The organism is Puribacter membranae, assembly GCF_055380425.1.
On record NZ_AP040167.1, the window covers coordinates 1,434,423 to 1,492,093 of the forward strand.

At 53.4% G+C, this 57,671-nt stretch carries 58 protein-coding genes (2 of these 58 cut by a window edge); 22 read left to right on the forward strand and 36 right to left on the reverse strand.

The features are described from left to right. The 5 genes from ahcY to miaA form a co-directional block, all read left to right on the forward strand. Window positions 1-84, forward strand: partial view of an adenosylhomocysteinase gene (ahcY, locus tag ACZ41M_RS06930; protein WP_464731862.1) — the end only. It extends 1,317 nt beyond the left edge of the window; the window shows 84 of its 1,401 coding nt (coding positions 1,318-1,401); its start codon lies beyond the left edge, outside the window; its stop codon occupies window positions 82-84. Between the two features lie 146 nt (window positions 85-230). Further along, window positions 231-590: a phage holin family protein gene (locus tag ACZ41M_RS06935; protein WP_464731861.1), complete on the forward strand. Its 360-nt coding sequence runs from the start codon at window positions 231-233 to the stop codon at window positions 588-590. Window positions 591-596: 6 nt separating this feature from the next. After that, a complete protein-coding gene (locus tag ACZ41M_RS06940) occupies window positions 597-1,442 on the forward strand; it encodes a TlyA family RNA methyltransferase (protein WP_464731860.1) in 846 nt (281 codons plus the stop codon). Next, window positions 1,439-2,266, forward strand: coding sequence for a methylenetetrahydrofolate reductase [NAD(P)H] (gene metF, locus ACZ41M_RS06945; RefSeq protein WP_464731859.1), 828 nt, complete (start codon window positions 1,439-1,441; stop codon window positions 2,264-2,266). Before ACZ41M_RS06940 ends, metF begins: the two co-directional genes overlap by 4 nt. Before the next feature lie 520 nt (window positions 2,267-2,786). Further along, window positions 2,787-3,773 (forward strand): tRNA (adenosine(37)-N6)-dimethylallyltransferase MiaA, encoded by a 987-nt coding sequence (miaA, locus tag ACZ41M_RS06950; protein ID WP_464731858.1) that lies wholly within the window; start codon window positions 2,787-2,789, stop codon window positions 3,771-3,773. Between the two features lie 170 nt (window positions 3,774-3,943). Here the strand turns inward: miaA and ACZ41M_RS06955 are convergent, their stop codons facing one another. The 4 genes from ACZ41M_RS06955 to ACZ41M_RS06970 form a co-directional block, all read right to left on the reverse strand. Then, window positions 3,944-5,122, reverse strand: a complete 1,179-nt coding sequence (locus tag ACZ41M_RS06955; protein WP_464731857.1) for a branched-chain amino acid ABC transporter substrate-binding protein — start codon at window positions 5,120-5,122, stop codon at window positions 3,944-3,946. Between the two features lie 218 nt (window positions 5,123-5,340). Beyond that, window positions 5,341-6,030 carry a DNA polymerase III subunit epsilon gene (gene dnaQ / locus ACZ41M_RS06960; protein WP_464731856.1) on the reverse strand — a complete coding sequence of 230 codons (690 nt, stop codon included), beginning with the start codon at window positions 6,028-6,030 and terminating at the stop codon, window positions 5,341-5,343. Between the two features lie 2 nt (window positions 6,031-6,032). Next, window positions 6,033-6,518, reverse strand: a complete 486-nt coding sequence (gene rnhA, locus ACZ41M_RS06965) for a ribonuclease HI (protein ID WP_464731855.1) — start codon at window positions 6,516-6,518, stop codon at window positions 6,033-6,035. A gap of 30 nt (window positions 6,519-6,548) precedes the next feature. Continuing rightward, complete coding sequence (locus ACZ41M_RS06970; RefSeq protein ID WP_464731854.1) at window positions 6,549-7,367, reverse strand: class I SAM-dependent methyltransferase; 819 nt, start codon at window positions 7,365-7,367, stop codon at window positions 6,549-6,551. A gap of 22 nt (window positions 7,368-7,389) precedes the next feature. On the opposite strand from ACZ41M_RS06970, the gene gloB reads away from it, so the two are divergent. The 3 genes from gloB (at window position 7,390) to fabI (ending at window position 11,693) form a co-directional block, all read left to right on the forward strand. Beyond that, complete coding sequence (gene gloB, locus ACZ41M_RS06975; RefSeq protein WP_464731853.1) at window positions 7,390-8,307, forward strand: hydroxyacylglutathione hydrolase; 918 nt, start codon at window positions 7,390-7,392, stop codon at window positions 8,305-8,307. A gap of 88 nt (window positions 8,308-8,395) precedes the next feature. After that, on the forward strand, window positions 8,396-10,843 hold the full coding sequence (locus ACZ41M_RS06980) for a transglycosylase SLT domain-containing protein (RefSeq protein ID WP_464731852.1): 2,448 nt from the start codon (window positions 8,396-8,398) through the stop codon (window positions 10,841-10,843). 64 nt (window positions 10,844-10,907) lie between these two features. Further along, window positions 10,908-11,693 (forward strand): enoyl-ACP reductase FabI, encoded by a 786-nt coding sequence (gene fabI / locus ACZ41M_RS06985; RefSeq protein WP_464731851.1) that lies wholly within the window; start codon window positions 10,908-10,910, stop codon window positions 11,691-11,693. Window positions 11,694-11,742: 49 nt separating this feature from the next. Here fabI and ACZ41M_RS06990 read toward each other — a convergent pair whose 3' ends face one another. From ACZ41M_RS06990 to ACZ41M_RS07020, 7 genes are all read right to left on the reverse strand, one after another. Then, complete coding sequence (locus ACZ41M_RS06990) at window positions 11,743-12,429, reverse strand: DUF2202 domain-containing protein (RefSeq protein WP_464731850.1); 687 nt, start codon at window positions 12,427-12,429, stop codon at window positions 11,743-11,745. A 111-nt stretch (window positions 12,430-12,540) separates the two neighbouring features. Continuing rightward, on the reverse strand, window positions 12,541-13,824 hold the full coding sequence (locus ACZ41M_RS06995; protein WP_464731849.1) for an MFS transporter: 1,284 nt from the start codon (window positions 13,822-13,824) through the stop codon (window positions 12,541-12,543). Between the two features lie 68 nt (window positions 13,825-13,892). Continuing rightward, a complete protein-coding gene (locus ACZ41M_RS07000; protein ID WP_464731848.1) occupies window positions 13,893-14,450 on the reverse strand; it encodes a 5'-methylthioadenosine/S-adenosylhomocysteine nucleosidase family protein in 558 nt (185 codons plus the stop codon). A gap of 172 nt (window positions 14,451-14,622) precedes the next feature. Further along, the gene (locus ACZ41M_RS07005; RefSeq protein WP_464731847.1) at window positions 14,623-15,906 is read right to left on the reverse strand and encodes a hypothetical protein; all 1,284 of its coding nucleotides are present in this window, start codon (window positions 15,904-15,906) and stop codon (window positions 14,623-14,625) included. Between the two features lie 207 nt (window positions 15,907-16,113). Next, complete coding sequence (locus tag ACZ41M_RS07010; protein WP_464731846.1) at window positions 16,114-16,392, reverse strand: sulfurtransferase TusA family protein; 279 nt, start codon at window positions 16,390-16,392, stop codon at window positions 16,114-16,116. A gap of 28 nt (window positions 16,393-16,420) precedes the next feature. Beyond that, the gene (gene glyQ, locus ACZ41M_RS07015) at window positions 16,421-17,371 is read right to left on the reverse strand and encodes a glycine--tRNA ligase subunit alpha (protein ID WP_464731845.1); all 951 of its coding nucleotides are present in this window, start codon (window positions 17,369-17,371) and stop codon (window positions 16,421-16,423) included. Between the two features lie 387 nt (window positions 17,372-17,758). Next, entirely contained in the window at window positions 17,759-18,577 is an 819-nt protein-coding gene (locus tag ACZ41M_RS07020; protein ID WP_464730919.1) for a DDE-type integrase/transposase/recombinase, read from the reverse strand. Window positions 18,578-18,726: 149 nt separating this feature from the next. Between ACZ41M_RS07020 and ACZ41M_RS07025 the strand changes: the two genes are divergently transcribed. After that, window positions 18,727-20,355: an O-linked N-acetylglucosamine transferase, SPINDLY family protein gene (locus tag ACZ41M_RS07025; RefSeq protein ID WP_464731844.1), complete on the forward strand. Its 1,629-nt coding sequence runs from the start codon at window positions 18,727-18,729 to the stop codon at window positions 20,353-20,355. 125 nt (window positions 20,356-20,480) lie between these two features. Beyond that, on the forward strand, window positions 20,481-21,674 hold the full coding sequence (locus ACZ41M_RS07030; RefSeq protein ID WP_464731843.1) for a hypothetical protein: 1,194 nt from the start codon (window positions 20,481-20,483) through the stop codon (window positions 21,672-21,674). A 94-nt stretch (window positions 21,675-21,768) separates the two neighbouring features. Here ACZ41M_RS07030 and ACZ41M_RS07035 read toward each other — a convergent pair whose 3' ends face one another. The 6 genes from ACZ41M_RS07035 to lptM form a co-directional block, all read right to left on the reverse strand. After that, window positions 21,769-22,164, reverse strand: a complete 396-nt coding sequence (locus ACZ41M_RS07035) for a hypothetical protein (protein ID WP_464731842.1) — start codon at window positions 22,162-22,164, stop codon at window positions 21,769-21,771. 18 nt (window positions 22,165-22,182) lie between these two features. Further along, window positions 22,183-22,677, reverse strand: a complete 495-nt coding sequence (locus tag ACZ41M_RS07040) for a DUF2799 domain-containing protein (RefSeq protein WP_464731841.1) — start codon at window positions 22,675-22,677, stop codon at window positions 22,183-22,185. Between the two features lie 33 nt (window positions 22,678-22,710). Beyond that, a complete protein-coding gene (locus ACZ41M_RS07045; RefSeq protein WP_464731840.1) occupies window positions 22,711-25,026 on the reverse strand; it encodes a DNA translocase FtsK in 2,316 nt (771 codons plus the stop codon). 232 nt (window positions 25,027-25,258) lie between these two features. Further along, complete coding sequence (locus ACZ41M_RS07050; protein ID WP_464731839.1) at window positions 25,259-25,840, reverse strand: hypothetical protein; 582 nt, start codon at window positions 25,838-25,840, stop codon at window positions 25,259-25,261. Between the two features lie 28 nt (window positions 25,841-25,868). Further along, window positions 25,869-27,143 (reverse strand): diaminopimelate decarboxylase, encoded by a 1,275-nt coding sequence (lysA, locus tag ACZ41M_RS07055; RefSeq protein WP_464731838.1) that lies wholly within the window; start codon window positions 27,141-27,143, stop codon window positions 25,869-25,871. A 96-nt stretch (window positions 27,144-27,239) separates the two neighbouring features. Beyond that, window positions 27,240-27,437 carry an LPS translocon maturation chaperone LptM gene (lptM, locus tag ACZ41M_RS07060; protein ID WP_464731837.1) on the reverse strand — a complete coding sequence of 66 codons (198 nt, stop codon included), beginning with the start codon at window positions 27,435-27,437 and terminating at the stop codon, window positions 27,240-27,242. Window positions 27,438-27,462: 25 nt separating this feature from the next. Here lptM and cyaY point away from each other — a divergent pair, with 25 nt between their 5' ends. Further along, window positions 27,463-27,771, forward strand: a complete 309-nt coding sequence (gene cyaY / locus ACZ41M_RS07065; protein ID WP_464731836.1) for an iron donor protein CyaY — start codon at window positions 27,463-27,465, stop codon at window positions 27,769-27,771. A gap of 102 nt (window positions 27,772-27,873) precedes the next feature. Here the strand turns inward: cyaY and ACZ41M_RS07070 are convergent, their stop codons facing one another. The 8 genes from ACZ41M_RS07070 to ACZ41M_RS07105 all read right to left on the reverse strand — a co-directional run bounded on the left by ACZ41M_RS07070 (window position 27,874) and on the right by ACZ41M_RS07105 (window position 35,890). Next, window positions 27,874-29,076: an FTR1 family protein gene (locus ACZ41M_RS07070; RefSeq protein WP_464731835.1), complete on the reverse strand. Its 1,203-nt coding sequence runs from the start codon at window positions 29,074-29,076 to the stop codon at window positions 27,874-27,876. Window positions 29,077-29,106: 30 nt separating this feature from the next. Continuing rightward, the gene (locus ACZ41M_RS07075) at window positions 29,107-29,463 is read right to left on the reverse strand and encodes a cupredoxin domain-containing protein (RefSeq protein WP_464731834.1); all 357 of its coding nucleotides are present in this window, start codon (window positions 29,461-29,463) and stop codon (window positions 29,107-29,109) included. Between the two features lie 34 nt (window positions 29,464-29,497). After that, a complete protein-coding gene (locus ACZ41M_RS07080) occupies window positions 29,498-29,866 on the reverse strand; it encodes an ExbD/TolR family protein (protein ID WP_464731833.1) in 369 nt (122 codons plus the stop codon). A gap of 32 nt (window positions 29,867-29,898) precedes the next feature. Continuing rightward, window positions 29,899-30,642, reverse strand: a complete 744-nt coding sequence (locus tag ACZ41M_RS07085; RefSeq protein WP_464731832.1) for a MotA/TolQ/ExbB proton channel family protein — start codon at window positions 30,640-30,642, stop codon at window positions 29,899-29,901. 12 nt (window positions 30,643-30,654) lie between these two features. Beyond that, on the reverse strand, window positions 30,655-31,407 hold the full coding sequence (locus ACZ41M_RS07090; protein ID WP_464731831.1) for an energy transducer TonB family protein: 753 nt from the start codon (window positions 31,405-31,407) through the stop codon (window positions 30,655-30,657). Further along, window positions 31,404-32,102, reverse strand: a complete 699-nt coding sequence (locus ACZ41M_RS07095) for a Fe2+-dependent dioxygenase (protein WP_464731830.1) — start codon at window positions 32,100-32,102, stop codon at window positions 31,404-31,406. The genes ACZ41M_RS07090 and ACZ41M_RS07095 overlap by 4 nt, the downstream gene beginning before the upstream one ends. Window positions 32,103-32,175: 73 nt before the next feature. Beyond that, window positions 32,176-34,287, reverse strand: coding sequence for a TonB-dependent receptor (locus ACZ41M_RS07100; RefSeq protein ID WP_464731829.1), 2,112 nt, complete (start codon window positions 34,285-34,287; stop codon window positions 32,176-32,178). A gap of 418 nt (window positions 34,288-34,705) precedes the next feature. Further along, window positions 34,706-35,890: a trypsin-like peptidase domain-containing protein gene (locus ACZ41M_RS07105; protein ID WP_464731828.1), complete on the reverse strand. Its 1,185-nt coding sequence runs from the start codon at window positions 35,888-35,890 to the stop codon at window positions 34,706-34,708. 376 nt (window positions 35,891-36,266) lie between these two features. Between ACZ41M_RS07105 and ACZ41M_RS07110 the strand changes: the two genes are divergently transcribed. From ACZ41M_RS07110 to ACZ41M_RS07160, 11 genes are all read left to right on the forward strand, one after another. Then, window positions 36,267-37,685, forward strand: a complete 1,419-nt coding sequence (locus ACZ41M_RS07110) for a circularly permuted type 2 ATP-grasp protein (protein ID WP_464731827.1) — start codon at window positions 36,267-36,269, stop codon at window positions 37,683-37,685. Between the two features lie 2 nt (window positions 37,686-37,687). Next, window positions 37,688-38,272: a hypothetical protein gene (locus tag ACZ41M_RS07115; protein WP_464731826.1), complete on the forward strand. Its 585-nt coding sequence runs from the start codon at window positions 37,688-37,690 to the stop codon at window positions 38,270-38,272. Between the two features lie 45 nt (window positions 38,273-38,317). After that, complete coding sequence (locus ACZ41M_RS07120; protein WP_464731825.1) at window positions 38,318-39,313, forward strand: alpha-E domain-containing protein; 996 nt, start codon at window positions 38,318-38,320, stop codon at window positions 39,311-39,313. Window positions 39,314-39,336: 23 nt separating this feature from the next. Continuing rightward, complete coding sequence (locus ACZ41M_RS07125) at window positions 39,337-40,176, forward strand: transglutaminase family protein (RefSeq protein ID WP_464731824.1); 840 nt, start codon at window positions 39,337-39,339, stop codon at window positions 40,174-40,176. Between the two features lie 118 nt (window positions 40,177-40,294). Continuing rightward, on the forward strand, window positions 40,295-40,678 hold the full coding sequence (gene gloA, locus ACZ41M_RS07130; RefSeq protein ID WP_464731823.1) for a lactoylglutathione lyase: 384 nt from the start codon (window positions 40,295-40,297) through the stop codon (window positions 40,676-40,678). 143 nt (window positions 40,679-40,821) lie between these two features. Beyond that, entirely contained in the window at window positions 40,822-41,718 is an 897-nt protein-coding gene (locus tag ACZ41M_RS07135; RefSeq protein ID WP_464731822.1) for a proteasome-type protease, read from the forward strand. Between the two features lie 65 nt (window positions 41,719-41,783). Then, window positions 41,784-42,755 (forward strand): hydroxymethylbilane synthase, encoded by a 972-nt coding sequence (gene hemC / locus ACZ41M_RS07140; RefSeq protein WP_464731821.1) that lies wholly within the window; start codon window positions 41,784-41,786, stop codon window positions 42,753-42,755. A 28-nt stretch (window positions 42,756-42,783) separates the two neighbouring features. Then, on the forward strand, window positions 42,784-43,551 hold the full coding sequence (locus ACZ41M_RS07145) for a uroporphyrinogen-III synthase (protein ID WP_464731820.1): 768 nt from the start codon (window positions 42,784-42,786) through the stop codon (window positions 43,549-43,551). Window positions 43,552-43,658: 107 nt separating this feature from the next. Further along, complete coding sequence (locus ACZ41M_RS07150; protein WP_464731819.1) at window positions 43,659-44,978, forward strand: hypothetical protein; 1,320 nt, start codon at window positions 43,659-43,661, stop codon at window positions 44,976-44,978. Next, entirely contained in the window at window positions 44,975-46,171 is a 1,197-nt protein-coding gene (locus ACZ41M_RS07155; protein WP_464731818.1) for a heme biosynthesis HemY N-terminal domain-containing protein, read from the forward strand. Before ACZ41M_RS07150 ends, ACZ41M_RS07155 begins: the two co-directional genes overlap by 4 nt. 37 nt (window positions 46,172-46,208) lie before the next feature. Beyond that, the gene (locus tag ACZ41M_RS07160; RefSeq protein ID WP_464731817.1) at window positions 46,209-46,511 is read left to right on the forward strand and encodes a helix-hairpin-helix domain-containing protein; all 303 of its coding nucleotides are present in this window, start codon (window positions 46,209-46,211) and stop codon (window positions 46,509-46,511) included. A gap of 43 nt (window positions 46,512-46,554) precedes the next feature. Here the strand turns inward: ACZ41M_RS07160 and hflX are convergent, their stop codons facing one another. From hflX to ndk, 11 genes are all read right to left on the reverse strand, one after another. Then, window positions 46,555-47,709 (reverse strand): GTPase HflX, encoded by a 1,155-nt coding sequence (hflX, locus tag ACZ41M_RS07165; RefSeq protein WP_464731816.1) that lies wholly within the window; start codon window positions 47,707-47,709, stop codon window positions 46,555-46,557. Between the two features lie 124 nt (window positions 47,710-47,833). Continuing rightward, window positions 47,834-48,079, reverse strand: a complete 246-nt coding sequence (gene hfq / locus ACZ41M_RS07170; RefSeq protein ID WP_464732182.1) for an RNA chaperone Hfq — start codon at window positions 48,077-48,079, stop codon at window positions 47,834-47,836. 187 nt (window positions 48,080-48,266) lie between these two features. After that, window positions 48,267-49,733 carry a ribosome biogenesis GTPase Der gene (gene der / locus ACZ41M_RS07175; protein WP_464731815.1) on the reverse strand — a complete coding sequence of 489 codons (1,467 nt, stop codon included), beginning with the start codon at window positions 49,731-49,733 and terminating at the stop codon, window positions 48,267-48,269. Between the two features lie 30 nt (window positions 49,734-49,763). Further along, window positions 49,764-50,396 (reverse strand): YfgM family protein, encoded by a 633-nt coding sequence (locus ACZ41M_RS07180; protein ID WP_464731814.1) that lies wholly within the window; start codon window positions 50,394-50,396, stop codon window positions 49,764-49,766. 66 nt (window positions 50,397-50,462) lie between these two features. Continuing rightward, window positions 50,463-51,779, reverse strand: a complete 1,317-nt coding sequence (hisS, locus tag ACZ41M_RS07185) for a histidine--tRNA ligase (RefSeq protein WP_464731813.1) — start codon at window positions 51,777-51,779, stop codon at window positions 50,463-50,465. A 147-nt stretch (window positions 51,780-51,926) separates the two neighbouring features. Then, on the reverse strand, window positions 51,927-53,012 hold the full coding sequence (locus tag ACZ41M_RS07190; protein ID WP_464731812.1) for a WG repeat-containing protein: 1,086 nt from the start codon (window positions 53,010-53,012) through the stop codon (window positions 51,927-51,929). Window positions 53,013-53,119: 107 nt separating this feature from the next. Continuing rightward, on the reverse strand, window positions 53,120-54,361 hold the full coding sequence (gene ispG / locus ACZ41M_RS07195) for a flavodoxin-dependent (E)-4-hydroxy-3-methylbut-2-enyl-diphosphate synthase (protein ID WP_464731811.1): 1,242 nt from the start codon (window positions 54,359-54,361) through the stop codon (window positions 53,120-53,122). 26 nt (window positions 54,362-54,387) lie between these two features. Further along, window positions 54,388-55,248, reverse strand: coding sequence for a helix-turn-helix domain-containing protein (locus ACZ41M_RS07200; RefSeq protein ID WP_464731810.1), 861 nt, complete (start codon window positions 55,246-55,248; stop codon window positions 54,388-54,390). Window positions 55,249-55,300: 52 nt separating this feature from the next. Beyond that, window positions 55,301-56,089, reverse strand: a complete 789-nt coding sequence (locus ACZ41M_RS07205; protein ID WP_464731809.1) for a hypothetical protein — start codon at window positions 56,087-56,089, stop codon at window positions 55,301-55,303. After that, complete coding sequence (rlmN, locus tag ACZ41M_RS07210) at window positions 56,086-57,282, reverse strand: dual-specificity RNA methyltransferase RlmN (protein ID WP_464731808.1); 1,197 nt, start codon at window positions 57,280-57,282, stop codon at window positions 56,086-56,088. The genes ACZ41M_RS07205 and rlmN overlap by 4 nt, the downstream gene beginning before the upstream one ends. A 268-nt stretch (window positions 57,283-57,550) precedes the next feature. Next, window positions 57,551-57,671, reverse strand: the 3' end of a protein-coding gene (ndk, locus tag ACZ41M_RS07215) for a nucleoside-diphosphate kinase (RefSeq protein ID WP_464731807.1). 284 nt of this gene lie beyond the right edge of the window; the window shows 121 of its 405 coding nt (coding positions 285-405); its start codon lies beyond the right edge, outside the window; the stop codon is at window positions 57,551-57,553.

A 57,671-nucleotide genomic window follows, 5' to 3' on the forward strand; every position in this document is an offset into this window, starting at 1 on the left:
CTAACCGTGCTGACGCCAGAGCAGGCGGACTACATTGGCGTTAAGGTTGAAGGACCGTATAAACCGGACCACTACCGTTACTAAAAATATTCGAAAAAAGTAGAACCCTACTTTTTTCGGTTGGCTTGAATGCTCCATTGAGTCAGGGCAACCCAGACTCAATGGACGATAAGTGCGATACAGACGATATGTTTTAGCAGAAACCTTGCATCTAACACAGGAGAAAACTCATGGCTCGTTGGTTGATTCACTGGGCAATTGCCACGGTTGCATTGTTGACTTTACCTTATTTGTTCAATGGCGTGCACATTGACCAAGGCATGACCGCCTTGATCGCCGCACTCGTTTTGGGTTTGATCAACACGTTCATCAAACCCGTGGTGAGTTTTCTCACTCTGCCTTTGCAAATTCTCACACTCGGTATCGTCACACTACTCATCAACGCAGGACTTTTGTACTTGGTCAGCAATATTGTCAAAGGCTTTACCATTGACACATTTGGCACAGCGTTTTGGGCGGCGATTGTCTACAGCTTGATCACATGGGCATCCAGCTCATTGCTCCTGCCCAATCAAGCACCGAAGCCATAAATTTCTATGCCACGTTTGGATCAGGTTCTCGTCACGCAAGGTTTGGCCGATTCGCGCGCGCATGCGCAGCGCCTGATCGGTGATGCACGCGTGCGCTGGCACAACGGTCGCGAGTGGCAAACGCTGAAAAAAGCGGCGTACGAATTGGACGACACCGCTTTGCTCGAACTCATCCCGTCGGACACGGACAAATACGCCTCGCGCGCGGGTATGAAGCTCGCCGGTGCGCTGGCGCACACGCAACTGTCCGTCACGGGTTTGAACGCTTTGGATTTGGGTACGAGTACCGGCGGCTTTGCCGACTGCTTATTGCAGCACGGCGCGGCGCACGTCGTTGGCATTGATGTGGGGCACGACCAGCTACACACGCGTTTGCAGACAGAGTCACGCCTGACCCTATTTGAAAACCTCAATGCACGGCATTTAGACGCCGAGACCCTAGCGGAGCGCTGGGACGATTGGGCGAGTGACACGGGTGTGCGTGATCTCACGCCGATCACACATCATTTTGATCTGGCGGTGGCGGACTTATCCTTCATTTCGCTGACCAAAATCCTACCGATTTTTGCACCAAACGAATCCAGCTTGCTCAAACCCAATGGCCACATCCTGATGCTGGTCAAACCGCAGTTCGAATTAGACGCCGAGGCGCTGTCCAAAGCAGGCATAGTCAAAGATCCCGCGCGTTACAGTGAAGTACAGAGCAACATCATCCAAGCCTGCCTCGCGCAACATTTGACCGTATTGGACTATTTTGAAAGCCCGATCACCGGCACCGACGGCAACCGCGAATTTTTCGTATTCGCACAGTTCCAACCCGACTCAATCATTGACATCAAAGAGACATCATGAGCCTTTCTATTCCCGTATCTTTTGAATTCTTTCCACCGAAAACACCGGAAGGCGAAGAAAAACTCCTGCACACCGTGACCGAACTTGCGCCGCACGCGCCCGAATTTTTCTCCGTCACCTACGGCGCAGGCGGCTCCACGCAAGAAGGCACCTTCAACGCCGTGGCCAACATCCGTGCGCAAGGCCACCAAGCCGCACCGCATCTGTCCTGCGTCGGCGCGACACGAAGCAAAGTCACCGAGATTTTGGACGGGCTCAAAGCGCAAGGTGTCAACCGCATCGTTGCGCTGCGCGGCGACCTGCCATCGGGCATGGGCGGCATGGGCGAATTGAACCACGCCTCCGATCTGGTCAAACTCATTCGTGAACACAGTGGCGAGCATTTTCAAATCGTCGTGGCCGCCTATCCCGAATACCATCCGCAAGCGCGCACCCCGCAGGACGACCTCAAACACTTCGTGAACAAAATGCACGCGGGTGCGAACATGGCCGTCACCCAATATTTCTACAATGCCGATGCCTACGCCCGTTTTGTTGACGACGTGCGCAAAGCCGGTGTCAATGCACCGATCGTACCGGGCATCATGCCGATCACCAATTACAGCCGTCTGGCGCGCTTTTCCGAAACCTGCGGCGCAGAAATTCCACGTTGGATTTTGCTCAAACTCGCCAGCTACGGCGACGACAAAGCCAGCATCCAAGCCTTCGGCGAAGAAGTCGTGGCGCAACTGTGTGAGCGCCTGATCCAAATCGGCGCACCGAGCCTGCATTTTTATACGCTCAACCAGTCCGCGCCGACGTTGGCGGTGTTGAAGAAATTATGATGGTTTGGGGTGGTGCGGTATTGTCCCTTTTTGTGCCCACCCTCACTCTGATTCAAAACACATGTGTACGATGACACACAAAATGCCAATTGAACTGACACCGTACCATACGCAAGCGTCGTTATAATGATTTTTCCGAACATACCAGACGATCAACAAGAAGCCATTTTGCGTACATTTGCACGCAAGAAGCGTATCGTCTTTTTATGTTCCTATCTGCCTTTTATCCTATTCATCTCCCTTATCATTATTACGAATGTTTTTAACATTACGCTGCCATTTGGGATACTGCATTTTTTACTATTTAGCGTTATTGTCGGCAGTTTTTTCTCTTGGAATTACCTTCGCTGCCCCCATTGCAACAACAAGCAAGACCACCAAACATGGGCTGAAAAACCAACTTGGTGGGCTCGTGGTGAAGGAGTCAATATGATGACCCGACAGTGTGTATATTGTGGAGTTTATCTGCATCCCAAAGCATGGGAACATGAATTGTGGTCACGCGAATGGCGTAAAAGGCATGACTCAAGATAAACCCACCGCCCTCTTCATCCTCGGCCCGACCGCCTCCGGTAAAACCGCGCTGGCATTGGCTTTGGCGCAACAGCGGCCAATCGAGATCATCAGCGTGGATTCGGCGCTGGTGTATCGGGGTATGGACATTGGCACGGCGAAACCCTCGCGCGCGGAGCAAGCTATTTGCCCGCACCATCTGATCGACATCATCGAGCCGACCGAGGCGTACAGCGCAGCGCAGTTTGCGGCGGATGCGCAGCGTTTGATTCACGAGATTCATGCGCGCGGGCGATTGCCGGTATTGGTTGGCGGAACGATGCTGTATGTCAAAGCGCTGCTGGAGCCATTGACCGAATTGCCCGAATCAGACGCACAGATTCGCGCGCAGATTGATGCGCAGGCAGCAGATTTGGGCTGGCCTGCCATGCACGCACAATTGGCGCAAATTGACCCCATCACTGCGGCGCGAATCGAGCCGAATGATGCGCAGCGTATCAACCGCGCCTTGGAAATTTTCCACATTTCAGGCAAACCGATGGCAGAGTGGTTGGCGGAGGATACCACCACGCATGAGTTGTCATTCAAACCAATTTTGACTGCGCTGATTCCTGAGCCACGCGCGATTTTGCACGAGCGTATCAATCAACGCTTTGTCACCATGCTGAACGAAGGATTTTTAGACGAGATGCGAACCTTGCGCGCGCGTGGCGATCTGCATTTGGGCTTGCCGTCCATGCGCTGCGTCGGCTACCGTCAGGCGTGGGAACACTTAGATGGCGCGTATGGGTATGATGAGCTGATCGAAAAAGGCCAAGCGGCGACGCGCCAATTGGCGAAACGGCAAATGACGTGGATACGCGGGATGTCGCAGATTCAGGTATTTGATTCCGCCAAACTAACTGCTGCGAATACAGATCCATTGTTGAAATGTATCCATGAGTTAATTGATTCATTTCAAGATCGCTCAACACCAATTCACTCAGCAACGTAGGTCGGATACTTGTATCCGACACATGGGTTATAACGCCATATTTTCTTGAAATTTAGGTGGAATATCGGCGATTGTTGTCGGATACAAGTATCCGACCTACCTATCCTCAAGCTATCAAAAAACACCCCGACTTTCATCGGGGTGTTTGTTCAAGCAGACTCAGCAATTGATTATTTCACCGATTCGACCAAAGTGAATTTACCGCCTTTGGCTTCCAAAATCGCCACTTCTGCGTCTTTACGCTCGCCATCCGGCAGGAAAGCCACCGTACCGCTCAAGCCATTCACGCTGACCGTTGGCAAGGCTGCGGCAATTTTCACTGCGTCCGGCGCACCGGCTTTTTTGATCGCTTCAGCCAATACCATGACCGCATCATAGGTCAATGGCGCGTAGGCTTGCACCGTTTGGCCTTTGAATTTTTGCTCGTATTGTTTGGTGAAGTCCGCGCCGCCTTTCATCGCATCAATCGGAACAACGGTAGATGAGCAGAGTGTGCCTTCGCCCGCTGCGCCCGCCAGTTTCAGATAGTTGGGCGTACACGCCGCATCTGGCATGAATACGAAGCTGGTCAAACCGAGTTCGCGTGCTTGTTTGGCCAATACCGCACCGGTGTCGTCGTAGCCGCCCCACATGATGCCTTCAGCGCCGGATGCTTTGATTTTGGTCAGCAGTGATTTGAAGTCAACCGTTTTGTCGGTGGCCGACTCGCGCATCACAACGTCCATACCCAATTCTTTGGCTTTTTTCTCAACTTCGTCGGACAAGCCTTTGCCATATGCGGTCGCGTCATCCAAAATGGCGAATTTTTTCACGCCCTTTTTCTGTGCGTAGACGGCCAATGCAGGGCCTTGCATGCCATCATGCGCGTCCATACGGAACACGGAGGTCAAATTGTCGGCCATTTTCGGCGCTTTTTTGGTCACGTCGGGGTTGGTGCTGACGGTCAATGAGGCAATGTTGGCACGCGCATAGATCGGATTGGCCACCATGGTCACGCCGGAGTTGTAGTGACCCACCACGGCGACGATGCTTTTGTCATCAGCGGTTTTTTGTGCCACGGTCGATCCGGTTTTTGGATCGGCGGCGTCGTCCTCAGATACGATTTCAATTTTGTATTTTTTACCACCGACTTCCAAGCCGCCTTTGGCATTGATTTCTTCTGCCGCCAAGACCGCGCCATTGGCAAAGTCCAAACCGGCACTGGCTTGGCCACCGGACAATGGGCTACCCGTCGCGATGCGAATCACGTCGCCTTTAGCGCCGGCATCACCTGATTTGCCACCGCACGCACTTAAACCACCGGCAACTGCCACGGCAACCAAGGCCGCCAACCATTGTTTTTTCATCATGATGTACTCCTGAATATCGATTATTGAATTTCAATTATTTTTATCGGACCAAATCTCTAATTATTGGTTCGCCGCTGCTGAAGCGATACGTCCGACACTAAAAAACAGCTATGGCGCGCAGTCTAATGGCGATTGTGGATAAAAACAAGAGTACAGGCTTGATAATTGATAAATAAATCCGTAACTATTCTTAGCAGAATTCCGATCAGCGGCATAAATCACTGCCAAACCACGCCATCTTTGCATTTTTTTGCCATTTGTTCGAGGTATTGCTGGTGCAGATTTTGATCGCTTTCATCCACAGTGATCGCCGATAAAACCAGTTGACGCACGTCGAGCACGACGCCGGATGCGTTTTCCGTCGAGCCGTGGTGGATGTCGATGCTCAAGGTTTCCTGCCCGCGCGTCATGGCCAAATACACTTCGGCGAGAATCTCGGCGTCCAGCAAGGCGCCGTGCAGCACGCGGTGCGCGTTCGATACGCCGAGGCGCTCGCACAACGCGTCCAAGTTATTGCGCTTACCAGGGAACATTTGCCGCGCCATGTGCAGGGTGTCTTCCACCGCGCAAATGGTCTCCATCGGCGCGCGCTGGATGGCGGCCAATTCGGCATTGATGAACTTGGTATCAAACGCGGCGTTGTGAATCAATACCGTCGCACCGTCGATGAATTCGAGCAGATCGTCGGCAATGGTTTTGAACAGCGGTTTGTCGCTGAGAAATTCGGTGGTCAAGCCATGCACCGCGAGCGCACCTTCGTCCGAATCGCGTTGCGGATTGAGGTAATGATGAAAGTGTCGGCCGGTGAGTTGGCGATCGATCATTTCAACCGCGCCGATTTCCACCAGTTTGTGTCCCAGTTCCGGCTCAAAACCGGTGGTTTCCGTATCGAGTATGACGTAACGCATGTTTATTCCTCATTCTGTTCGGCTTGTGTTTTTTCTTGCGCTTGTGCCTGTACGCTGGCGACGCCGCGATTGGCCAACTCGTCCGCACGCTCGTTGTCCGCATGACCGGCGTGACCTTTGACCCAGTGCCAGCTCAAATCGTGGGTGTGCAGCAGCGCATCCAGTGTTTTCCACAAATCATCGTTTTTGACCGCTTGCTTGCTCGCGGTTTTCCAACCGCGCGCTTTCCAGTTCTCCAGCCATTCGGTCACGCCTTTTTGCACGTATTGCGAGTCGGTGTAAATGTCGACTTGAGAGCGTTTTTTCAGCGCACGCAATCCTTCGATCACCGCGAGCAACTCCATGCGGTTGTTCGTGGTATGCGCTTCGCCGCCAAATAACTCCTTTTCGTGCGCACCGTAGCGCAACAGTGCACCCCAGCCTCCCACGCCCGGATTGCCTTTGCACGCGCCATCGGTATACATTTCTACTGTTTTTTTACTTTGCATCGATCTATTCTGTTCAATACTGATTTGTTGCTATTGGGGCGCCTGCGTCGAGTTGTCTGTCCGCGCCGCAGGCTGCACCACCCATTTTTTACTGGCTTTTTTCTCATCAATCAGCCCGACCAAGGTAGGCGAATATACCCGTTTGACCACCAACAGCGCGTACACCGCACCGGCAAACCCCCACCAGCGATCACCGGCTTTGTCCAGCCACAGGCTGCGATTAAGCCATTTATCCTGCGTCACATACGGCGTATAGCAAGCGTATTTGCCCTGCATCACGTCGCAATTGAGCAGCTCAATCCAGTCCTTGAGCCGACTGATGTGCAACGGCGGATGCGGCATATTGCGGTACACGCCAAAACGTTGACCGCTTTGAAATTTTGCCTGCAAACCCCATAAGCTAAACGGATTAAAGCCCAAAATAATCATGCGTCCTTCCGCGCGCAACACGCGGTAGGCTTCGCGCAAAACCCCATGCGGGTCGGGATGCTCGTCCAGCGTGTGCGGCAAAATCACCAAATCCAAGCTATCACTGGAAAAGGGCAGTACCGAAAAATCGCCCACGTCCAAACGCCGCACGCCATCCTCATCCGGCTGGCTCGGTTGCACATGCACATCACCGCGCTCAATCGCGTAACGCTCGGAGCAACGATTTCCCGCCAATCCGGCAATCCGCCCATAATGCCCCAATTGAATGGCATAATATCCAAATGCATCACTCAACCATTCATTGAGTAACTGTCGCTCCCATGCAGTGACCGCCTGACCGGAAACACTGTCCCAGTAGGCCACCGGCGCCGTTTTGGATGCGCGCCCCGCATCGGAAGAAGATGGACTATGCGTACTCATAACTGATTTTTGGAAATGCCCTATGACTCATCAAACAGCGGTTTCATCGGCTTCACCGACCAATAGATCGCACCATAAACCGCACTACGAACTCATCGCCCTGCCCGCGCGCAGCGACAACTACATTTGGTTGATTCGCAACCAAACCCACGCATGGGTCGTCGATCCGTCGCTAGCCGAACCTGTGCGTGATTATATCGCGCAACACGGTTTGACATTGGCCGATCTTCTGATCACGCACCACCATTACGACCATGTGGAAGGCATTGTCGAGTTAGCACCATGGGTGCAAGGGCGCATCATCGGCGACTCTGAGCGCATCCACGGCCTGACCGAACGCCTTCATGCGCCGACCGAGTTCACGCTGTCGTTTAGCGACGTCCACGCGCAGGTGCTAAGCACGCCCGGGCACACCTACGATCATGTGAGCTACTACTGTCCACATTTGCTCCAAACCCCCGTGCTATTCTGCGGCGATGCCCTGTTCAGCGCCGGATGCGGTCGAATTTTTGATGGAACGATGGCACAAGCCTTTGAAACCATTGAACAATTCATACAGTTACCAGATGAAACGCTCGTCGCGTGTGCGCATGAGTACACCTTGAGCAATTTGGACTTCGCCCTGCGCATCCAGAGCGCGCACAAGGCCACTCAAGCCCATTTAAATCAGGTAAAATACGCGCGCGAACGCGGACTGCCCAGCCTGCCAAGCAGCATTGGGCTGGAAAAACGCATCAATCCGTTTTGCCGCGCGGTCAGTATCGGACTGTCAACCGAACCGCTGGATACGGCTTGGATTGAAGGACTGAATCATTTGGCGCAGAGCGTCCAGTTGCCTGCCGTTTCGCTGGCCAACGTAGACACCCGCGAGCCGAATGCCCGAAAAGCACTGGCCTTGGCCTTGTTCACATTGTGTCGTGAACTGAAAAACCGAATTTAACGACGTTTTGCCGTATTCCATCGCACACGACCGAATCGGCAAAGCGCCCCACCCAAGCGCGATGAGCCGCTTGGCATGAAGGAATTTTATGTTGCGTAAAACCCCTGGCAAGCGAGCAGCCGCGCCACAGAGCCTAAAATTGCGTTTGGGCGCACAAGCCACTCTGATTGCGCTGTCCGCGCTGTTTATGAGCGCCTGTTCCACTCCACAAGGCACGAGCACTACCGGCCAGCACAAAATCCAATCGGCGCACTCCAACGACATCTGGCAACGCATCCGCAACAATTTCTCCATGCCGGAGTTGGAAAACCAAGAGGTCTACGCCCGCGAAAACTACTACGCAACCCGCGCCGATTACGTCGGCCGCATGGCGACGCGCTCGGGCGATTTCATGTACCTCATCATGGACGAAGTTGAGCGCCGCCGCATGCCTTCCGAATTGGCACTGCTGCCATTTGTCGAAAGCGCCTTCGTCACCACCGCCCGCTCACCCGTTTCCGCCTCCGGCCTGTGGCAGTTTATGCCCGCAACGGGACGCGATTTTTCCCTACAACAAAACCGTTTCGCCGATCAGCGCAACGACGTCATGGCCTCCACCAACGCCGCATTGGATTATTTGCAACGGCTGTATGATCGCTTTGGCGACTGGCATCTGGCCTTGGCCGCGTACAACTGGGGACAAGGCAACGTCAACCGTGCGATCAATCGCTCCGTAGCAGCAGGCGGCTCAGGCAAATACACCGACATCAATATGCCCGCCGAAACGCGCCAATACGTGCCCAAATTACAAGCGATCAAAAATATCGTACGCAATCCGTCTCAATACGGCATCAGCCTGCCCAACATCCCCAATCGTCTGCGCCACGAAGCCGTCCTCGTCACACGCGACATTGATGTATCCAAAGCCGCTGATCTGGCCAATCTATCCGAAGACGAGTTCAAACGCCTCAACCCCGCTTACAAACGCCCGATCATCGTCGCCGCACTCAATAGCAAAATCCTCGTGCCCGCCGATCGCGCCGACGACTTTCGCCGCGCATTCAGTGACAAGCACCGGCAACTGGCCAGTTTGACCACCTACACCACGTACAGCACCGAAGCATTGGCCGACATCGCCAACAAATACAACACCGACGAAAACCGCCTGCGCGAACTAAATGGCATTCCGTACAACCACAGCTATGTGCGCGCCGACTCCACCCTGATCGTGCCGCGCACCCGTGCCACCGACGAAATCTCCTACTTGGCATTAAACTCCAGCGTCCGCTCCATCACCGGCGACGTCGGCATCACCGATTACAACAACTACAGCACACCGACGCTCGTGGCTGACGCGGGCAAAAGCACCAGCAGCAGTATCACTGCACCCGGCAAATCCAGCACCGGTTTAGTAGCCGAGGCCAGTGATGCCGACCAACTCGGTACACTGATTAGCAGCGCACCGAGCACGTCCAACACGCCAGCGTATGTACCCACAGTGGCCAGTGTCGTCAAACCCGCCAGCACACCGACCATCCGCAACACCGTTGAGCCACGTGTGAACCAGCCGGTGACAACGAGCATCGCCACCACCCAGACAAACTCAAGCAGCGCTCGCTCCGGCGACATTCTCACTATGCCGCCGGTCGCCAAATCCGCCGCTGACCCGATTGCGCAACTGACCGCAAACAACACCACATCCGGTACCTCCGACGCATCGAACGTCATCGACAACAACACCGAGGCAGACCAGCTTACCGCCCAAGTGACAGACTCCGCCGAAAACACCCAAACCGTTGAACGCCTGGCCGAAAACAACGATGCGACGATAGAGACAGCACCAACCACTCAAATCGCAGACGCTGCCGCGACAAACAATACCAACAACGCCAACACCACCACGTCCACCCAAACCCTAAGCCCCACAGAAAAAATCGTGGCGGCAACGGCTGTGAGCGCGGCGGTATCCACAGCGAACGAACCCAACCGAGTCGTGGTCAAAACCAATTACCGAGTGCCGCAAACACCGCCAGCGAGCCAAGCGCCTGTAAAGCCAACGACGGTTAAAACACCGGCACTGGTAAAAACCCCGACAACCAGCCAAAACAAAGCAGCCGCCAACAACAAATCCAGCGCGCAGCCGCCAGCCAAAGCAGCCGCCACAGTCAGCAAGCCCGCACTTAAGGCCAACCAGCAACCCGCCGAAAAAGTAAGCAGCAAAGCATCCGCATCAACCAGAGCTGTGCCGGTAAAACCCGAGCCGAAAAAAGCGGAAAGCAAGTCAGCGCTGAAAGCAGCGCCACCCAACACCGCCAAAACCAAGGTGGTCAACACGCAACAAACCACCCAAAAACCAGTGACTGCGGGTAAAATGCCGGTCAAAGCCGAGCTGAAAAAGGCCGAGGTCAAACCAAAAGCCGCAACAGCAAGCAAAACCCCGGTCAAAGTGCCCGCTCAAACAACACCAACAGCCGCCACGAAAACCGCGGTCAAACCCGCAACACCAGCGACCAAGACCGGTACTGTCAAACCGGTGGTGACGCCGAAGAAAAAATAAGTTTGTCAGCAACACAACCACATCCGGCAAGCCCATCGTCGGACGGAACAACGAGGAGAACAACGTGGGATTTTTACAAGGAAAACGAATTTTGATTACCGGCGTGCTATCGAATCGCTCGATTGCCTACGGTATTGCGCAGGCCTGCCATCGCGAGGGCGCAGAGTTGGCGTTCACCTACGTCGGCGAGCGCTTCAAAGACCGCATCACTGAATTTGCCAATGAATTTGGCTCGAACTTGGTATACGAGTGTGACGTCAGCGATGACGCGCAGATCGATGCCGTATTCAGCCAATTGCGCCAAGTATGGCCACAATTGGACGGCTTGGTACACGCCATCAGTTTTGCGCCGAAAGAGGCGATTGCCGGCGATTTTCTCGAAGGCCTGTCGCGCGAAGCGTTCAAAACCGCGCATGATATTTCGGCGTACAGCTTCCCCGCATTGGCCAAAGCCGCACAGCCCATGCTCTCGGAACGCTCGGCGCTGTTGACCCTGACCTATTTGGGTGCGGTGAAAGTTGTTCCGAACTACAACACCATGGGCTTGGCCAAAGCCTCACTGGAAGCGTCCGTGCGCTATTTGGCCGGCAGCATGGGGCCAAAAGGCGTGCGCGTGAACGGCATCTCTGCCGGACCGATCCGCACCTTGGCGGCCAAAGGCATCAAGGGCTTTGACAAAATTTTGAGCGAAGTCGAAGCAACCGCGCCAATCCGTCGCAACGTGACGATTGAGGACGTGGGCAATGCAGCAGCGTTCTTGCTGTCCGACTTGGCCAGCGGCATCACTGGCGAAATCACCTACGTCGATGGTGGCTTTAGCCAAGTGGTCGGCGGTATGTCGGATTTTTAAGCGCTTCTTTAAGAAGCAAAAAAGCGAGCCAATTGGCTCGCTTTGTTTTTTACCAACGACCGCCACCCGCACCGCGACCAGCGCCCATACCACCCATACCACCCATGCCACCCATGCCGCCGCGCTCCGGCGCAGAGTAGACGATCGCATCGTATTCGGCTTGACTCAAATGTTGAGGTTGATACGCACTTGCACCGGACTGTCGTTTGAGAGTCGTATCAAACGAGCGCAGATGATTGCGCGAGCCACGGTTGAGATTGGTATAGACCCATTTAATGTCCGCACGCTGTGTCTGCCGTGTCAATTGATTCAAATCGGCGATATCCAATTCTTCGATCAAAGCACCCACTTTGAGCGCGTCCACATTCGAGCGCGCACCTTGGGTCACCAGTTGTTGGTACAACCGCGTGAATTCAGGGTCAGTAAATTCTCCTGCGCGCTTGCCCGCCGTCGGATCGGTAAGGCGGTACGTTTGCAACAAGCCTTGTACTGCACGCTGATGTTGGCGCTCACTCTGAACGATATTGCTGAAATTGCGTAGACCGGTACGCTCGTACAGAGCTTGGTAGACATCGCCGGCGAGTTTTTCTTCCTCAACCATGCGCAACAAACCGCGCACTTCCTGCTCAGACAACGGATTGGTCACCGTAGTTTGCGCATAGGCGGGAACACCACTCAAAACGGCTGCGCCCAGCAGCGCCGATGCCCAATAACGGTAGATGGATAGATGTTTCATACTGACCTCCTGAGTTTAATAAACCTGTACTCAATCCTTAAGATCACTATAACCCCATTCTATGAATCCATCATGTCCCTCATGTAAAGTTTTGTAAAACACAAAACGGATTCAATTCCGCGCTTGCCAAATATTGCGACAACGGGTTTCGCGTAACCACCACGTCGAAGCAGCACCCAATACCGCCAGCAAAACCATCACCGCCATGCCATATTGCCAAATGCTCAGATCGTAAATACGCACGCCGTTGTTCAGCGCACCATGCCAACCCAAATCCATCACCCAGCCAAACAACGGCTGCATCAGCGCCGCCGCTAAAAAGCCCCCCATATTCGCCATGCTGGTCGACATACCGGACAGATGCGGAGGATTGACCTCTTTGGCACACGCCCACGTTAGACTAAAGCTGGAAGTCAGCACCCCCAACAGCGCGAATAAACCATAAGTCACGGATAACGGCAATGCCACACACGAACCGAGCACCAGCCAAATGGCGGCGTACAAATGCGCCGCGGTGAGCACCACAGGTTTGCGCCAACCCAAGCGATCAGACAGCGTACCGATGAAAAAACAGCCAATGGCAAAGCCCCCAAACCACAAGGACAAATGCACCGACGCCACTGCGCGTGACACACCATGCACCTGCATCAAATACGGCGTCGCCCACAAGCCCGCAAAGGCAAAAAACGATCCGGATATCCCCGCATTGGTTAAAATCGTCGGCCAAGTATCGCGATTACCCAGCACCTGTTTAAATCCGAACCACACCTGCGCCCACGGCATTTGCGCCGCACCCCTCGAGGTTGGATTCGGCGTATCACGCACCAACCATCCGCACAACACCGCCCCAATCAGCGATAGCACCCCAACCAGTACAAATACGCTGCGCCAACCAAACATCTGCGCGCCCTGTGACAACGGCGATCCAGCTAAAACCGAACCCAAATTACCGATCAACATACACACGCCGACCAAGGTCGCAAAACGCGTTTCCTCAAACCACACCGCGATCAGTTTGAGCATCGCAATGAAAGTCACCGACACGCCCAAGCCTATCAGCGTGCGTCCCAGCAAAGCCCACGAAAAGCTGGGTGCCAAACCGAACAGCACACTCCCCGCGCCACCCATCACACCGCCCAAAATCAAAATCCGGCGCGGCCGCCAAGTGTCGGCCAAAACCCCCGTCGGAATCTGCATCACGGTGTACACATAAAAATACGTCGCCGCGAGCGCCCCGAGCGAAGCCGCCGAAATATCAAACGCAGCGGATAAATCAGTCGCAATGCTGGTGGGCGCAAAACGCTGGAAAAACGACACAATATAACTCACCGCCACCACACCCAGCATTAGCCAACGCTGCTGCTTCTGGCTGGCGGTCAAAACCCCATTCGTCATACTTCTCCCCACGATCGTATTGAATTCATTGAACGTGCCGAATGGATGAGTGCAAACCCGACACCGATTTACGCCGCCGACCAGCGATCAAAAAAGGCCTGCAAACCCACATTCGCCTCATGCAGTTTATCTTCCCAGTCCTGCACCGAATTCTCACCAATGCGGTCGGTGATGTACTTCACAGACAACAGCGGGATACCCTCACGCTGACACACCGCAGCCACGGCAAAATTCTCCATATCCACCACGTCCGCCTGCGCGATCACCTCGGTTACAAACGAATCGCCGGTATTACACACATGTGAATAATCGACCCAACGGCACAAATCAATTCGCGCCAGATCAGCCGAAAAATCATACCAATACGGCACGCCGAACTCTTTCACCTTTTCCATATCGCGGTCCAAAAAACGCCCGCAGGCCAAGATCGAGCCGACCGCCTGCGTGGCCGAACCGGCCGTACCGACATTCAGCACAAAGTCTGGCCGCTGTTCACGCACCGCCGCATACACCGCCAGTGCGGCATTCACCTTGCCAATGCCGGTTTCGCAATAACGCACCTGACAACCCGCAAAATCAATCCGAACCCGCTCGGCCGCAATCGCATAAGTCACCAAAATATTCATCTTATCCACGCTTTATGTCGATCATCTATAAAAAACGGGGGTGTTAACACCCCCCGTTTCCGCGTTTGATATTCATCACGACGCATCCAGCCAATCCAACCCATCATCCTCGCACACGGGATTGATCGGTATCATGCGCTGTTGCGTCGCATTACAGTCGCACTATCCGACATTATGCCGGTTGCTCCGGCTTTTTATCGTCCACATTCACCGCGTGCTCGTCTGCAATCGCTTGACCGGCATTTTCGGTTTCTTCCTGCACCAGCACTTCCGCCACCGAATGATGTGCGCCCGCGCCCACTGCCGAAGTTCCGACGCCGACAGCGGCGGCAGAAATCACTTGAGCCAAACGTTGACCTTTGCTCAATGCTCCGTCGGCCGACTCAGTGGCTTCTGCAGGAGACTCTACGGCCGTTGTTTCGGTAGTTGCCACGACAGCCGTTGCTGCCGGAGCAACACTTTCCAACACGCCCACGCTTTCAGCGCCCCATTCCTCGGACACGCTATCGGACACACTGGAAACCAGTGGCGCGCTGGCTGCTACACCGGCTGCGCCCGCTGCCACCGCAGTATTAGCGCCAACAGGGCTGCCAGCCTGTTCGGCTTTGCTGACATGATGAGCATCATTTCCATTGGCCGCGCTTGGGCTACTCGGCGCATTTGGTTTTGTACCCGCCGGTGGTGGTGTGTTACCTTTACCGCCTTTATTTTTGCGCCACAAGAACCACACGGCCAAAGCGAGCAGCGCCAGTACCGCGAGTACAAACAGCCACGTCGCATTTTGCGATTGTTTCGGACGAGTCACGATCACATAGGACGGTTTGTCGGCAATGTCCATGAAATTGATGGTCATTTCGCGACCGGCGTTTTTGATCTCTTGCCCATCCACGCTGACGATGTCATTGGCGAAATTCACTTTCAGAACAATGCTCAAGCCCTCGTTTAAATAAGTTTGGCGGCGGGCGCTTTGCAGCGGCAACAGCGGTTGCACGTCCGAGCCGATCAAGGCGCCTTGTGCGCTGTTGCGCTGAACCATGCCTTTGATGTCCGTCACATGTGCGAAAAATTTGACCGCATCAAAGCTGAGATCGCCGGTTTTTTCATCCAGCGTCACGCCGACCGGCTTGTCCATTTCGTCGCTCATTTTGTATTTCAAAACGCCTTCGTCCTCGCATTTGAAATTCTTGCTGTCGCTGACGAAAATTTTGCAATCAAAGCCTTCCATGCGCTCGGTCAACGCAGGATTTTGGCCTTTTAAGTTATTGAATACTTTGGAAAAATCATAGGTGGTCACGACTTTGACGTGGCCTTTGGCGTCCACATCGGCTTTGCCATTGATCTCCACGCAGGCAAATAAAGATAAACTGACCCCAATCAGTGCCAAGCGCATCAAACCGCGCTGCCACCATGTGGATGAACTCGGATGAGTTGTGTGTGTGTGTCCGTATGCTTTCATACTGTCCTCATGTGCCATACATTGCGTAGATGGATATATCGATGAGGAATGTGGCGCTGCACATCCCGATATAAAAATACCATAAGTTCAGTACATTAAACTGACATTATTTGACCCTCAAGGGACGATATATGCCCAATGTGTGTTTTACCCGCTTTTTCTACCACTTTTGTGGTTTTTTATACTTTGGGCTGTTGTTTTTGTGTCTCACTCTTTGTGTGCAATCCAGTGCGCCACGATCTGCGGGTTGCTTGCCTCATCGCTCAACGGCGCTTGCGCCAATAGGCGGTGTCCGGTTTGTTGGGTGAATACCGCCAAGTCATCCACCGCCGCCGGATCGGTGGTGATGACTTTGAGAATTTGCCCTGCGCTCATCTGCGCCAAAGCCTTTTTGGTGCGCAAAATCGGCATCGGGCAACGCAGGCCATGCAATTCTTCGGTACGACTGACCTGCGCGTCAATCGCACTTAATTCGGCGGCATCCATGATGAGCATTTTGTACTACCCGCTATTGTTATGCGACGAACTCAATCGGCGCGGGTTTCATCGGAAAGCCCAACGCTTCGCGCGACTCGTAATAGGTTTGTGCGACTTTACGCGACAGATTGCGAATCCGTCCGATGTAGGCGGCGCGTTCGGTCACGGAGATGGCGCCACGCGCGTCCAGCAGATTAAAGGTATGCGCCGCTTTGAGTACCTGCTCGTAAGCAGGCAACGCCAATTTGCGCGCGCCTTCGATCGCTTCGCCCGTATCGGGATTCTCGCCCATCAGCTTTTTCGCTTCGCGTTCATGGTCGGCAAAGTGTTGGAACAGCACATCGGCATTGGCGTATTCAAAGTTGTACGTAGACTGCTCCACCTCATTTTGGTGGAACACGTCGCCGTATTTCAACTCGTGCGTCACGCCGTTTTCTTCCCAACGCGTCCACACGAGGTCGTAGACGTTTTCCACTTTTTGCAAATACATTGCCAGACGCTCCAAACCATAAGTGATTTCGCCCAGAACCGGCTTGCAGTCAATGCCACCGACCTGTTGGAAATAAGTAAACTGCGTCACTTCCATGCCGTTGAGCCAAACTTCCCAACCCAAGCCCCACGCGCCGAGCGTCGGATTTTCCCAGTCATCCTCGACAAAACGCACGTCGTTTTCGTTCAGATCCAAGCCCAATGCGCGCAATGAGCCGAGATACAAATCCAAAATATTTTCCGGCGCCGGTTTGAGCACCACTTGGTATTGATAGTAGTGCTGCAAACGGTTCGGATTCTCACCGTAGCGACCGTCTTTCGGACGGCGCGACGGCTGCACATACGCGGCACGCCAGTGTTCCGGCCCGATCGCGCGTAAAAAAGTCGCCGTGTGGCTGGTGCCCGCACCGACTTCCAAATCGTAGGGTTGCAGCAATGCGCAGCCTTGCGCATTCCAGTAATTTTGCAGGTCTAAAATGGTTTCTTGAAAAGTTTTCACCGACCGTGTCATTGTGTTCCTCATTGATCAACTGAATCTATTTGCCGTTCATAACGGTTAAGATTTGGGGTAGGGCGTCATTGTACCCGATGAGTTCGCTTTTGAAATAGCTTGTATCGCTCTTTTGAGCTTAAATCACTGCTCGATGGCACTATAATGCACCATAAATAGCCGGGTTGCCCCTTCATTTAACATCATTGATATTACCTCTAAATCCATGCGCCACCACAAAAAACCCATAGCCAAAAACCACCCGTTTTTTAAACCAAAGACTCAAGCCCAAGTCGTTGATCGCGGAGCCGAGCACTCCTACTATCAGCAAGCTTATGATTTTTTTATGAGCAATGATTTAGCATTGGCCGAGCAAGCAATCCTAAAATGTAAGAATTAGTCGGGTTGTTTACAGTTTGTTTGATAAAAGTACATTTGAAGTATCTCATAAGGAGTTGAGTTGTTCAACGACTTATGGGGTTTAACGGTGTTGTAGAAATTGATAAAGCGATTAAGTTCAATGTGTCGGTGCAAAGAGTCTTTAAATTGAATGCGCTCGTGCCACATTTGCATAATAGTACGAATGACGCGCTCTGCCTTTCCATTGGTCTGAGGTCGAGCAATCCGCGTGAAGCGTTGACCGATGTTGTGTTGCGCGCAAGTTTGAACAAACGCGTGATTGGGCGTACCTTTATACTCTTTGCCATTGTCTGAGTAGATGTAGTCTATCTCGTAAGGGCACTGAGCCAGTAGGTGCTCAGTCAGGAATTGCGTAGAACTGAATTGGGTTTTATCAGGCATGATGGCGGCGTACAGTTCGCGTGAGTAGTCGTCTATCGCGACGAACAGATATTCGCGAGGTTGGGTGTTGTTTTGCCCTTTAATCAGCGGCAGGCGTTTGGTGTCAACATGCACCATTTCGCCAGGATAGGATTTGTTGTACCGTTGAGCTTCTCGCTTGAGTCGAGCTTGGATGCTTGCTTCAACTTTAGCCAATCGTTTAAGCCCATATTGGAGCGAACGATAGCGAGCATTGGTGCTGTCACTCGGCGCAAATTGTTGCAAGCGGGCTTTTTTGAGTGCCGAATAGATGGTCGGGCGACTCACTCGGTAGTGTTCTGCCAAGTGCGTCACTTTCCATTGTCGGGTTTGGTATAAACGCCATATTTCCTCTCGGTCTAATGGCGTGAGGCGGGTTCGTTTGTGCATGTTCATTACAGTATTTTCTCCGAAAATACTGTAAACAACGCGTTAATTTTTTACACCTAAAAGCATTAACTATTCAACCCAAATCCATTGAATACCTGAATCTGCAATCGGTCATTTATTCCGCGCAAACTCGTTTCGAGTTGGCCGAATCGGTGATGCGAAAAATTGTGCATATTGACCCAACGCAGACCAATACTTGGTCCAATCTGGGCAGTATGTGCAGCAAAGCTGGGCGTTACCCTGAAGCAGTACAGTATTTGCTCAAAGCGTTAACGCTTGAGCCACAGCATTTTAACACCATCATGAATTTAGCCGTGACCTATGGCCGCATGGGCGAACGTACTCACGCACGGCAATATTATGACAGGGCAATTGAGTTGAACCCAAACGATGCCCAATTGCACTTTAACAAAGGTTGCTCTTACCAAGATGATTTTGAATACGACTTGGCTGTCCAGTCTTTTGAGCGATCCTTGGCATTAGACCCCTCGCAACGCGACGCGCGCACCAACCTTTTATTTTTACAATATTATCAACTGCCCTTTGACGCGCAGAACGCCACGCAAAAGGCCAAAGCCTTGGGGCAAATACTCAGTCAAAAAACCAATAAATTAACCCTCACGGCACAACTCGACGACCCACTTCGTCGCCCTCTGCGTGTTGGATTGGTCTCAGGTGACTTACGTCGCCATCCAGTCAGCCACTTCCTCAAGCCATTGTTGCCGCACATTGATACCACACAAATACAACTATTCGCCTATGCCAATCATGTGGTCGAAGATGAAATATCCAAACAACTGAAACCGTATTTTTATCAATGGCTGAATGTTCATGCAATCGGTGATGATCGCATGGCCGAGAAAATCCAAACCGATCAAATCGATATCCTAATTGACCTGAGCGGACACACGGATCAAAATCGCCTGCCTGTGTTTGCGCGTAAACCCGCACCGGTACAAATGGCCTGGTTGGGTTATTTTGCCACCACAGGTCTGCCGGAAATGGACTATATTTTGGCCGATGCGATCTGCGTTCCACCCAGTGAAGAAGCCCTATTCTCAGAACAGGTCTGGCGCATGCCGCACAGCCGATTGCCCCTTTATCGACCGGACATCATTCACCGCAGCCCCTTACCCTGTTTAAGCCAATCCCACTTCACCTTTGCCTGTTTTCAAAATCTGGGCAAAGTCAACGATCAAGTGCTACATACTTGGGGACAAATTCTATCGCGTGCACCAAAAGCGCGCTTGCGACTGCAAGGCCAACAATTATCCGCACAAACGACTCAAGACCAACTCATGACCCGAATGCTCGCGCAAGGCATTGACACAGAACGCGTCAGCCTGCATGCGTCGCAGCCGTATAGCGAATTTATCACAAGTCATGCACAAATTGATGTACTGCTGGACACATTTCCTTATCCTGGAGGAACCACCACCGTCGCCTCACTCTGGCAAGGTGTCCCCACCATCACCCTTACCGACAGCGGTATGCTCGCACGCCAAGGGGAGCAACTGCTCCGTTCGGCAGGGCTAGATGACTGGGTCTGTCACAGCGTAGAAGAATACATCGAAAAAGCCGTGAACTACGCCAACAACCAAACTACTGCATCAGAACACACCCCGTGGCAGCACTTGGCACAATTGCGACAAAACCTGCCCGAACAGTTGGCACAAAGCCCCGCCGCAGATGCCGCCTCATTCGCCCGCGACTGGGGTAACGCCCTGCAAGCAATTTGGCAACACGCTCATTCCGAAAAACAACATCAACCCACCAAAACCTAATGTTCGAATACACCACAAATAGGCCTGAAGATGACCCAAACGATAGGCAATCTCTGGTATTTTGATTACAATAGGCAAAACAGCGGGCAGCAATCACGTCACACATCCAAAAGTAAAGGACTTCGATGAAAACCATCCACATGACCACGCTCCTAATGACAAGCGCTATCTTAGCGGCCTGCAGCACACCGATTCAAACCATGCCGCCTCAAGAAGCCATTCGATTCGGTCAAAACCAATTTTACGAAATGCCCAGCTACCGCATGGACATGAACAGCAAACTCATCAGCATGAGTATCCATGGTGCTCAAAGTGAGAATGAGAATGAAGCCAGAGAAGCCGAAAGCATCAATAAATATTTCAATTTCTTTGGCAAAAATTTCATATTCAACGGTACAGGCATATTTGACACCGTCAACGATCAATACCAAATCATTCCCGAATACGGCTACGAAGCCAAAAATGTCAACGCACGCATTCGCTTCCCCATCGTTTTGGATCGCAAAGCCAAAGCCCTATACGCCGATTTGAGCGCATTGGACGGGATCGTCACCAATTTGGACAACGCCGGCAAATACTCACGCTTTGACCTATCCAAACTGCCGATTCCCGAAGACGCGGATAAAAAGCTGGTGGATGTCATGCGCAAATACACCAACCTCATATTCGACAAGATTCCTGCCGAGGCCATCAGCGAGCAGCCGTTAAACGCAGAAGACCGTAAAGTCAGCGCCGTGCGCAAATTACAATTAACCCTCAAGCCGATAGATCAAATCACACTGTATCCGGAAATGCTGAACGACATGGCCGCAATCGTGTTCCCGAGTTCAGAAAAGGACAGAGAGGACTTCAAGCAAGATACCGACAAACTCAGCCAAGAGATGAATAAGCTGTTCTCCCCCGAGTCACGCGACATCTACACCTTCGCCTTCAATCGCGCCGGACAAATTGTGTCGATGAAGGCCGACTCCAACTACATCCTCAACTCACAAGCTGATGAGGAGACTCTGGACAAACCAAGCTCCTCAACTCAGACAGGCGACACACCGAAAGCAGGCATTCAGCTTCATTTTGTCACCGACATAAACATCCGCGACATTGGCAAAGCCAAACTGATCGACCCGCCAACCGCAGAGAACAGCGTGGATGGCATGGAAAATCTAAAACGCAGCCCGCTGGGTAAATCGTTCTTGGGTAAATACGAAGACAACGCGAACGATGAGACTTGGCAAAACAGCGATGCGGCTGTGATGGATGCTGCTGCGACCGCAGAACCTGCCCCAAAAGCACGTAAATCCAATAAAAAGAAACGTCGCTAAGCTGCTGACATTATCTCGCAAGCATTAAAAAGGCGCCGATGGCGCCCTTTTTTATGGATAAATCATTCATGCGTGATGAGTGATGAGCCAAACCTCAATGCCACAGATAATACGCTGCACTACAGGTCAGTGCCGAATTTTTGACGTCCGTGCGCTCAAACATTTTCTCGCCGACTGCTTGCAGATTTTGCCGTTGGCGCATTTGACGAATCAGCTCCTCGCGTTCTCTACTGGAGAGAACCTTGAGCATATCACGCGCCACGCAGCGACAGCTAAATTGCAATTGATCCGGCGCCATTTTCAGCGAGGATATGTAACGGTTGTTCGGCGCTTGCGCCACACAGGTTTGCGTGGCCAAACCCAGCCAAGTGGATGTGCTTTCATCCGCCCGCGCAGGAGAGAATGTAGCCAACAACGCCAGCGCACCAACACCCGCAAGGACTCGTGAAAAACGTCGGATCATATCCGCCCCACCATTCATGTCATTCATTCCGTTCACCATGTCCGCTCACCAGCCCATGTAGCCACGGAAATGCGAGCGCGGATAAGGCCCGTACCAAAACGGGTCATGCGGCCAAAAGAATGGGTTGTAGTAATACCGATCGTGGTAATAAACCGGCTGCGGATTCGCATCGCGGTATTGTTTCAACGCGTACAGATATTCTTTGAGGAATGGCGCCTCGACTTCTTTCGGACACACACCGAGGTATTCTTGCCCCAGCAAGCCAACACGTTCACCATTGGCCGGCGTGCAGTATTCGACCAAACCTTTTTGGTAGGCTTTCAGATAGTCGTTTTTAAAGCGCGATACATCGCTGATGCTACCCGCTCGTTTGCCGGACTGACAGGTGGAGATCAGTTGATCGACACTGCGTGTGGTCAATCCTTTTTGCCCGTCGGCGTAGCCTTGTGCCTGCGGATCAACGCTTTGGCACTGCTCGCGCGTCATGCTCGCGCAGCCACTCATCAGCAATACCGCCATCAAAGCCCATGCGTATTTCATCGTTTTCTCCCAATGAGAAACTATCGTTGCCTATCATTCCATGCGGTTCGGCACCAGAATTTCACGCGAGCCGTTGCTCTGCATCGGCGACACCACACCGCTGCGCTCCATTTGCTCGAGCAATCGCGCCGAGCGGTTGTAGCCGATGCGAAACTCGCGCTGAACCGAGGAAATCGAGGCTTTTTGCGTGCGCATGATGAAAGCCACCGCTTGATCGTACAATGGATCGGCTTCGCCATCGCCATCCTCGCCGCCTTCTCCGTCTGCGCCCGCGCCTCCTGTTAAAACGTCCTCGATGTAGTTTGGTTGACCATTTTCGCGCAAGAATTCGGCCACGCGAATCACCTCATCGTCCGAGGCAAACGCGCCGTGCACGCGCACCGGCAGTCCCGTTCCGGGTGCGAGATAAAGCATATCACCCTGCCCGAGCAAGGCTTCTGCGCCCTGCTGATCGAGAATCGTGCGCGAGTCAATTTTGCTGGAGACTTGGAAGGCAATGCGCGTCGGTACGTTCGCTTTGATCAAGCCGGTGATAACGTCCACGCTCGGACGCTGCGTCGCCAAAATCAGGTGAATACCGGCGGCGCGGGCTTTTTGTGCAATACGCGCGATCAATTCCTCCACCTTTTTCCCGACCACCATCATCAGATCGGCCAACTCGTCAATTACGACGACGATCATCGGCAGTTTGTCCAACGGCTCGGGATCGTCCGGCGTCAGACTGAACGGATTTGGAATGTTTTCGCCTTTGGCGCGCGCTTCGTCAATTTTTTTGTTGTAACCCGCCAAGTTACGCGCGCCGAGCGTACTCATGAGTTTGTAGCGCCGCTCCATCTCGCCGACCGTCCAATTGAGCGCGTGCCCCGCTTGACGCATATCGGTCACAACCGGACAGAGCAGGTGCGGAATGCCTTCGTATACGCTCATTTCCAGCATTTTCGGGTCAATCAAAATCAGGCGAACTTGCTCCGGCGTCGCGCGATACAGCAGCGATAAAATCATGGTGTTAATCCCGACCGACTTACCCGAGCCGGTGGTACCGGCCACCAGCAAATGCGGCATTTTCGCCAAATCGGCCACCATCGGATTGCCACCGATGTCTTTACCCAGCGCGACTGTGAGCAGCGAGTGCGCCTCGTGGTAAATTTGCGAGCCGATGATTTCGGACAGACGCACGATTTGGCGCTTCGGATTCGGCAACTCCAGTGCCATGAAGTTTTTGCCCGGAATGGTTTCGACCACACGGATGGACACCAGCGCGAGCGAACGCGCCAAATCCTTGGACAAATTCACAATCTGGCTGCCCTTCACGCCGGTCGCTGGCTCGATTTCGTAACGCGTCACCACTGGCCCCGGATAGGCCGCCACGACCTGTACCTCCACGCCAAAATCGCGCAGTTTTTTCTCAATCAAGCGCGAATTAAATTCCAGCGTATCGTGCGCCACGGTTTCTTGATTGCGATCGGCCGGATCGAGCAACGCCAATTCCGGCAAAGATTTGTCCGCCATTTCGGTGAACAGCGGTACCTGCTTTTCCTTCTGACGGCGCTGCGATTGCACCACCGGCGGCGCTGGCGGCTCGATGTGTACCGGCACGGTTTTCTCGACGCGCTGCTTTTCCTGCGCCAATTCACGCTCGCGCACCGCGACCAGCGCCTCGCCGACTTTCTCATCCTTTTTCGCGTCAAAATAGCCGAGCAGTTTCATCACCGACAATTCCAGCATCGTACCGACGCGCTCAAACACCGACAGCCACGAGAAATTAAAAAACCAGCTCAAGCCCGCACAAAACAGCACCACCAGCAACAAGGTCGTGAAAATTTGCCCCAGAACCGAATTCAAGCCTTTCGCGATCATCTCGCCGAGCACGCCACCGTGATCGTAGGGCAAAGGAATCGCCCAGCCGACGGTGTGCAAATATTCCAGCCCCACGCTGCTCAACAACACCACGGCAAAGCCCAAACGAAACAGCAGCGTATCGCGCTTTTCCTGCTCCGTTTTCACCAAAGCCGCACGCTCCTGCGGCGTGTACAAACTCAAACGCAGAAAACGCCGCACACCACGATAGATCACCCAGCCGCACAGCAGAACCCACCAATACGCCGACAGGCCAAACACATACAACAAAGTCGCCGACACCCACGCACCCAAGCTGCCGACCCAGTTGTGAACCTCTTTCACATCCGAACCCGCGTGGAAAAACGACGGATCGCGCGGATCAAAACTGACCAGCATACTCAGCAAAGCCAAGCCCAGCAAGGCCAAAACAATCCATTTGGCCTCGCGGAACAACTGCTGTGTGCGCTCAGAAAACGACGAACTTTTTAAAACTTCAGGGGTAGTGCCCATGTGATACCTATTCAAACAAGTGCCGACCCCGTCACACGGACGAGGTCAAAAAATTCAATGCCTGATATTCTAACGTGCTACGGTAAAAATCGCACGGAAAATACTGATTTGATTGATATTTGTTTTTTCAAGCGATCAGTTTCGCCCAAGAGCATCTCAATAAAAAACCCAAACGGTTCGTTTGGGTCAGATCATGATGAAACCCCGCGAAAAGCGAGGCGACGCAGCATATTTAACACACATCCAAAGTGGACAACAGACGTTTAGAAATCCAGCCCTCTTCGCCCTCATAAATACGAATTTTGTACCAAACGCTCGGCTCACCCTTTAAATCCAGCGTATCACTCGGTACACGCGCCTCAAGCAGACCCATTTCGGGGTGGGTATAAGCCACCCGAACCATCCCCGTGCCCTCGGTTTCCGGATCAATGATGGTCACCACCCGATTGACCGGCAGGGTGAACGATGAAGTTGCTGTGGTGAATAAAATCTCTTTGCGGGTCGTGGTTTTACTGGGGTCCGGCTGAACCGTTTGCTCATCCAATTTGAGGACATAGGTATTTTGCGGCAATACACCGATAACCGAGCCACTCAATCCCGCCTCCGAACGCATATTCGCGCTATCGGAGCTCACAAAATAATCAAACATTTTGCCTGTCTGCGGATCATGGCAGGTATCGGACGCGGTATAGGCAACGCCATACACCGCTCCGGACTCTTGCTCTTTGATGTTCAAATAACGATTTCCCAGATAAGCCAATACGCCAATAAAAGCAGCAATGAGAACCAAGATACCCGCGCGATAGCTATTCATGACCACTCCTTAAAATACCAATAAACGCTTACAACTCCAATGCCCACAACTCATTCAATTGTTCCCGCCGACGAATCACCCGCGCATCCGCACCATCGACCATCACTTCGGCCGCGCGCGCGCGCGTGTTGTAGTTTGAACTCATGCTAAAGCCGTACGCACCGGCGGACAGTACCGCCAGCACATCACCCTGTTTCACTTTCAACGCACGATCACGCGCCAGCCAATCGCCCGACTCACATACCGGCCCGACCACATCGTACACCTGCGCGGCAACGTCATCATGCTGCGTGCAATTTTCCACGCCGACCCACGCTTCGTACAACGCAGGGCGGATGAAATCATTCATACCCGCATCAACGATGGCAAAATTTTTGTCGTCGTTGTGTTTGAGGTATTCCACTTGGGTCAGCAACACACACGAATTCGCCACCAGCGAACGTCCGGGCTCAAACAACAAATCATGCGTAAAGCCCGCGTCGCGCAGCCCTTTGAGCGACTGCTCAATCAACTCGCGCGGTGCCGGAGGGGTTTCGTCGCGATAACGCACGCCCAAGCCACCGCCCAAATCAATGTGTTTTAACTCAATGCCATGCGCACGCAACTGGCGTACCAGCTCAAATAAACGATTTTGCGCATCGAAAAACGGCGACAGCTCAGTGATTTGCGAGCCGATGTGGTAGTCAATACCGATCACATCCAAACCGGGCAAACTCACTGCGCGCTGATACACCGCGAGCGCATCGGTGTGTGCCACGCCGAACTTATTCGCCTTCAGACCGGTGGAAATATACGGATGCGTTTTCGGATCCACATCGGGATTCACGCGCAAGGACACCGGTGCGCGTTTACCCATACGCAGGGCGATTTCGTTGATGCGCTCCAATTCGGGCGCGGATTCCGCGTTGAAACAAAAAATGCCCTGCTCCAGCGCAAACGTGATTTCACGTTCCGACTTTGCCACACCCGAGAACACCACACGATTGGCAGGCGCACCCGCCGCCAAAGCACGCGCGATTTCACCCTCGGACACCGTGTCAAAAAATGCTCCGCGCTCGGCAAACAGACGCAAAACGCTCAAATTCGAGCACGCCTTGACCGCATAGCACACATGAATGTTACGTTCATCCGTCGGGTACTGCCACGCCGCCCAATCTGCCAACAACTGCGCCTGCGAATAAACGTACAACGGCGTGCCAAAACGTTTGGCCAAATCATTCAACGCGGTATTTTCTAAAAACAACTGCGTCCCGTTATCAGACGGACGCAGCGACAATTCGCTCACAGGGTACGACGCACTCATTGATACACTTTCTCTCAAACAATTAATCTTAAGGAAGCACGAAGTAACCCAAACCAGCCTGCGGGTAGTGGTTACTGCGTATTTCCTTAATTCACATTACTTTTTAACGCCCATGCCCGACGCATCCACCGGCGCGATATGCATGGCGCCATCGATTTTCTGTTGCTCCACCGGCACTTGCTCCGGCGGCATGACCAACGGCCCTTTGAAACCGCACGCACTCACGCACGCACTCGCTACGCCCAGCACCGCCGCCATTTTCATCACCGCCCACAAAATCAAAGCCCGATTCATATATAATCCGTCCGTTGAGTCAATCATGGAAAGCGCTATTATGACCGAAACCGAATACTTACAACAGGCAAAACGCCTGTTTGATGCCATCCTGTCGCACATTGAGGACACGCACGACGATTTGGAAACCCAAGCGCACGGCGCCGTGCTGGAAATCGAAAACGACGACGGACAAAAAGTCATCATCAATCAGCAAGCGGCCATGCAAGAGGTCTGGCTCGCCTCGCGTGCGGGCGGCTATCATTTCAAGTTTGATAACGACGCATGGGTCAATACCCGCGACGGGCGGGATTTTTGGGATTATTTGGCAGAGGCATTAACGGGACTGGCGTGAACCGCTTAGAAGAATCGATTCAGTTCGCCCCCAACAACGCAAAAGGCGGATAAACGCCACCTTTTGCCATCCAACTCATTGTGCATACCGCCTACAGCAAATCTACGACCCCCTCAACAAAGCCTGCGTCTGACCGTGTTTTGCCCACTGCCGCATGAGCAAAATAAACAGCAAACCGAGGACAAAAAACACCACTTGCGTTTGCGAGGGTTGGGCATCGTAACCCATCAACGCATTTAGTGCGACTCCCACCGGATGATCATTCGAAATCCAGTCGCTGCTGTCCCAAATCGGATTCAACCCACTGTGTAAAGTGCCCATCTGCACAAAAATACGACCGATTTGCGAGGCCATGCCCGCCGCCAACAGCAACACCAAGCCATTGGTTACGGCAAACAAATGTTTCATCGAAATGCGGCTCAAGCCCTGATAGACCAAAAAGCCCAATAGCACGCCCAAAGCCAAACCGACCAAACCACCGATCATCACATCACTGCGATCCAAACCGCCTGAGGGCGAAGCTACGGATGCGCTGTGCGGCACCTCATTCTGCGGCGATGTTTGTGCAGTCACATCCGGTGAGGACGCAGATCCATTTTGTGTTAAATCCAACTCGGCGGGCAATGGTGCCTGGGAGACCGATGCGGAAGCAGATGTGCCTGTTGATGGTGCTTCTGATGCAGCGGTTAAGTCCAATACCTCGGACAAAGCCGCTTTATTTTGCACCGTATCAGACGCCGATGCAGGCAGAGCCGCAGATGTAGCTTTCGCACCTTGAGTCAAATCCAGCGCCTGCGCGGGTAAGGCCGTCGCTGCGCTTGCATCAGCGGCGGGCGCAATGGACATTGTTGCATCGGGTAAATTTGACGGGATCGGGGCGTTTGCCGTCATCGCACCGCTGACAAACAACACGGTCTCCGCCCCCTCACGCATGACGATCATGGAGACCGCAATGGCTACCGCCGCCAAGGTTTTCTGACCAAACTGGACGGATTTTCCAAGCTCGCGCGCCTGTTGCACCATTTCCCGCCCATGTTTTTGTGACCAGACGATGTGCCATGTGAGCATGAGGAAGGCCAAACCCAAAATCAGTATTTGCATCCAATCTTGCCCCGTACCCTGCGCCCAGTCGTTGATATAGCCCATGCCGAACGCCAGCGCCACCGAACCCAAAACACCCAAAACCAGCCCCAACCATAGCCAACGGCTGCGTTGGGGAATACCTTTGGTGGCTGCGGCCATGATGCCGATGAATAATGCGGCTTCCAAAGCCTCTCGAAAAACAATTAAACCAATTGCAAACACGAATTTTCCCCTATTTTTATCTCATCGCGCTCACTGAGCGATGATGACCCCTTGCGCCGTGGCCAGATTGAACTCACCAAAAAAGACGTAGCGCCCCGGTTTGAGCGGCGGCACGAATACGGTGATGCGCCCACCACCTTGAACAATTTTTTCAAACTTCATTTGATCGGACTCGAACTCCTCAGGGGTTCGATCCAAATTGGTAACGACCAGCTTGAGCTTAGCGCCCGCAGGCACTTTGATTTGGCTGGGATAAAAGCGATGGTCTTTAATAGAGATATTGGCGGTCAATACCTCGTCGGCATGCGCCACGCCCGCACTGAGTAACAATGCGAGTGAAAACGAAGACGCTGCCACTTGTCTAATAGTTTGTTTCAGTCTGTTCATACAATGCTTTCTAAAGAACAAATAGGGTTGAGGGTTAATTCGGCGTGGTAATCAGCGACACTTTATGCACGCCCGAATTTTGTATTTGCGCCATCAGCGCAGCGATGTGCTGATAAGCGGTATTTTTATCCGCACGCACATGAATCTGCGCATGACCCTGAGCGCCCGTCTGCTGGATCAGTTGGCTTAGAGCTGTCTGATCAACCGGCGCTTCGTTCCAGTACACTTGTCCGTCAGCATTCAAAGACACCTGAATGCTTTGCACATCGGCCGCCTGCATCTGCGTACTGGCCTGCGGTAAATTGATTTTGACCGAGTGTTGAATCACGGGCATGGTGACGATGAAGATAATCAGCAAAACCAACATCACGTCCACCAAGGGGGTCATATTGATTTCTGACATAACCTCTTCCTGAGACTGGTATTCAGACAGATTCATGCACGCACCTCCACACCATTAGCCTCTGAGCGAGCGTTTTGTCCAACCGGCTCTGAGAACGGACGATTCATCCGCGAACCGGTCACGAAATAGGCATGCAGGTCATGTGCAAAATTGCCCATTTGCGCCATGAGGCTCTTTTGTCGGCGCAGCAATGCGTTGTAGCCCAACACTGCCGGTATCGCGACGGCCAGACCAAAGGCGGTCATAATCAGCGCCTCGCCAACGGGGCCGGCGACTTGATCCAAACCGACTTGCCCCGATTGTCCGATGCTCAACAAAGCGTGGTAAATCCCCCAAACCGTCCCGAACAAGCCGACAAAGGGCGCAGTACTACCGATGGAGGCAAGTACCGACAAACCCGCGCCCAAGTGTGCCGACGCATTGTCCAATGCGCGGCGCAAACAGCTATTGAGCCAGTCGCTCAGGCTGAGTACGCCATGCAAATCATCCTGACTGCTGTGGTGGTGTTCCACCGACTGCAAGCCCTCTAAAGCCAAAGTACGAAACAGATTGTTTGATTCGGGCGCACCCAAGGATTGAACGCCTTCGGCAAAGTTTTTGTTGTGCCAAAATCGAGTGGAAATCGAGCGCGCGTTTTGACGCACGCGCCAAAATTGAATGGCTTTGTACGCGATCACAATCCACGTCACTACCGACATGACCAACAAAACCAGCGCCACGAAGCGCGTAACAAAGTCACCTTGTTGCCAAAAATGAGTTAAACCATATGAATTCATGTTGATACCGTATTAGTTTTTGGGTTGAAATAAAATCGGCAGGACAAACGATCGGCTGTCACAGCCGTCATTGCGCTTAAAACGCGCATAACGTGCGCTGTTTAAAGCAAACTGATCCAACGCCACATTGCCGCTACCATTGATAATTGATGCCGAGGTTACTGCGCCTTGCGCATTGCGCGAAATGCGCAGGGTGACCGTGCTGCTTTTGTTCAAAACGCCCGGATAACGCCGATTAAACGAGGTCAATGCGCTGCACGTTTGTGCCGAAGTGCCATTCGCCGCCGTGCCACCGATCGGATTGGCCGAGGGTGAATTGCTTTGCGCATCAGACTGTGTCGATGAGCCCGTTGCAGCCGACTGTGACGAGGCGGCAGACGAATCGTGTGTTGGATTGACCACAGGCTTATCCGCCGTCGGGCGAGGCAGCTTAGGCTGCGCAATTGATTGAGCACTCGGCTGAGAAGGCGTAACACCCTTGAATTTTTTCATGGGGGTAGCCGGTTGGTGCGGCGGCATGCTGTCCACTTGCTCCTGAGGCGTGGTCGACTCTGATCGCAATTGAACCTGAGTTTCTTCAATACTCGCCCACGCCAAATCCGGCACTTGTGACAAAGTACGCACCAACAAAAATCCGAGCGCCCCATGCGCCAAAAGCACCAACACACTCAACACCGAAAGGGTTTTCACCTCGTCGGTTTTCAATGTGCGCCGCATGGCCGGAACCACATAAGCACTTTCGTTGTGTAACTGAAATGACCTCATGAATCAGCCCACATGCGCAATAAGTTGTGATAACAGCCGGTCAACTGCACCAAGGCCGCACCATCATCGGTATGACCGGCCTGCGTTCGCTCATCACGCAAATTGACCACAGAGACATCTAAATCAAACAGCAAACGTCGGCGTTCATCCGAACGCACCATAGACTCGATCCAGAAAAAGGAGCAAATACGTGCACCGGAGGTCACAGCCTCCACCCGATGGATGCTGGACGAGGGGTATAAAATCGCATCGCCTGCGGCTAATTTGACGCGATGTTCGCCATAGGTGTCCTCCACCACCAGCTCGCCGCCTTCGTAGCTATCCGGCTCGGACAAAAACACCGTCATAGACAGATCGGTGCGCACCCAATCCGGATGCGCCTTGCCACGAATGGCATTGTCAATATGATTACCAAATGAGTTCATCGAGCCATCGTAGCGATTAAACAACGGCGGATAAATTTTCTTGGGCAAAGCCGCACTCAAAAACAAGGCATTGCGCTGCAAAGCTTGCAATATATACGCACGCGCCATCACGCTTTGTGGTGCATCCTCGGGCAACTGCCGATTGTTTTTCACCTGATTGGATTGCGTGCCGGCGGTAATCGCGCCGGACACCCATTCCGCTGACGCGATCAGGCTTTGACAAGCGGCCAATTCTTGTGCCGTCAATAGTTGGTTTATTTGTAACATCATACGAATACCTCTTTTGAAATACGTTCTAAATCTGTATGCGCACACCCTCAACGAGGGTATGCGCGATGGTCGATTAGAACTTCATCGTCAGATTCAACTGAGCCGCGCGTGAGGTTCCCGGCACGACGTGACCACGGTAAATCCCTTCGTAATAGCGTTTGTTGAGCAAATTAAATACATTCAACTTGGCCGTGAGGTTTTTGTTGAAGTTATACTCAATCATCGCATCCACACGGCGGTAGCCGTCGATTTTGGTTGTATTGGTATCCGCTGTAAAACGTGAACTCACCCCTTCAACACCCAAACCGAGCTTCAAATCCGGCATAACCTTGTAGGTGGTCCATACGCTGAAAGTATTTTTCGGCGTATTGGCCGGGGTATTGCCGACATTGGCCGCCGAAGTACCGACGCCTTGATCGATTTTGGCGCGCATATAGGCATAATTGGCGTACAGCTCCCACTTATCGGTCAGACGACCGCTGGCTTCCAGCTCAAACGCATCGGTATGGCGTTTGCCCGAGAGCAAATAAATGTCCGGCTCGGCCAAATCGGTATTGCGCTCATTGGTTTTCTCCGAACGAGAAATCGAAGCACGCAGCGCCAAACGGTTATCCAACAAATTCCACTTGGTTCCCAATTCAATGTTGCGGGTTTTCTCCGGCGGCGTGTTGGTTCCGCGCGGGTCAAGCTGATACAACTCCGCCGACGGGTTAAATCCTGTGCTGTAAGAGGCATAAACCATACCCGCATCATTCGGCGCATATATCAGACCGAAGCGCGAGCTAAATTCTTTGTCCGTGCGGTTGTAGCTCAGATTTTGGGCATTGGTATAATCAGCACTCATGCGGTCATAGCGCAGCCCCGCCATGAATTTCCATTTGGGCGCAAACTGCATAACATCCTGTACATAGGCACTGTAGGTATTGCCCTTATAAGCACCTTGGAACGCCTGCGTGAAACTGTCATTAAAATTAGCAGGAAGCGTCGGATACAAGTCACCACCGGCAACGGTGGTCGCCGGATTGGCGATTGAGCTGACGTTATTCCAGCGTGTGGCTTTTTCGTTCAAAACCTCTACGCCCGCAATCAATTCATGACGCACAGAACCGGTATCAAAGGCGTGGTTGAAATCGCTTTGTAGACCCAAGGTTTTTTCGGTTGCTCCACGCGATTGGCGCGAACGATTAATCACCGTACTATCGGTAATCACACTCGTACCCTGCGCCAAACGCGGCGCGGTTCCGCGCAAGCTGCGGTCATATTCCGCATGACGCACGGTGGTTTTCCAAGTTGCGCCATTGCTGAACATTTTTTGATAGCTGGCCGTGGCAATTCCGGTCTTGTTTTGCTCGTAATCCGCATTGGCCATTCCGTAGAAGCGCTCAATTGGAACATTCAACGGTGCATTTTGGAAATACGGCACACCAAAGTCCGGCGTATTGTCGGTATTCAGATAGTAATACGACAGATTCCATTCATCGTCCGTACCTGCGCCGATGGATAAAGTCGGCGCCACACCTGTGCTTTTCTGATCCACGCCGGTACGGAAAGATTTAGCGTCTAAATTCATAAAATTCAAACGAAATGCCACGTTATCGGTAATCGGCGTGTTCAAATCGGCGGTCACACGGCGATAATCGTTGCTACCACCGGTCACATTAACTTCGTGCATGGCCACTGGCTTGGCGGTTTTGCTCACTTGGTTAATCACGCCGCCGGTCGAACCGCGCCCAAACAGCATCGAAGATGACCCCTTGAGCACATCCACCTGCTCCAAATTAAAGGTATCGCGGTTGTACTGCGCCACGTCGCGCATATTATCCAAATACAAATCCGACACCGCCGAATAACCACGCAAAGTGATATTGTCGCCAATCCGGCCGCCTTCACCGGCGTTGAACGTGACACCCGCTACATTGCGCAGTGCTTCGCGCAAGGTCGTCGCATTTTTCTCATGCATCAGCTGTTGCGTCACCACCGTGACTGCTTGTGGAATGTCCTTTGGGTCTTGCGCGGTTTTACCTACGCGGGTTTTTTCCGCCTTATAGCCTACTTGCTCACGCGTTTTATTGCCCTCTCCCTCGATCACCACTGTCGGCAAGCGCTCAGTGGCGGTCGATTCCGCCGGTGTTTGCGCCCAAGCCGAATGGCTGCTCATCAACAAGGACAATGCAACCCCTGTCACCAATCCACCCTTTGAACTCGGACGTACACACCCCACCTGGCGTACAGAATTCAGCGAATTGTTTTTAACCTCATCATCTAATTTAACCATCATCTCCCCTTGAGAAAATTTGAACCGTGCCAGACTGCCTGCCGACACTGCCGTAAGATTTTTAACGAATCATTAATGCAGGATGGCAATTATACGGATTATCTCGATAATGTAAATGATAATTATTACTATTCGCATTATGTTGCTCAAATAAGACATTGATTCAAAAACAATCAATGCGCCTTAAAAGAGAGAACCACAAACCGAATGTTTAACAGGGAAAATAAAAGAAAAGAAATGAAAGGAAAATAACAGACGAACGAATGCATAAAAAACGGGTTGAACACAACCGTTCAACCCGCTCTCAATATCACTCATACCACAGCGATCACTGACCCACTGTTAACTCCTGTATCTGACTGCGCCCTTCGCGCCAGACTTCGAGTTGCAGGCGCGTCCCGGGTTTGCTCTCGCCGATATAGCGCGCGAAATCGCGGATGGACTCAACGACCGCACCATTGATTTTGGTGACGACATCTCCGGCTTGCAGACCAGCTTGCGCCGCTGGCGAACCTGCTTCAACCTGCGCAATCACAACGCCTTGGGCTTTGCTCAGACCGAGTTCTTTGGCCATGTTTTCGGTCACGGGCTGAATGCTGACGCCGACGCGACCACGCTCAACCTTGCCTTTGGTGCGCAGTTGTTCGGCCACTTGCAGCGCGTCGTTGATCGGGATGGCAAGGGCAATGCCCGAAAACGCGCCGCTCGGGGTGAGAATTTGCGAGTTGATGCCGATGACTTCGCCGGACATATTGACCAGAGGGCCACCGGAGTTGCCCGGATTGACCGCTGCATCGGTCTGAATAAAGGATAAATAATCACCGGTATCGCGGTTGATCGCGCTGACCACGCCGGCGGTGATGGTGTTTTTCAGGCCAAACGGTGAACCGGCAGCCACGACCCATTCACCCACTTTGAGCTTGTTGGAGTCGGCCATGCGCAGGAAGGGTAAATTGGTCGCGTCGATTTTGAGCAATGCGACATCGGTGCGCGCATCGCTGCCGATGACTTGGGCTTTGAATTCGCGGTTGTCTGACAATGCAACGGTGATGCTGCTCGCGCCATTGATGACGTGGTGGTTGGTCAAAACGTAGCCGTCCTGCGAGGTGATGAAGCCGGAGCCTTGTCCCGCTTCGCGCTCGGTCGGCGCATTGCCGCCTGCGTTGGGCGCGGCACGGCCACTGCAGCCGGGTAAGTCTGGCCAGATCATGCAAATGGGATGGCCGCGCAAATCCATGCCTTGCTGCGCGGATACTTTTTCACTGACGCGAATATTGACCACGGCGGGTGAAACGTAGTCCACCAATTTGGTAAAGTCCGGCAAGCCCGTGACCAGCGGTGCGCCCTGTTGCGTCGGCGCCGGCGTATGGATGGGCGACTCTTGCGGTGTGACCGCTGCCGTGTTGTTCTCCTGCGCGTGACAGCCGACCAATGCGCCACTGAGCGCAAACAGCAGGGATGGCAGCAGCCAATACCGTTTACCGATACGGGAAAATAGGTGGTGACGATTCATGGGGCAATCCTTTGGATATACAAGAAAACGTTGAAAAGACGAGAAAAGTATAGTCTATTCTTTGTAAGAAGGCGTAAAACGCGACGCATTATCAATAATGCTTTTGGATTAAGTATGGACAAGCCGCGCAGAAACAAGAGGATACCAACGATTAACGCCCATCTCGCCTTGTAATCAATGACGACGCAGCATTCGTGGTGCATTTTCAGCCAATATTTGGAAAAGTTTGCACGCTTTGCGCACGACTTTATATCTTTTGGTGCAAACGATTCTTTACATTAAACAATAGCCTCGTGCATAATCGGCTCTGGCAAAAAGTCAAATCACTTTGCCGAACAATAATGATTACCATAAAACAGACAACGAGAGGCTGACCATGCCCACACATTTTTACGATGAAATGTATGCGGACACTGCCAAAACCAGTGTCCGTGCGCACTACGCCGCACTGAACGACTGGATGAGCCGACAAACCGCCGAGCTGATTGCGGAGAAACGTCAACAAGCCGATTTGATGTTTCGCAAAGTCGGTATTACCTTCGCGGTCTACGGCGAAGGTGCGGACACCGAACGCTTGATCCCCTTTGACCTGATTCCACGCGTGTTTCCGCAGTCCGAATGGAGTGCGCTGGAAAAAGGTTTGCGCCAGCGGGTGCAGGCGTTGAATATGTTTTTGTACGACGTGTATCACGAGCAAAACATCATCAAAGCGGGATTGATTCCCGCCGAACGGATTTTTAACAACAGCCAATACCGCCCCGAAATGCAGGGAGTCAATGTCGCGCGCGGCATCTACTCGCACATCAGCGGCATTGACATCGTGCGCGCAGGCGAAGGCGAGTTTTATGTGCTGGAAGACAATCTGCGCGTGCCATCGGGCGTATCGTATATGCTCGAAGACCGCAAAATGATGATGCGGCTGTTCCCCGAGTTATTCTCCAAATACCGCGTCGCACCGGTGGCGCACTACCCCGACCTGTTGCTCGAAACCCTGCGCAGCGTCGCACCCGCAGGCATTGACAACCCAACCATCGTGGTCATGACGCCGGGCGCCTACAACAGCGCGTATTTTGAGCACGCCTTCCTCGCGCAACAAATGGGCGTGGAGCTGGTCGAAGGACAGGATTTATTCGTCGATGATCTGCATGTGTATATGCGCACGACCAACGGTCCGAAACGCGTCGATGTGATTTACCGTCGGATTGACGACGATTTTCTCGATCCGCTGGCGTTTCGCCCTGACTCCGCGCTCGGCGTGCCGGGTTTGCTCAATTGCTACCGTGCCGGTCACGTCACACTGACCAACGCGATTGGCACGGGCGTGGCGGACGACAAATCGATTTATCCGTTCGTCCCCGACATGATTCGTTTTTACCTGTCCGAAGAACCGATTTTGAACAACGTCCCGACCTACCAATGCCGCAAGCCGGACGAACTTGAATACACACTGGCAAATCTGGACAAATTGGTGGTGAAAGAAACCCACGGCGCGGGCGGCTACGGCATGTTGGTCGGCCCAGCGGCGAGCAAAGCCGAAATTGAAGAATTCCGCCGCGTGTTGATCGCCAAACCGGAGCAATACATTTCGCAGCCCACCCTCGCGCTATCCACCTGCCCGACCTTTGTCGAGTCAGGCATCGCGCCGCGCCACATTGACCTGCGCCCGTTCGTTCTCTCAGGCAAAGAGGTGCAACTCGTACCAGGCGGTCTGACCCGCGTCGCACTCAAAGAAGGCTCGCTGGTCGTGAACAGCTCACAAGGCGGCGGCACCAAAGACACTTGGGTTTTGGAGTAAATATGATACGGCACACAAAACAATGGCTAGTCGGCTTCATCAGCGTACTCGCGCTACACAGCCCGCTGAGTAGCGCCGCACCACTCGCTGAACGCAGCGCCAGTGCATGTCAACTCAACGGCATTCCCAATATTGATGGCCTGTTTATTGGCGTGACTGCCGATGAGTTCTTACGCCGGCACCCCACTGCAGAAAATCAACCGAACTTTGCCGGCAACCGCAATCCACGTACGAGCCGACTCGACTTTCCCATGCGCAATGGCGTGAGCCAAGGTGAACTCAAAGGCATCAATAGTATTGGACACATAGCTACGCTGGATGGAGTGGTGTATTCCTACAGCGTCAGCTTCTTGGATGCCGGAGCCGATTACGACACCCCTTTGGAAACCTTTAAAAATATGCTGGTGGCGCGTTACCAACTACCCGATAACGGCTGGTACAAATGGCGCGGACAAGCGTTGCGTTTACGATGCGGCGACATTGAGCTGGAAGTTCATCAAGACCACGGGTCAGGGCACACCGCCATAGGTCCGGTATTTTTTGCTCGCAGCCTATATCTGCAAAAAATCGCCGACAGCTTGCGTTAACCGCCCCTCCATAACGCCAACACACAGATAAAACAAGGATGCATCATGCTACTTTCACGCACCGCAGATCACCTGTACTGGCACGCACGCTACATCGAGCGCGCCGAAAACACCGCACGCATGCTGGGTGTGAACTACGACACCCTACTCATGCCACACGAGCCGCAAAATGAAATCAATCTGTGGCGCGCCACGCTCGGGCTGTCCGAGCTCGAACCGCAATTTCTCGAACTCTATGGCGAAATCAGCACCGAAAACGTGTTGCGATTCATGGTGACCGATCAACGCAACCTATCCTCCATCGTCTCCTGCCTGTGGTCAGCGCGTGAAAATGCCCGCGCCGTACGCGACAGCCTGACCTCGGAAATGTGGGAAACGGTCAACGATATGTGGCTCGAATCCTGCCAATGGGTCAAATCCGACCGCGCGATCACCCAAGTGCGCGAATATCTGGACTGGATCAAATTGCGCTCACACCTGATTCTCGGCGTGGCGCTCGGCACCATGCTCAAGGACGAAACCTTCAACTTCCTGCGCATGGGCACATTCATCGAACGCGCGGACAACACCGCACGGCTGCTGGATTTAAAATTCTTTGAATCGTCCGAGATTCGGCAAAAAACGCAAGACGCCACCAACGCGCACGACGACACCAAAGACTTCTACCACTGGGCCGCACTGCTGCGCTCCGTTTCCGGCTTTGAAGTCTACCGCCAGACCTATCATGACGTCATCACGCCCGCGCGCGTGGCCGAACTGCTCATTTTCCGCAAAGAAATGCCGCGCTCGCTCGCCGCCTGTCTGATCGATTTGAACAAAAACATCGCGCATGTGCGCAACGCGTATTCACAAAAAACCGAGCGATTAGCAGGTAAAATGCTGGCAGACCTGCAATACGGTCAAATTGAAGAGGTTTTGCAATACGGCATCCACGAATATTTAACCGAATTTTTGGAAAAAGCCTACGCCCTGGGACACCAGATCAGCCAAGACTTCTTGGTACCACTGAATCCGGCGCACAGCAAAAGCACGTCCCAGTGAACACACCCGCAACGAATGAACGTATGCGTTTTGAAATTACACACAACACCGACTACCACTACGAAGACCCCATTTCGTACCTGATCCAGCTGCTGCGCCTGACACCGCGCAGTGATGCCGGTCAGACCGTGATCAACTGGCACATAGGCGCGCCCACGCGCCTGCACGCCCAAATTGACGCATTTGGCAACCACACGCACCTGCTGACCCTGAACCAACCCACAAAGCAACTGCTGATCGAAGTTCACGGCACCGTTGAGGTCAACGAAGACGCCTCATCCAACCGCCGACCGGCCAAAAACAGCCGCATATCGCCGCTGATTTTTACCCAAGCCACGCGCTACACCACCGCAGATGCTGAATTGAACGCCTTTGCACAACCATTCGCACAGCCGAACGGCATGCTGTCCGAAGACAACGCCCTGCGCCTGATGCAAGCCGTACATGAGCGCATCCAATACGTAAGCGGCGTAACCACCGTACAAACCACCGCACCGCAAGCATTCGCCCAAGCACAGGGCGTGTGCCAAGACCAAGCGCACGTTTTCCTCGCCGCAGCACGCGCCATCGGCATCCCCGCGCGCTACGTCAGCGGCTACCTCAATACCGGCGACATCGGCCACCTTGCCAGCCACGCTTGGGTTGACGTCTACACCGATCGCCACGAGTGGCTCAGTCTGGACATCACCCACAACTGCATCACCGACGGGCGACACTGCCGCCTCGCCATTGGCCGCGACTACGACAGCGCCGCACCGGTGCGCGGCTCACGCATGGGCGGCGGATTTGAAGCACTCAACGCCTACGTTCACGTTTCGGCACAAGGCGACGATCCGCACGTACTGTGGATGCAGCAGCAGTGATTCACGCTCAGTGAGTCAGCAGAAATCGTCCACGTCCATCATTTCGCCAGTAATCCACGTTATGATTGGCACTTATTGAAATCAATCCCATAACGTTAGATCACAAAGGACTTCAATCATGCGACTACTCCACACCATGCTGCGCGTCGGCAATCTCGAACGCTCCTTGGCGTTTTACCAAGATGTATTGGACATGCAACTGTTGCGCAAACAGGATTATCCCGAAGGACGCTTTACCCTCGCCTTCATCGGCTACGGTGATGAGGCCAACCACACCGTAATTGAGTTGACCCACAACTGGGATACCGAGCAGTATGAGCTGGGCAACGCCTACGGCCACATCGCCATCGAGGTGGACAATGCGGCAGCGGCCTGCGATGCGGTGCGCGCACGCGGTGGCAAGGTCACCCGCGAAGCAGGACCGATGAAGCACGGTACGACCGTGATTGCCTTTGTCGAGGATCCGGACGGCTACAAAATCGAGTTCATTGAGAAAAAGTAATCGGCTGTGTTCAGCCACTGATGATTCGCCGATCGTTCATTGAGCGTTCACTGATCATTCGCGCCAGACGTCACAAATTCGCCCATTTCTCCACAATTGGCTTATAATTTCGCATCCTTTAAACTCCTTATGACAAGGTTGCTATGACTTACTGCGTCGGCATTAAACTCAATCAGGGCTTGGTTTTTCTCTCAGACACGCGCACCAATGCCGGCGTCGATTTAATCAATCGTTTTCGCAAAATGACGGTATTCGAGGTGCCGGGCGAGCGCACCATCGTGTTGATGACGGCGGGCAATTTGTCCATCAGTCAGTCGGTTGTGCAGTTATTGCAATCGCAGACAGGCAATGACGCGAATAGTTCCTTGTGGAATGCGGCCAATATGTTTGAAGCCGCGCGCTTGGTCGGCCAAGCCACGCGCGAAGTGCATGCGCACGATGCGAAGGCATTGGGACAGTTTAACGTCGATTTTAACGTCAGCTTCATCATCGGCGGGCAGATTTATGGCGAGGAAATGCGCTTGTTCCAAATCTACGCCGCAGGCAATTTCATCGAAGCGACGCAGGAGAATCCGTTCTTCCAAATCGGCGATGCCAAATACGGTAAACCAATGTTGGATCGCGTGATCACGCCGGAAACATCCTTGGACGATGCGGCCAAATGTGCTTTGATATCGATGGATTCGACCTTGCAAAGTAATATTTCGGTCGGTTTGCCGCTGGATCTGCTGGTGTATGAGCAAGACGCCTTGCGCGTGACCAAATTCAGCCGCATCACCGATGAAAACCCGTATTTCCAAATGATTCACCGCGAATGGGGCAAACGTCTGCTCAGTGTTTTTGAAGACATGGCGCCGCCGATTTGGAATGCACACCCTGAATTGAGCGTGAGCGACGAGACCGACAAACTGGTACGCCCAATCATCGCTCAACGCCGCGTAAGCATGGTTCCGTCCGCCACCCAACCGAACACAACTGTCAGCACGGGGCAGGAAGCGAAAACGCTTATCGCCATACAAACCATGGCCGAACACTACTGAGCATCGCGGCAGAATGCTTCATTTTGCCGCCCACGAACACTGTTTCATCAACCCTAAAGCGACACATGCCCGACACCATTCATACCAACACGCCTGAAGTGATCACCATCGTTACCCGCGAGTCGCGCTTGGCTCTGTGGCAAGCGCACCACATCCGCGACCGCCTGAGTGCGCTTTATCCCAATATGACGGTGAAAATTCTCGGTACCACCACGCGCGGCGACCAGATTCTCGATCAGAGCTTGTCCAAAATCGGCGGCAAAGGCCTGTTTGTCAAGGAACTCGAAGTCGCATTGCACAACGGTTCAGCGGATATCGCGGTGCATTCGCTCAAAGACGTGCCGATGAATCTGCCCGACGGTTTTGCACTCGCCTGCGTGACCGCGCGCGAGAATGCACAAGACGCGTTCATCTCCAACCAATACGCCTCACTGGAAGATTTACCCGCAGGCGCCGTCGTCGGCACCTCCAGCCTGCGCCGCTCAGCGCAATTACAAGCGCGCTTCCCACATTTGAAAATCGCCGCACTGCGTGGCAATCTCGACACCCGTTTTCGCAAATTGGACGAGGGGCAATTCGACGCCATCATTCTCGCCGCCGCAGGTGTGATTCGCTTGGGACTGAAAGAACGTGTGCGCTCATTCATCCCGCTGGAGCACGCGCTGCCCGCTGCTGGACAAGGTGCGCTCGGCATTGAAATTGCCGCGCACCGCAGCGATCTATTGGCGGTGTTGCAACCGCTGATGTGCACAGAGACTTTCGCCTGCACCGCTGCCGAACGCGCCGTATCGCGCGCATTGGGCGGCTCGTGCCAAACACCACTTGCCGCACACGCCATCGTGGACAATGGCGAGCTATGGCTGCGTGCCAGCATCGCCCTGCCGGACGGCTCACGCGTCCTGCACGCGCAAGCACGCGGTGCACTCAACGATGCGGAGCAAATCGGTAACGCTGTTGTCGCAGATCTGAACCGCCAAGGCGCGCAAGACATCCTCGCCGCATTGACCCACTGGGTCGCACCCGAGCCGACGGCTTAATCGCTTGTCTCACACGGCCTCACGCCCCATGCGCACCATTGTCCTCACCCGCCCATTGCCCTGCTCCAACGAATTGCAGACACAATTGAGGCAGGCGGGTTTGCGCGTATACCACCTACCAACACTAAGCTTGAGCGCGTTTCAGGACGATGGCGCAGAAGCCCGCATCCGCAAGCATTGGCCCAATTACACCGTCGCCATGTTCGTTAGCCAACACGCCGCTGCATTCGCTCATCAGCACATGACGCGTTTGGGCTTAACTTGGCCAGCCGACATCCGCTTCGCCGCCGTTGGGCAAGGCACGGTAGATGCCCTGCGCCAACTCTGGCCTGCGCACCAGCTTTTCATCCAGCCTGCGCCCGCCGACACACAGGACAGCGAAGGCCTGTGGCGCGCCATTGGTGCGCATCCCGAGTTGCAAAGCCCTCAAAATCTGCTCCTCATCCGCGCCGAACAAGGTCGCGATCTGTTGCTGCAACTCACGCAACAAGCCCGCTGGCACAGCGATATTTGGCCGTGTTATCGCCGCACACCGCGCCATTGGGATGGCGACGAGTTGGCGCAATTTACCCATGCCTGCGCACAAAATACCGCGCTGGTCATCACCAGCATCGAAGGACTAAGCGCGCTCATCGAGCAACTCAGTCCCGAACTTCGCCACACCGCACAGCAACAGCGTCTGATCGCCATTCATCCGCGTATTGCGCAATTCGCCCAAGCGTCAGGCTTTAGCGACGTGCATGTGTGCCTACCGAGCCAATTGACCGAGCAGTTACCGCAACTGGCGCACATTTAACGGTAAACCCGCCACACACCCACCCCCACAATCAACGCCCCACGCAAAAACCCACAGGGCGCGCACATTGTTTTACAATACAGGCAAAACCCATTCAAGGAGCCGCCATGAGCAATACCCCCGAAAACCAGTTGAACACCTCGGTCACAGACAGCACCACCGCAAAAAAATCCAGCGGTTTGGGATTCAAATTGGCGCTGACCCTACTGGTTCTACTCGCCGGAACCGGCGCAGCAGGCTATTTGGCTTACGAGCGCGGCATGGCCAATCCGTATTTGCCCGAAGTTTTACAAAAGAAAACGCCGGAAACAGTCACACTGACGCCTGTATCACCGACCGAACCAACCGCACCGACCGCACCTGCAACACCCGGCACGAGCAATGAATCCGCGTCAGCCACAGCCCCAAGCGGCGCCGTAACCGGCAATGAACAGCCAGCCAATGCGACCGGTTCATCCGCAGCAGCAACAACGACACCGCCAGCCGATGGCAGCGCAACGCCGCCTGCGACCAATCCAAACGCCGCTGATAATGCCGCCACCGCAGCACCGAATGCAGCACCGAATGCAAACACCGCAGCCAATGCCGCTGCACCAACCGCCACGGCACCTGCGCCTGCCGCAGCCAAACCGCTCATCAGCAATGCCGTTACCAGCGCGCTGTTGACCACCATGGATGCGCAAAATCAATGGCAAGCCCTGCAATACGACTTTCACCAAAATTGGGATACCGCCAACGCCTTGCAACAAATCCAAATGCTGAAAAACCAATTGCAAGCAGCGAACAACAGCGCGCTCCTGCCCTCAATCAGCGCCCTGACCCAAGTGGAAGGCCAGATTCAAGCATGGAACAGCCTCAACCCGAAAGCCAACTTGGCCGCTTTGCAACAAAGCATGAGCGACATCGGCCAACTGCACATCCGCACCACGCAAGAACAGCAAAAAGCCGAAGAACAAGCTGCACCGAGTGGCTGGTGGAACCGTTTCATCGCCACGCTCAAACAGGTTTTTGAAGTCAAACGCGTGAACACCAACGAAGTGCAAGCCTTGGACAACGCCACCGCCGCGATTGTCAAACAAGGCATCAACGCCAACCTCACCACCGCCCTGTGGTCCGCGCGCAGTGGACAATGGAGCGTGGCGCAAGAGCAAATTCGCATGGCGAGCAGCACCATTGCACAATATGGACAAGGCTACAACCTCGACGCACTCAAACCGCTGATCGACAACACCGGCACCTGGCCGAGTTCACCTGATTTCGCCGTCGTACAACAGGCACTCACCCAAGCGCGTGCGCAATTGACCGCACAAATGCAAAGTGAGTCCGGCGTGAGCGTCACACCTGTCCAACCAACACAAGCCACACCGCCTGCAGCACCCACGAGCCAACCCAACTCAGCCGACGCAAATAAAGGAGTGTCACTATGACGCGTAAAATCATTTGGACGCTGCTGTTGATCGCGATTGCCGGTGCGCTGGCGTACGGCATGAACCACTACCCCGGCAGCGTCAGTTTTGAATGGTTCTCATGGCGCATCAGCATGTCGGTGTACGTGTTTATTCTGCTCGGCTTGATCGCGTTTACCCTGCTGTTCTGGCTCTGGCGCCTGTATCGCGGTATGGTTGCATTGCCCAGTCGATTCAGCGGCTGGCGTGAACAAAAACGTGAGCAGCGCGCCTTGGCCGCATTACAAACCGCAACCATCGCCCTGCAAGAAGGCCGCTGGGCGCACGCCGAAAAAGCCGCGAAAATCGCCGCACGCCGCCCCGAAGCGGTCGGCTTGGCCTCCTTACTCGGCGCAGCCAGCGCTCATGCGCGCGCCGATCAAAGCAGCGCGACCGAATGGCTCAATCGCTTGGACGAATTTCCCGAGTTTGCCGACGCCAAATTTTTGCAACAGGCGCAAATGGCTTTGGACAATCAAGACAGCCTGCAGGCATTGACGCTGCTCGACAAAGTATCGCCGAATCTGCGCAAACACAGCCTGCGCTACAAAGAACTGCTGCTCCAAGCGCAAGCCCAGTCAAACAATTGGCACGAAGTCAAACAACTGGCCTCCGAGCGCAAAACCGTGATTTCCGCCGAGCAACAAAACGAATGGATGAAACGCGCGATAGCCGGCCTGTCCGCCGACGACAGCCTGTCACTCGATTATCTGCGCAAACTGTACAAAGACATGCCGGACGAAGTGCGTGACGATGACACGGCCATGCAAACGTACATTCAAGCGCTCCTCCAGCGCCACGCCTACGGCGACGCGCGCATGGTGATCCAAGAAGCCATGCGCAACCGCTGGCGCCCCGCGCTTTTGCCCGACTATGTACGCGCAGCACAGACCGACTCAATCACCGATCAGTTAAAGATGTGCGATGCTTGGCAGAACCTCGGTTATGCCGATGACGCGCTGTACACCACCGCGGGTCAACTGTGCATTCGGGCGCAAATGTGGGGACAGGCGAAGAAAAACTTTGACGATGCCATCCGCCTGAACCCCTCCATCGTGAATTACTCGGGACTGGCGCAGGCATTAAACGGTATGGGCGATACGGCGGGCGCGCAAGCGGCAGAACATCAAGCCAGCCGACTCAACCAAGTCAATGTATTGCACCACGACAATTAAACGTTAAAATTCAGCGTTAAAAATAGAGGAGCGCACGATGATGAACCCCAGCAAAGTAACTCGTGCGCGCCTGAGTCATCTGACCGATCTGCCCAATGTCGGCTCAGCCGTAGCGGACGATTTGCGCTTACTCGGTATCGAGCATCCAGCGCAATTGATCGGTCTGTGCCCATATGCGCTGTACGAGCGGCTCAATCAAATCACCGGCCTGCGTCATGACCCGTGCATGTTGGACACCTTCATCAGCATCACGCGATTCATGAATGGCGAGCCAGCTCAACCGTGGTGGCACTACACCGCTGAACGGAAGACCCGATTGAACACCGAAAAATTGTCATGAAAAAGGGATGCGCGTGCATCCCTTTCCTATTCATGTCACACCATCACTCCGCTCGTCGAAAGCGCGGATCATCCGACCATTCATCCGCCTGACGCTGCTCCTGTTGCTTTTGCCAATCGGGTTTGTGATTCTCGGCCAACTCGACCAAAGCCTCGCGCAGTAAATCCATGCCCTCGCCGGTTTTCGCACTGATGTAGATGCGTGCAATACGACCGTGCTCGTCGCGCTCGATTTTCGGCTCATGCCCCGACAAATCGATTTTGTTCCAAATCAGCACCTGCGGAATCTGATCGGCGCCGATTTCTTTGAGCACCTTGTTCACTTCGTCAATCTGATCCAAACGCACATTGCTCGCCGCATCGACCACATGGAACAGCACGTCGGCGTGGATGGTTTCCTCCAACGTCGCGCGAAACGCGGCGACCAATTGGTGCGGTAGCTCACGCACAAACCCAACCGTGTCCGAGACCACGATTTGCCCCGCACCTTCGACATACACTTTGCGCGTGGTGGTGTCCAAGGTGGCGAACAGTTGATCGGCCGCATAGCTGCGCGCGCTGGTGAGCGTATTGAACAGCGTTGATTTACCCGCATTGGTGTAGCCAACCAGCGAGACGTTCAGGGTGTTGCTGCGCGCCCGCGCGCTGCGCTGAGTCAAATGCTGTTTCTCAAATTTGGTCAATTGCGCCTTAAGGTATTTCATGCGCTCGCCGATCAGTCGTTTGTCAATCTCCAACTGCGACTCACCCATACCACCCATACCGCCCATACCGGATTTACCGCGTTGACGCTCCAAGTGGGTCCACAAACCAGCCAAACGCGATTGATGGTATTCCAATTGCGCCATCTCGACCTGCAGTTTGCCCTCATGGCTTTGCGCGCGCTGGGCAAAAATATCGAGAATCAAACCCGTGCGGTCCATGACCTGCACTTCGAGTTTCGCTTCCAAATTGCGCTGTTGCGCGGGGCTGAGGCTGTGGTTGAACACCACGATTTCCGCGCGATACTCATGCACGGCCAGCTTGATTTCCTCAACTTTACCGCTACCGGCAAAGAGTGCGGCATCCGGAGTTTTGCGACTGCCGGTGACGGCGCCGACCACTTGGCCGCCATCACTTTGCACCAGCAGATGCAATTCCTCCATCGACGCTTCAAAATCGCCTTTACCAAAATAAATCCCTACGATAATGGCTCGCATATATATTCCTATCTATTATTCTAAAAACAACCAACCCGCTCACCTAAGCGAGCGGGTTGGTCTAAATACGTGTCGTATGGCAATGCCACATCCTGAGGATGCGCGCTACCGAAACACCATCCGATTATTCTGCGCTGGCAGTCGGTTGGATTTCTTGAATGTTCACAGGACGCGCCGGAACAATCGTTGAAATCGCGTGTTTATAGACCATTTGGGTGACCGTGTTGCGCAGCAGCACAACGTATTGGTCAAAAGATTCGATGTTTCCTTGCAATTTAATACCGTTTACCAAGTAAATAGACACCGGTACATGCTCGCGGCGCAGGGCATTTAAAAACGGATCTTGCAAAAGCTGTCCTTTGTTCATGATTTATTTCTCCAAGGGCAAAATGAATAGAATTATTTTTGTGCATTCCGAAATGATCGAAACGATAGGGTTATGTGATATTAACACAAATTATTTATACATGACTTTTTTTGTCAACTGTTCGTCGCAAAAGCGCGAATTTGTGCGTATGAAACCGCTCTCAGAGCGCTATCCGAGCCAATCTCCACAATTAACCGCGTGCAGCATACGGATTTTTGCTCGATTTAAACTCGATGCGCAAAGGCGTTCCTTGCAATTTAAATGCCTCGCGAAAACGACCTTCGAGATAGCGCTGATAGGTTTTCGGCACATTTTCCAACGAGTTACCATGAATAATAATGATCGGTGGATTTTGCCCACCTTGGTGCGCGTAACGCAATTTCGGACGGTTCGAACCTTGACCTTTGCGTGGTGGCGCTTGATGCTCGATCGCCGCCTGCAACACACGTGTCAATTTCGGCGTCTGCAGCTTGGCAAAGGCCGCTGCGTGCGCCTCCAACACCGATTTGAGCAGACCATCCACGCCCTGACCTTTAAGCGCGCTGGTAAAATGAAAGCGCGCAAAGTCCAAAAATGGCAGCTTACGCACGATATCGACCTTCACGCGATCTTTTTCATACGCATCCACGGTATCCCATTTGTTCACCGCGACCACCAACGCACGCCCCGACTCCAAAATGAATCCAGCCACGTGCGCATCCTGCTCCGAAATATCCTGATTGGCATCCAGCATCAAAATCGCCACATTCGCGTTCGAAATCGCCTGCAAGGTTTTGACCACGGAAAATTTTTCAATGGATTCAAACACTTTTCCACGTTTTCGCAATCCGGCGGTATCAATCAGCACAAACTTTTGCCCATCGCGTTCAAAATCAATCTCAATCGCATCGCGCGTCGTACCCGGCATGTCGAACGCAATCACGCGCTCTTCACCGACCAGCGCATTAATCAGCGTGGATTTACCCACATTCGGGCGACCCACCACCGCGATTTTAATCGGTTGCAGACTGCGGTGTTTGGAAATGGCCTTGTGTTCATCCGGTTCTATTTCCTCATCCGGCGCAGCCAGCAAGCGCGAAATGCCGTCATCGTCCAAATGCGCGAACGGATCATCGCTCGGTAAATCGGACACATCCAGCCAATCAGGCGTACCCGCATTGCGCTCGGGAATCTGCTCCAACGCATATTCGAGCATCTCGCGCACGCCATCGCCGTGCGCACTGGAAATCACCACCGGCTCGCCCAATCCGAGCGCGTAAAAATCCGCCGTCACGGTCGCGTGGCGCATTCCTTCGGCCTTATTCACCGCCAAAATCACCGGACGACCGGTTTTTCGCAAATCGTCGGCAATGATTTGATCGTGCGCATTCAATCCCGCACGGCCGTCCACCAAAAACACCACCAAGTCGGATTCGTCAATCGCCTGACGCGTCTGTTTCGCCATTTCATGGTAAATCCCGTCCTTAGCCACCGGCTCAAAACCACCGGTATCAATCACCAAAAATGGCCGCTCGCCCATGCGTCCCTCGCCATAATGGCGATCGCGCGTCAACCCCGCGTAGTCAGCGACAATCGCGTCGCGTGAGCGGGTCAAGCGGTTAAATAATGTGGATTTGCCGACATTCGGACGGCCAACCAAGGCGATAACAGGTTTCATGTATTCCTAATACTGATGTGATCTTGCCGATTAGTGCGGCAATAATTTCAATTTTGCTTCCAATGACTCGACCGTCACGAGATCCGCCGGCTGCGCCTTTTTTGCGGTCTCAATCGCCGCTTTCAGCACTTCCTGCGCTTTGGCCGTGTCGCCGCTCATCATGTAAATATCGGCTTTTTTCGCCGCAAACACGCTGGCGTATTGCGCCACCGGCGTATCCAAAGTCTTCAACGCCGCATCCTTTTGGTTCAACTGCATCTGAATATCGGCCAAACGCAAACGCGCCGCGCCTTGATTCTCCGCCTGACCATGCTCGATCACCCATTGCAAAGGCGCTTGCGCTTGATCGTATTTACCCTCCGTGGCCAACACCGCCGCCATTTGCAAACTGGCCAACGAAGCATAATTCGTTTTACCAAAGCTGCCTTGCAAACCCGCCAATTTGGCCGCCAAATCAGCGTCTTTCTTTTGAATCGAGGCGTTGAACGACGCAAACGCGGCCTCAGCTTGCGCGACTTGGCGTTTTTGATACCAGCCGTAGCCTTGCCAGCCAAAGTACGCAATCGCACCCGCGACCACCACACCGGTAATCAGCGTGCCCCACTTTTCCCAAAATGCTTTGATCTGCGCTATCTGCTCTTGTTCTTCCAAATCGTATGCCATAAATCCTCTGCCCTTTAATTACCTTTAATGGATGAATTACTTATTAAATATCTGATTTTATTGACTTTATTCGTCAAACGTACCCGCGATCGCTTGCAGCAACCACTGCGCTGCGTCCGCCGATGGTACCGTAAGCTGCGTCGGATTGCTCGCGTCACCGCGCAAATGTTTGATCGTCAGCGTGCCGTTGTTCACCTCGTCTTCGCCGATAATCAAAGCGTAGCTGGCCTGCGCCGCATCCGCTTTTTTCATCTGTGATTTAAAACTGCCCAATCCGTCCGCACCCGCGCAGTGCAACACCACGTCCAAGCCAACTTGGCGCAAATGCCCTGCCACGCCAAAGGCCACACGCTCCGCCGCCTCGCCTTGATGCACCACATACACGTCACAGCCGACATCGGCCTCTTTTGACAATACATCTTGCGTGAGCAGCAGCAAGCGCTCCAAACCCATGCCAAAACCCACCGCAGGTGTCGCTTTGCCACCCAAAATTTCAAACAAGCCATCGTAGCGACCGCCGCCGCAGACCGTGCCCTGAGAACCCAAATCCGTGCTGATCCACTCAAACACCGTGTGCGAGTAGTAGTCCAAACCACGCACCAGACGCGGATTCACCGTGAATGCCACACCCACGTCGGACAACAAACGCTGCACCTTGGCAAAATGCGCACACGACGCTTCGCCCAAATGCTCGGTTAATTTGGGTGCATGATTCACCAACTCCTGCATCGCCGGATTTTTCGTATCCAAAATACGCAGCGGATTGCTGTGCAAGCGGCGTTGCGCTTCCTCATCCAGCAAGTTTTGGTTCGCCTCAAAATACGCAATCAACGCCTCGCGGTGCGCCGCGCGTTCACTCGCCACACCCAAGGTATTGATCTCCAAACGCACGTTCAAACCCAAATCATCCCACAAATCGCGTAGCATCACGATCAGCTCCGCGTCCATGTCCGCACCCGCGTAACCCAGCGCCTCCACGCTCAATTGGTGAAACTGGCGGTAGCGACCTTTTTGCGGGCGCTCGTGACGAAACACCGGCCCCATGCTGTATACGCGTTGTGGGCCGTTGTAGGTCAGATTGTTTTCAATCGACGCACGCACCACGCCCGCCGTGAATTCAGGACGCATGGTCAGCTCGTCGCCATTCAAACGGTCGGTAAAGCTGAACATTTCTTTTTCCACGATATCCGTCACGTCGCCAATGCCACGCGCAAACAACGCGGTCTGCTCCAACACCGGCGCGCGCATATTGCGATAACCATAGCTTTTCAGCCAGCCGCGCAGAATGGTTTCCAAGGCTTCCCACTGCGCCGCTTCATCCGGCAGAATGTCGTTCATGCCTTTGACGGCGCGGAATTTTTCTACTTTCAAATTACTCATCATTCAATCATGCTTTTACTAAAATTGTAGGGCGCAATAAACCGAAGGTGCATTGCGCCGTATGTCTCGATTATGCCACCCATTTATTGAAACACATGCGGCGCAATGCGCATAAACCGCTAATTGCGCCCGACGAGCTTCAATCGATTTTTATTGCGATGAAACAAATACTTTTTGGGACTTGTAGTAAACAGTCCATGTGTTTGATCTCAATGCTTTATAAAACTCATCACTCAATTTTATGATCTTTTCATAAACAGGTTCAATTACAAATTGCCCCTTAGTGTCAATAAGCCCCCATTTCCCGCCAACAGAAACTTGAGCAAGGTTATTTGAGGTAAAGCCGCTTGTATAATCAAATTGAGGAGAAATTACCAATTGACCATTGCGATCGATAAATCCCCACGAACCATTTTTCTGTACAGCCGCAAACCCATTACTTTGAAAATAGTGTGCTTGTTCGAACTGTGGCTTAACAACGAATTTTCCATGTGTATTAATTAGACCATATAAACCACCCTGTTTCACAAGAGCTAAATTATTCGACTCAAACACATAAGCATCTTCAAACTGCGGCTTAATAAGAATGCGATCATTGCGATCAATAAAGCCATATTGACCATTTTGCTTAAACGAGGCCAAACCATTGACACCAAAACGCCATAACGATTCAAACTTGGGCGGAATAACAATATTACCTTTCATGTCAATTGCGCCAACTTTATTTTGCTCGTAAATAAGGGCGCGATCTTTGGACATAAAACCCGTTGTTTCCTGAAACACGAATGGAATCTTAATTTCACCTCGTGAATCTATATATCCCCACTTACCATTTTTCTTTACGGCCGCCAAACCATTTGGAGCAAAACCATAAGACATATCAAACTGCGGCGGAATGACCAGATTGCCCTCTCTGTCAATAAATCCCCTTTTCCATCTCAACTCAATCATGGCCAAATCATTCGAATCATGTTCCCAAACTCGATCATAAAGAGGAGTGATCACAATTTGTCCTTGCAAATTAATAAAACCCCACTTATTGCCTTGTCTAACAGGAGCAAGTCCATCGGACGAAAACTCTCCAACCTCATCAAAAGCCGTTGTTTTCCTCCACGTACCATCTGCATTTAAAAAACCACAACCATCTCCATTCAAACACAGAGGAAACTCAGCCGCCTGAACAGTGAAAACCAATGCTGGCAAAAACAATAGACCGATAATGGACTTTAGTTTCATGTTTTAAATTATCATTTGATTGAATTTTTTAAATAACCCGCAACCCTTTTGTTTCATTAACACACATCGGTGTGCGTTAGTTTTTACAACAACCCCGTCAAATTTCTTTATACCGTGTATTTTTGCTTAACGTATTCTTCCACAATCGCCTGAAACTCGGTGGCGATGCCATCGCCCTTAAGCGTTTTCACGCGTTCGCCATCGACGTACACCGGCGCGACCGGCGTTTCGCCCGTACCCGGTAATGAAATACCGATATTGGCGTGTTTCGACTCACCCGGCCCGTTGACCACACAGCCCATTACCGCAACGGTCATGGATTCGACGCCCGGATAGATATCTTTCCACACTGGCATTTGCGCACGCAAATAGTTTTGGATGCTGTCAGCCAGCTCTTGGAACACGGTGCTGGTGGTGCGGCCGCAGCCCGGACAGGCCACGACCATCGGGGTGAATTGACGCAAGCCCATGGTTTGCAAAATTTCTTGTGCGACGATCACTTCTTTCTCACGTTTGCCATGCGGCTCGGGCGTGAGCGAGATGCGGATGGTGTCGCCGATGCCTTGCTGGAGCAATACCGACAAGGCGGCGGTCGAGGCGACGATGCCTTTACTGCCCATGCCCGCTTCGGTCAAACCGAGGTGCAATGCGTAATCGCAGCGCTGGGCGAGCGATTGGTACACGGCGATCAAGTCTTGTACGGCTGAGACTTTGCATGAAATCACGATTTTGTCCGCGCCCAAACCGATGTTTTCCGCAGCTTGCGCGGATTCGAGCGCGGAGGTAATCAATGCCTCAACCATGACCTGCTGCGCCGTCCACGGTGTCGCGCGTGTGTGGTTTTCGTCCATGATGCGTGCGAGGACTTTTTGATCGAGACTGCCCCAGTTCACGCCGATGCGCACGGCTTTGTCGTATTTGGCCGCAACTTCGATCATTTGGGCAAATTTGTCGTCGCGGGTGGAGCCGGCGCCGACATTACCCGGATTGATGCGGTATTTGGACAGGGCTTGCGCGCAGTCGGGGTATTGCGTCAGTAGTTTGTGACCGTTGTAGTGAAAATCGCCCACCAGCGGGGTGTACACGCCCATTTGGTCGAGTTTTTCACGAATATATGGCACGGCCTGCGCGGCTTCGGGCGAATTGACCGTGATGCGCACCAGTTCGGAACCGGCTTGCGTCAGCTCTTTGACTTGAATTGCGGTGCCGAGTGCGTCAACGGTATCGGTGTTAGTCATGGATTGCACGACCACCGGATGCGTGCCGCCGATGATGACTTGATACGTGCCGTGGCGCACCACGACTTCGTGTGTGTGGTTGCGTGCGCCGATGCCGACTTGAACGCCCATAATCACTCCTGATGATTGATTGTCAATTATTGTAGGTTCTCAATGCGAACCACGGTATTGCGGCCTTTGAGCAATGGTGCTAAGTCATACGGCTGACCTTTCCAGCTCATATCGACTTTGGTGCCGTCACCCAATTTGACGCGCAGTGGCGCTTCGCCTTGAACATTTTGCTCGGTGTCCGGTTGTTGCAAACCGGTCAACAGAATTTTGCCCTGCGCATCTTTGATTTCCACCCAAACCGGTCCACGGAATTTGAGATTGAGGGTGTCACCCGCAGGTGCTGTTGCTGCTGCAGGTGTGGCGGTTGCGTCTGTAGGTGCTGCTGCGGCAGGCGCGGCAGGCGCCGTGGTATTGGCCGTTTCTGGCGCTGGTGTTGCGGCTGGTTGCGCCGGCGGTGTGGCCACTTGCACTTGGTTCGGCGGTGTGAGTTTTTGCGCGTCGTCACGGCCTTTGAACAGGCGTGCGCCAAAAACCCAGTAGGCCAACAAGGCCAACACAAGCAGACTCAGCAACACCAAGCCCAATTTCGGTAGTCCCGAACGCCCCATGCTGGCGGTTTGCTTGATCGGCTTTTGCCCTTCTTTGATACCGACCGAGGCCAATGCACTGGCAGGTTTGAATTGGCTCGGCAGCAAGGCCATGGCTTGCGCTTGATCCGCGCCGACCGCTTTGACGTATTGGCTCACAATCCCGCGCAGTACCACCGGCGTATTGAAAGGTGTGAAATCATCGGCTTCCAAAGCCTCTAAATAGGCAGCGGGACGATTGGTGCGCTGCGCCAAGTCGCTGATCGATAAACCGCTGGCCAAGCGTGCTTTGGCCAAATACTGCCCCAAACTCTGTGCGGATGGGCTTGCTTCGTTGGTGAAATTGGTTGGATTATCCATGCTCATTGTCCAATATGATCCAGATGTGTTCTAAAAATAGGGGTTAGTACCATTAAAACCATTGCCATTGTTCGGCACGCAGCCATTTGGCCTCTTGCGACGCGGGGAACTGCTTTTGCAGCCGCTCTGCCGCACCCGTTCGTCTGTTTGACGAGCCATGCTCAATGCGTGCGAGCAGCCACAGCGTTTCCGGCGTTTCCAGCGCATCACCCAATAGTTTTTGCGTCATTTGCCAATCCGCTTGCGCCGCACGCCATTGCAATTTTTGCACCGCCAAATGTCCACGGTACAGATACGCCGTGGCAAAGTCCGGTCGCATCGCCAGTGCCGCATTGATGTATGAATCGGCCAACTCGTACTGCTCCAGGCGCGCCGCGCACACGCTGGCATTGACCAAAGCCTTGTCCAAACTGCCATACAGCGGATCGCGCAACACCGGCGACAATTCGTTCAAACCTTGCGCCATACGGTCGGTTTGACACAAATACCACGCATAGCTGTTGCGCAAGTCGCTGGTGGGCAAACGCTGCGCCTCGCTCAAACTCAGCGCCTGACGAAAATGTGCATCGGCCTGTGCATTTTGGCGCAATTGCGCGTAGATCAAGGCCAACAACGTATGCCCCGGCACATAGCCCGCATCACTATCGAGTGCGATTTGCGCCTCCTGCACCGCTACGGCCACTTGTCCCGCGTGGTAATAACGCGCCGCCAACTCGGTGTGTACCCGCGCCTGCGCCTGAGCGTTGTTGGCATTCGTGCTCGCACAGGCGCTCAACCATCCTGTCGCACTCAGCAGACTCAAACCCAAAGCGAATCGAACCCAGTGCGCGCGGATATTCATGAGCGCTCACCTGCATTCGATGCAACATGGGGTGTGTCGTTGAGCGCATCAATCTGCGATTGCATTTGCTCAAACGAAATCACATTGGTCGGTCGCGGGGTGAAAATCAATTTTTGCTCCGCCGCGCGTTCGTTGCGCCGTGTGCGATCCAGCACCTGTCCGGCCAATTGCCCGCACGCCGCGTCAATATCGTCACCGCGCGTTTTGCGAATGGTGGTGACGATGCCTGCTTCGAGCAAGACTTCGCCAAACGCACGCACTTGGTCGCGCGAAGACACTTTCAAACCCGACTCAGGAAACGGATTGAACGGAATCAGATTGAATTTGCACGGCACATCGCGCACCAGTTTAACCAACTCTTTGGCCTGCGCCACGCTGTCATTGACCCCGCGCAGCATGACGTATTCAAAGGTCACAAAATCACGCGGCGCTTTTTCCAAATAGCGCAAACACGCGCCCATCAGCTCACGCAGCGGATATTTTTTGTTCAACGGTACCAGCTCGTCACGCAGCGCATCGTTCGGCGCGTGCAAGGACACAGCCAATGCCACCGGACAATCCTCTTTGAGCCGATCCATCATCGGCACAACGCCGGAGGTCGAGACCGTGACGCGGCGACGCGACAGCCCGTAGGCGTTGTCATCGAGCATGAGGTTCAGTGCAGGCACCAGCGCGTTGTAGTTGAGCAGCGGTTCACCCATGCCCATCATCACCACGTTGGTAATCACGCGATTGCCTTTCGGATCGGCGCCGAGCGCATGATTGGCCCACCACAGTTGGCTGATAATTTCCGCCGTGGTCAGGTTGCGATTAAAGCCTTGATGCCCCGTGGAGCAAAAGCGGCAGTTGACCGCGCAACCGGCTTGGCTGGACACGCACAACGTGCCGCGCGAGGTTTCGGGAATGTAGACGGTTTCCACCGCATTACCCTGCCCCACATCGGTCAGCCATTTGCGCGTGCCGTCGGTCGAGACGTGATCGCTCAAAATCGTCGGCAGGGGTAAGCTGCATTCAGCCTCTAAGCGCGCACGCAAAGATTTGGCCAAATCGGTCATTTGCTCGAAGTTTTGCGCGCCCATGTGGTGAATCCAACGCAGCACTTGACGCGCGCGGAACGGCTTTTCGCCCATCTGAGCGAAAAATTCGTTCATGCCCTTGGCATCAAAATTGAGTAAATTGGTGTGCGTTGTCATAAATCACTTAAGCCATTCGGCGCATTCGTCGAATTGAAAAAATCGAACCGAAGCCAATCGAGCCAAAACCAACTGAAAAACCACGATAAAACCACAATAAAACAGCGGATACTGCGTTCGCCTAAAAAGACCAAAAGCGCGAGCCTACCGCGCCGCGCCTTTTGGATATCGTTTGCCCTCATTCAGCCCAATGAAGCGGCGACCGAATGTTTACGTCATCACTTCATCAAACGGCAAACGAATCGTCCGATTCATCCGACTGCTACGATTAGCCGAAGAAATATTTGATTTCGATGGCAGCGTTTTCGAGGCTATCAGAGCCGTGAACCGCGTTCGCATCAATTGATTCGGCGAAATCCGCGCGGATGGTACCGGCAGCGGCTTCTTTC

Excerpts from the sequence above, each read along its gene's own strand:
- ACZ41M_RS06935 (WP_464731861.1), top strand. The coding sequence starts at position 231 with ATGGCTCGTTGGTTGATTCACTGGGCAATTGCCACGGTTGCATTGTTG.
- ACZ41M_RS06940 (WP_464731860.1), top strand. The coding sequence starts at position 597 with ATGCCACGTTTGGATCAGGTTCTCGTCACGCAAGGTTTGGCCGATTCG.
- metF (WP_464731859.1), top strand. The coding sequence starts at position 1,439 with ATGAGCCTTTCTATTCCCGTATCTTTTGAATTCTTTCCACCGAAAACA.
- miaA (WP_464731858.1), top strand. The coding sequence starts at position 2,787 with ATGACTCAAGATAAACCCACCGCCCTCTTCATCCTCGGCCCGACCGCC.
- ACZ41M_RS06955 (WP_464731857.1), bottom strand. The coding sequence starts at position 5,122 with ATGATGAAAAAACAATGGTTGGCGGCCTTGGTTGCCGTGGCAGTTGCC.
- dnaQ (WP_464731856.1), bottom strand. The coding sequence starts at position 6,030 with ATGCGTTACGTCATACTCGATACGGAAACCACCGGTTTTGAGCCGGAA.
- rnhA (WP_464731855.1), bottom strand. The coding sequence starts at position 6,518 with ATGCAAAGTAAAAAAACAGTAGAAATGTATACCGATGGCGCGTGCAAA.
- ACZ41M_RS06970 (WP_464731854.1), bottom strand. The coding sequence starts at position 7,367 with ATGAGTACGCATAGTCCATCTTCTTCCGATGCGGGGCGCGCATCCAAA.
- gloB (WP_464731853.1), top strand. The coding sequence starts at position 7,390 with ATGACTCATCAAACAGCGGTTTCATCGGCTTCACCGACCAATAGATCG.
- ACZ41M_RS06980 (WP_464731852.1), top strand. The coding sequence starts at position 8,396 with ATGTTGCGTAAAACCCCTGGCAAGCGAGCAGCCGCGCCACAGAGCCTA.
- ACZ41M_RS06990 (WP_464731850.1), bottom strand. The coding sequence starts at position 12,429 with ATGAAACATCTATCCATCTACCGTTATTGGGCATCGGCGCTGCTGGGC.
- ACZ41M_RS06995 (WP_464731849.1), bottom strand. The coding sequence starts at position 13,824 with ATGACGAATGGGGTTTTGACCGCCAGCCAGAAGCAGCAGCGTTGGCTA.
- ACZ41M_RS07000 (WP_464731848.1), bottom strand. The coding sequence starts at position 14,450 with ATGAATATTTTGGTGACTTATGCGATTGCGGCCGAGCGGGTTCGGATT.
- ACZ41M_RS07005 (WP_464731847.1), bottom strand. The coding sequence starts at position 15,906 with ATGAAAGCATACGGACACACACACACAACTCATCCGAGTTCATCCACA.
- ACZ41M_RS07010 (WP_464731846.1), bottom strand. The coding sequence starts at position 16,392 with ATGGATGCCGCCGAATTAAGTGCGATTGACGCGCAGGTCAGTCGTACC.
- ACZ41M_RS07020 (WP_464730919.1), bottom strand. The coding sequence starts at position 18,577 with ATGAACATGCACAAACGAACCCGCCTCACGCCATTAGACCGAGAGGAA.
- ACZ41M_RS07025 (WP_464731844.1), top strand. The coding sequence starts at position 18,727 with ATGCGAAAAATTGTGCATATTGACCCAACGCAGACCAATACTTGGTCC.
- ACZ41M_RS07030 (WP_464731843.1), top strand. The coding sequence starts at position 20,481 with ATGAAAACCATCCACATGACCACGCTCCTAATGACAAGCGCTATCTTA.
- ACZ41M_RS07035 (WP_464731842.1), bottom strand. The coding sequence starts at position 22,164 with ATGAATGACATGAATGGTGGGGCGGATATGATCCGACGTTTTTCACGA.
- ACZ41M_RS07040 (WP_464731841.1), bottom strand. The coding sequence starts at position 22,677 with ATGAAATACGCATGGGCTTTGATGGCGGTATTGCTGATGAGTGGCTGC.
- ACZ41M_RS07045 (WP_464731840.1), bottom strand. The coding sequence starts at position 25,026 with ATGGGCACTACCCCTGAAGTTTTAAAAAGTTCGTCGTTTTCTGAGCGC.
- ACZ41M_RS07050 (WP_464731839.1), bottom strand. The coding sequence starts at position 25,840 with ATGAATAGCTATCGCGCGGGTATCTTGGTTCTCATTGCTGCTTTTATT.
- lysA (WP_464731838.1), bottom strand. The coding sequence starts at position 27,143 with ATGAGTGCGTCGTACCCTGTGAGCGAATTGTCGCTGCGTCCGTCTGAT.
- lptM (WP_464731837.1), bottom strand. The coding sequence starts at position 27,437 with ATGAATCGGGCTTTGATTTTGTGGGCGGTGATGAAAATGGCGGCGGTG.
- cyaY (WP_464731836.1), top strand. The coding sequence starts at position 27,463 with ATGGAAAGCGCTATTATGACCGAAACCGAATACTTACAACAGGCAAAA.
- ACZ41M_RS07075 (WP_464731834.1), bottom strand. The coding sequence starts at position 29,463 with ATGAACAGACTGAAACAAACTATTAGACAAGTGGCAGCGTCTTCGTTT.
- ACZ41M_RS07080 (WP_464731833.1), bottom strand. The coding sequence starts at position 29,866 with ATGTCAGAAATCAATATGACCCCCTTGGTGGACGTGATGTTGGTTTTG.
- ACZ41M_RS07085 (WP_464731832.1), bottom strand. The coding sequence starts at position 30,642 with ATGAATTCATATGGTTTAACTCATTTTTGGCAACAAGGTGACTTTGTT.
- ACZ41M_RS07090 (WP_464731831.1), bottom strand. The coding sequence starts at position 31,407 with ATGAGGTCATTTCAGTTACACAACGAAAGTGCTTATGTGGTTCCGGCC.
- ACZ41M_RS07095 (WP_464731830.1), bottom strand. The coding sequence starts at position 32,102 with ATGATGTTACAAATAAACCAACTATTGACGGCACAAGAATTGGCCGCT.
- ACZ41M_RS07105 (WP_464731828.1), bottom strand. The coding sequence starts at position 35,890 with ATGAATCGTCACCACCTATTTTCCCGTATCGGTAAACGGTATTGGCTG.
- ACZ41M_RS07110 (WP_464731827.1), top strand. The coding sequence starts at position 36,267 with ATGCCCACACATTTTTACGATGAAATGTATGCGGACACTGCCAAAACC.
- ACZ41M_RS07115 (WP_464731826.1), top strand. The coding sequence starts at position 37,688 with ATGATACGGCACACAAAACAATGGCTAGTCGGCTTCATCAGCGTACTC.
- ACZ41M_RS07120 (WP_464731825.1), top strand. The coding sequence starts at position 38,318 with ATGCTACTTTCACGCACCGCAGATCACCTGTACTGGCACGCACGCTAC.
- ACZ41M_RS07125 (WP_464731824.1), top strand. The coding sequence starts at position 39,337 with ATGCGTTTTGAAATTACACACAACACCGACTACCACTACGAAGACCCC.
- gloA (WP_464731823.1), top strand. The coding sequence starts at position 40,295 with ATGCGACTACTCCACACCATGCTGCGCGTCGGCAATCTCGAACGCTCC.
- ACZ41M_RS07135 (WP_464731822.1), top strand. The coding sequence starts at position 40,822 with ATGACTTACTGCGTCGGCATTAAACTCAATCAGGGCTTGGTTTTTCTC.
- hemC (WP_464731821.1), top strand. The coding sequence starts at position 41,784 with ATGCCCGACACCATTCATACCAACACGCCTGAAGTGATCACCATCGTT.
- ACZ41M_RS07145 (WP_464731820.1), top strand. The coding sequence starts at position 42,784 with ATGCGCACCATTGTCCTCACCCGCCCATTGCCCTGCTCCAACGAATTG.
- ACZ41M_RS07150 (WP_464731819.1), top strand. The coding sequence starts at position 43,659 with ATGAGCAATACCCCCGAAAACCAGTTGAACACCTCGGTCACAGACAGC.
- ACZ41M_RS07155 (WP_464731818.1), top strand. The coding sequence starts at position 44,975 with ATGACGCGTAAAATCATTTGGACGCTGCTGTTGATCGCGATTGCCGGT.
- ACZ41M_RS07160 (WP_464731817.1), top strand. The coding sequence starts at position 46,209 with ATGATGAACCCCAGCAAAGTAACTCGTGCGCGCCTGAGTCATCTGACC.
- hflX (WP_464731816.1), bottom strand. The coding sequence starts at position 47,709 with ATGCGAGCCATTATCGTAGGGATTTATTTTGGTAAAGGCGATTTTGAA.
- der (WP_464731815.1), bottom strand. The coding sequence starts at position 49,733 with ATGAAACCTGTTATCGCCTTGGTTGGCCGTCCGAATGTCGGCAAATCC.
- ACZ41M_RS07180 (WP_464731814.1), bottom strand. The coding sequence starts at position 50,396 with ATGGCATACGATTTGGAAGAACAAGAGCAGATAGCGCAGATCAAAGCA.
- hisS (WP_464731813.1), bottom strand. The coding sequence starts at position 51,779 with ATGATGAGTAATTTGAAAGTAGAAAAATTCCGCGCCGTCAAAGGCATG.
- ACZ41M_RS07190 (WP_464731812.1), bottom strand. The coding sequence starts at position 53,012 with ATGAAACTAAAGTCCATTATCGGTCTATTGTTTTTGCCAGCATTGGTT.
- ispG (WP_464731811.1), bottom strand. The coding sequence starts at position 54,361 with ATGGGCGTTCAAGTCGGCATCGGCGCACGCAACCACACACACGAAGTC.
- ACZ41M_RS07200 (WP_464731810.1), bottom strand. The coding sequence starts at position 55,248 with ATGGATAATCCAACCAATTTCACCAACGAAGCAAGCCCATCCGCACAG.
- ACZ41M_RS07205 (WP_464731809.1), bottom strand. The coding sequence starts at position 56,089 with ATGAATATCCGCGCGCACTGGGTTCGATTCGCTTTGGGTTTGAGTCTG.
- rlmN (WP_464731808.1), bottom strand. The coding sequence starts at position 57,282 with ATGACAACGCACACCAATTTACTCAATTTTGATGCCAAGGGCATGAAC.